Origin of the sequence: Cellulomonas sp. GbtcB1 (genome assembly GCF_019091725.1) — a bacterium.
In the GTDB taxonomy this organism is placed as follows: domain Bacteria; phylum Actinomycetota; class Actinomycetes; order Actinomycetales; family Cellulomonadaceae; genus Cellulomonas.
On the sequence record NZ_JAGXJG010000022.1, the window covers coordinates 1 to 56,678 of the forward strand.

General features: G+C 74.9%; 53 protein-coding genes and 1 tRNA gene (1 of these 54 running past the window's edge). 35 read left to right on the forward strand and 19 right to left on the reverse strand.

Translation table 11 applies throughout. The features are described 5' to 3' along the window. The coding region (locus KVT14_RS09855; RefSeq protein ID WP_217615503.1) for an SDR family oxidoreductase at positions 1 to 724 on the forward strand (724 nt) is incomplete at its 5' end. Between the two features lie 12 nt (positions 725 to 736). On the opposite strand, the gene KVT14_RS09860 is transcribed toward KVT14_RS09855, so the two are convergent. After that, on the reverse strand, positions 737 to 1,633 hold the full coding sequence (locus KVT14_RS09860) for a Sir2 family NAD-dependent protein deacetylase (protein WP_308160998.1): 897 nt from the start codon (positions 1,631 to 1,633) through the stop codon (positions 737 to 739). 64 nt (positions 1,634 to 1,697) lie between these two features. On the opposite strand from KVT14_RS09860, the gene KVT14_RS09865 reads away from it, so the two are divergent. The 7 genes from KVT14_RS09865 (at position 1,698) to KVT14_RS09895 (ending at position 11,822) form a co-directional block, all read left to right on the forward strand. Then, positions 1,698 to 1,784: transfer RNA gene (locus KVT14_RS09865), tRNA-Ser, on the forward strand. 356 nt (positions 1,785 to 2,140) lie between these two features. Beyond that, positions 2,141 to 5,158, forward strand: coding sequence for a carbohydrate-binding protein (locus KVT14_RS09870; RefSeq protein ID WP_217615504.1), 3,018 nt, complete (start codon positions 2,141 to 2,143; stop codon positions 5,156 to 5,158). A 38-nt stretch (positions 5,159 to 5,196) separates the two neighbouring features. Next, positions 5,197 to 6,225 carry a LacI family DNA-binding transcriptional regulator gene (locus KVT14_RS09875; protein WP_217615505.1) on the forward strand — a complete coding sequence of 343 codons (1,029 nt, stop codon included), beginning with the start codon at positions 5,197 to 5,199 and terminating at the stop codon, positions 6,223 to 6,225. A 120-nt stretch (positions 6,226 to 6,345) separates the two neighbouring features. Continuing rightward, complete coding sequence (locus KVT14_RS09880; protein WP_217615506.1) at positions 6,346 to 8,502, forward strand: glycoside hydrolase family 36 protein; 2,157 nt, start codon at positions 6,346 to 6,348, stop codon at positions 8,500 to 8,502. A 63-nt stretch (positions 8,503 to 8,565) separates the two neighbouring features. Continuing rightward, positions 8,566 to 9,891 carry an ABC transporter substrate-binding protein gene (locus KVT14_RS09885; RefSeq protein ID WP_217615507.1) on the forward strand — a complete coding sequence of 442 codons (1,326 nt, stop codon included), beginning with the start codon at positions 8,566 to 8,568 and terminating at the stop codon, positions 9,889 to 9,891. A gap of 102 nt (positions 9,892 to 9,993) precedes the next feature. Then, on the forward strand, positions 9,994 to 10,935 hold the full coding sequence (locus tag KVT14_RS09890) for a carbohydrate ABC transporter permease (RefSeq protein ID WP_217615508.1): 942 nt from the start codon (positions 9,994 to 9,996) through the stop codon (positions 10,933 to 10,935). Beyond that, positions 10,932 to 11,822 carry a carbohydrate ABC transporter permease gene (locus tag KVT14_RS09895; RefSeq protein ID WP_308160999.1) on the forward strand — a complete coding sequence of 297 codons (891 nt, stop codon included), beginning with the start codon at positions 10,932 to 10,934 and terminating at the stop codon, positions 11,820 to 11,822. The genes KVT14_RS09890 and KVT14_RS09895 overlap by 4 nt, the downstream gene beginning before the upstream one ends. Positions 11,823 to 11,949: 127 nt before the next feature. Here the strand turns inward: KVT14_RS09895 and KVT14_RS09900 are convergent, their stop codons facing one another. Next, a complete protein-coding gene (locus tag KVT14_RS09900; RefSeq protein WP_217615509.1) occupies positions 11,950 to 12,846 on the reverse strand; it encodes a sulfurtransferase in 897 nt (298 codons plus the stop codon). Positions 12,847 to 13,052: 206 nt separating this feature from the next. Here KVT14_RS09900 and KVT14_RS09905 point away from each other — a divergent pair, with 206 nt between their 5' ends. Continuing rightward, on the forward strand, positions 13,053 to 14,060 hold the full coding sequence (locus KVT14_RS09905) for a LacI family DNA-binding transcriptional regulator (RefSeq protein ID WP_308161000.1): 1,008 nt from the start codon (positions 13,053 to 13,055) through the stop codon (positions 14,058 to 14,060). A 7-nt stretch (positions 14,061 to 14,067) separates the two neighbouring features. Here the strand turns inward: KVT14_RS09905 and KVT14_RS09910 are convergent, their stop codons facing one another. Beyond that, positions 14,068 to 15,720 (reverse strand): glycoside hydrolase family 43 protein, encoded by a 1,653-nt coding sequence (locus KVT14_RS09910; RefSeq protein ID WP_308161001.1) that lies wholly within the window; start codon positions 15,718 to 15,720, stop codon positions 14,068 to 14,070. A 133-nt stretch (positions 15,721 to 15,853) separates the two neighbouring features. On the opposite strand from KVT14_RS09910, the gene KVT14_RS09915 reads away from it, so the two are divergent. From KVT14_RS09915 to KVT14_RS09955, 9 genes are all read left to right on the forward strand, one after another. After that, positions 15,854 to 17,209, forward strand: coding sequence for an ABC transporter substrate-binding protein (locus KVT14_RS09915; protein WP_217615511.1), 1,356 nt, complete (start codon positions 15,854 to 15,856; stop codon positions 17,207 to 17,209). Between the two features lie 65 nt (positions 17,210 to 17,274). Next, entirely contained in the window at positions 17,275 to 18,249 is a 975-nt protein-coding gene (locus tag KVT14_RS09920) for a carbohydrate ABC transporter permease (protein WP_217615512.1), read from the forward strand. Beyond that, positions 18,246 to 19,148 (forward strand): carbohydrate ABC transporter permease, encoded by a 903-nt coding sequence (locus KVT14_RS09925; protein ID WP_308161002.1) that lies wholly within the window; start codon positions 18,246 to 18,248, stop codon positions 19,146 to 19,148. Before KVT14_RS09920 ends, KVT14_RS09925 begins: the two co-directional genes overlap by 4 nt. Further along, positions 19,145 to 21,190, forward strand: a complete 2,046-nt coding sequence (locus KVT14_RS09930; protein WP_308161003.1) for a beta-galactosidase — start codon at positions 19,145 to 19,147, stop codon at positions 21,188 to 21,190. Before KVT14_RS09925 ends, KVT14_RS09930 begins: the two co-directional genes overlap by 4 nt. A 106-nt stretch (positions 21,191 to 21,296) precedes the next feature. Then, a complete protein-coding gene (locus KVT14_RS09935) occupies positions 21,297 to 22,661 on the forward strand; it encodes a glycoside hydrolase family 30 beta sandwich domain-containing protein (protein WP_254630702.1) in 1,365 nt (454 codons plus the stop codon). A gap of 56 nt (positions 22,662 to 22,717) precedes the next feature. Beyond that, a complete protein-coding gene (locus KVT14_RS09940) occupies positions 22,718 to 23,137 on the forward strand; it encodes a hypothetical protein (RefSeq protein ID WP_217615513.1) in 420 nt (139 codons plus the stop codon). 85 nt (positions 23,138 to 23,222) lie between these two features. Then, the gene (locus tag KVT14_RS09945; protein WP_217615514.1) at positions 23,223 to 23,903 is read left to right on the forward strand and encodes a DUF6766 family protein; all 681 of its coding nucleotides are present in this window, start codon (positions 23,223 to 23,225) and stop codon (positions 23,901 to 23,903) included. A gap of 47 nt (positions 23,904 to 23,950) precedes the next feature. Further along, the gene (gene ppk2, locus KVT14_RS09950; protein ID WP_217615515.1) at positions 23,951 to 24,859 is read left to right on the forward strand and encodes a polyphosphate kinase 2; all 909 of its coding nucleotides are present in this window, start codon (positions 23,951 to 23,953) and stop codon (positions 24,857 to 24,859) included. 43 nt (positions 24,860 to 24,902) lie between these two features. Further along, entirely contained in the window at positions 24,903 to 25,610 is a 708-nt protein-coding gene (locus KVT14_RS09955; protein WP_217615516.1) for a VOC family protein, read from the forward strand. 10 nt (positions 25,611 to 25,620) lie between these two features. Here KVT14_RS09955 and yidD read toward each other — a convergent pair whose 3' ends face one another. Further along, positions 25,621 to 25,899, reverse strand: coding sequence for a membrane protein insertion efficiency factor YidD (gene yidD / locus KVT14_RS09960; RefSeq protein ID WP_147794851.1), 279 nt, complete (start codon positions 25,897 to 25,899; stop codon positions 25,621 to 25,623). 39 nt (positions 25,900 to 25,938) lie between these two features. Continuing rightward, a complete protein-coding gene (locus KVT14_RS09965) occupies positions 25,939 to 26,961 on the reverse strand; it encodes a S66 peptidase family protein (protein WP_217615517.1) in 1,023 nt (340 codons plus the stop codon). A gap of 156 nt (positions 26,962 to 27,117) precedes the next feature. On the opposite strand from KVT14_RS09965, the gene KVT14_RS09970 reads away from it, so the two are divergent. Further along, positions 27,118 to 27,507, forward strand: coding sequence for an aldehyde dehydrogenase (locus KVT14_RS09970; protein ID WP_217615549.1), 390 nt, complete (start codon positions 27,118 to 27,120; stop codon positions 27,505 to 27,507). A gap of 10 nt (positions 27,508 to 27,517) precedes the next feature. On the opposite strand, the gene KVT14_RS09975 is transcribed toward KVT14_RS09970, so the two are convergent. Next, positions 27,518 to 27,769 (reverse strand): nuclease, encoded by a 252-nt coding sequence (locus KVT14_RS09975; protein WP_147794850.1) that lies wholly within the window; start codon positions 27,767 to 27,769, stop codon positions 27,518 to 27,520. 352 nt (positions 27,770 to 28,121) lie between these two features. Further along, positions 28,122 to 28,685: a TetR/AcrR family transcriptional regulator gene (locus KVT14_RS09980; protein WP_217615518.1), complete on the reverse strand. Its 564-nt coding sequence runs from the start codon at positions 28,683 to 28,685 to the stop codon at positions 28,122 to 28,124. Between the two features lie 109 nt (positions 28,686 to 28,794). On the opposite strand from KVT14_RS09980, the gene KVT14_RS09985 reads away from it, so the two are divergent. Continuing rightward, positions 28,795 to 29,703, forward strand: a complete 909-nt coding sequence (locus tag KVT14_RS09985; protein ID WP_217615519.1) for an SDR family oxidoreductase — start codon at positions 28,795 to 28,797, stop codon at positions 29,701 to 29,703. Positions 29,704 to 29,800: 97 nt separating this feature from the next. Continuing rightward, entirely contained in the window at positions 29,801 to 30,421 is a 621-nt protein-coding gene (locus KVT14_RS09990) for a dihydrofolate reductase family protein (protein ID WP_217615520.1), read from the forward strand. 7 nt (positions 30,422 to 30,428) lie between these two features. Here the strand turns inward: KVT14_RS09990 and KVT14_RS09995 are convergent, their stop codons facing one another. Next, positions 30,429 to 31,145, reverse strand: a complete 717-nt coding sequence (locus KVT14_RS09995; protein ID WP_217615521.1) for a hypothetical protein — start codon at positions 31,143 to 31,145, stop codon at positions 30,429 to 30,431. 127 nt (positions 31,146 to 31,272) lie between these two features. After that, a complete protein-coding gene (locus KVT14_RS10000) occupies positions 31,273 to 31,611 on the reverse strand; it encodes a cupin domain-containing protein (RefSeq protein WP_217615522.1) in 339 nt (112 codons plus the stop codon). Positions 31,612 to 31,753: 142 nt separating this feature from the next. Here KVT14_RS10000 and KVT14_RS10005 point away from each other — a divergent pair, with 142 nt between their 5' ends. Both KVT14_RS10005 and KVT14_RS10010 read left to right on the forward strand, forming a co-directional pair. After that, positions 31,754 to 31,954 (forward strand): hypothetical protein, encoded by a 201-nt coding sequence (locus tag KVT14_RS10005; protein ID WP_217615523.1) that lies wholly within the window; start codon positions 31,754 to 31,756, stop codon positions 31,952 to 31,954. 44 nt (positions 31,955 to 31,998) lie between these two features. Beyond that, positions 31,999 to 33,036, forward strand: a complete 1,038-nt coding sequence (locus KVT14_RS10010; RefSeq protein ID WP_217615524.1) for an Fpg/Nei family DNA glycosylase — start codon at positions 31,999 to 32,001, stop codon at positions 33,034 to 33,036. 16 nt (positions 33,037 to 33,052) lie between these two features. On the opposite strand, the gene KVT14_RS10015 is transcribed toward KVT14_RS10010, so the two are convergent. Further along, the gene (locus KVT14_RS10015) at positions 33,053 to 33,496 is read right to left on the reverse strand and encodes a GNAT family N-acetyltransferase (protein WP_308161004.1); all 444 of its coding nucleotides are present in this window, start codon (positions 33,494 to 33,496) and stop codon (positions 33,053 to 33,055) included. A gap of 102 nt (positions 33,497 to 33,598) precedes the next feature. Between KVT14_RS10015 and KVT14_RS10020 the strand changes: the two genes are divergently transcribed. Further along, positions 33,599 to 33,859, forward strand: coding sequence for a LapA family protein (locus KVT14_RS10020; RefSeq protein ID WP_147794839.1), 261 nt, complete (start codon positions 33,599 to 33,601; stop codon positions 33,857 to 33,859). 19 nt (positions 33,860 to 33,878) lie between these two features. Here the strand turns inward: KVT14_RS10020 and KVT14_RS10025 are convergent, their stop codons facing one another. Both KVT14_RS10025 and KVT14_RS10030 read right to left on the reverse strand, forming a co-directional pair. Then, positions 33,879 to 34,538, reverse strand: coding sequence for a DUF1684 domain-containing protein (locus KVT14_RS10025; protein ID WP_217615526.1), 660 nt, complete (start codon positions 34,536 to 34,538; stop codon positions 33,879 to 33,881). Between the two features lie 12 nt (positions 34,539 to 34,550). Then, positions 34,551 to 34,754 (reverse strand): hypothetical protein, encoded by a 204-nt coding sequence (locus tag KVT14_RS10030; protein WP_308161005.1) that lies wholly within the window; start codon positions 34,752 to 34,754, stop codon positions 34,551 to 34,553. 75 nt (positions 34,755 to 34,829) lie between these two features. Between KVT14_RS10030 and KVT14_RS10035 the strand changes: the two genes are divergently transcribed. Further along, complete coding sequence (locus KVT14_RS10035; RefSeq protein ID WP_217615527.1) at positions 34,830 to 35,777, forward strand: LLM class F420-dependent oxidoreductase; 948 nt, start codon at positions 34,830 to 34,832, stop codon at positions 35,775 to 35,777. Here the strand turns inward: KVT14_RS10035 and KVT14_RS10040 are convergent. Further along, positions 35,758 to 37,029, reverse strand: coding sequence for a glycosyltransferase 87 family protein (locus KVT14_RS10040; RefSeq protein ID WP_217615528.1), 1,272 nt, complete (start codon positions 37,027 to 37,029; stop codon positions 35,758 to 35,760). The genes KVT14_RS10035 and KVT14_RS10040 overlap by 20 nt on opposite strands. Positions 37,030 to 37,236: 207 nt before the next feature. Between KVT14_RS10040 and KVT14_RS10045 the strand changes: the two genes are divergently transcribed. Further along, positions 37,237 to 38,574 (forward strand): uracil-xanthine permease family protein, encoded by a 1,338-nt coding sequence (locus KVT14_RS10045; protein WP_217615529.1) that lies wholly within the window; start codon positions 37,237 to 37,239, stop codon positions 38,572 to 38,574. A 22-nt stretch (positions 38,575 to 38,596) separates the two neighbouring features. On the opposite strand, the gene KVT14_RS10050 is transcribed toward KVT14_RS10045, so the two are convergent. Together KVT14_RS10050 and KVT14_RS10055 are read right to left on the reverse strand one after the other, a co-directional pair. Beyond that, positions 38,597 to 39,277 carry a LytR C-terminal domain-containing protein gene (locus KVT14_RS10050; RefSeq protein ID WP_217615530.1) on the reverse strand — a complete coding sequence of 227 codons (681 nt, stop codon included), beginning with the start codon at positions 39,275 to 39,277 and terminating at the stop codon, positions 38,597 to 38,599. Then, complete coding sequence (locus KVT14_RS10055) at positions 39,267 to 39,575, reverse strand: type II toxin-antitoxin system VapB family antitoxin (RefSeq protein WP_147794834.1); 309 nt, start codon at positions 39,573 to 39,575, stop codon at positions 39,267 to 39,269. Before KVT14_RS10055 ends, KVT14_RS10050 begins: the two co-directional genes overlap by 11 nt. A 186-nt stretch (positions 39,576 to 39,761) precedes the next feature. Between KVT14_RS10055 and KVT14_RS10060 the strand changes: the two genes are divergently transcribed. Then, positions 39,762 to 42,602 (forward strand): bifunctional diguanylate cyclase/phosphodiesterase, encoded by a 2,841-nt coding sequence (locus KVT14_RS10060; protein ID WP_217615531.1) that lies wholly within the window; start codon positions 39,762 to 39,764, stop codon positions 42,600 to 42,602. Here KVT14_RS10060 and KVT14_RS10065 read toward each other — a convergent pair. Continuing rightward, positions 42,494 to 44,986: a hypothetical protein gene (locus KVT14_RS10065; protein ID WP_217615532.1), complete on the reverse strand. Its 2,493-nt coding sequence runs from the start codon at positions 44,984 to 44,986 to the stop codon at positions 42,494 to 42,496. The genes KVT14_RS10060 and KVT14_RS10065 overlap by 109 nt on opposite strands. A gap of 144 nt (positions 44,987 to 45,130) precedes the next feature. Between KVT14_RS10065 and pheA the strand changes: the two genes are divergently transcribed. Next, positions 45,131 to 46,093, forward strand: coding sequence for a prephenate dehydratase (pheA, locus tag KVT14_RS10070; RefSeq protein WP_217615533.1), 963 nt, complete (start codon positions 45,131 to 45,133; stop codon positions 46,091 to 46,093). 16 nt (positions 46,094 to 46,109) lie between these two features. On the opposite strand, the gene KVT14_RS10075 is transcribed toward pheA, so the two are convergent. Continuing rightward, entirely contained in the window at positions 46,110 to 47,282 is a 1,173-nt protein-coding gene (locus tag KVT14_RS10075; protein WP_217615534.1) for a diacylglycerol kinase family protein, read from the reverse strand. An 83-nt stretch (positions 47,283 to 47,365) separates the two neighbouring features. On the opposite strand from KVT14_RS10075, the gene serS reads away from it, so the two are divergent. The 7 genes from serS to KVT14_RS10110 all read left to right on the forward strand — a co-directional run bounded on the left by serS (position 47,366) and on the right by KVT14_RS10110 (position 55,264). Continuing rightward, positions 47,366 to 48,661, forward strand: a complete 1,296-nt coding sequence (gene serS / locus KVT14_RS10080; RefSeq protein ID WP_217615535.1) for a serine--tRNA ligase — start codon at positions 47,366 to 47,368, stop codon at positions 48,659 to 48,661. Further along, positions 48,658 to 49,479, forward strand: a complete 822-nt coding sequence (locus KVT14_RS10085; protein ID WP_217615536.1) for an HAD family hydrolase — start codon at positions 48,658 to 48,660, stop codon at positions 49,477 to 49,479. Before serS ends, KVT14_RS10085 begins: the two co-directional genes overlap by 4 nt. An 88-nt stretch (positions 49,480 to 49,567) precedes the next feature. After that, positions 49,568 to 50,614, forward strand: coding sequence for a LacI family DNA-binding transcriptional regulator (locus tag KVT14_RS10090; protein WP_217615537.1), 1,047 nt, complete (start codon positions 49,568 to 49,570; stop codon positions 50,612 to 50,614). A gap of 125 nt (positions 50,615 to 50,739) precedes the next feature. Next, on the forward strand, positions 50,740 to 52,134 hold the full coding sequence (locus tag KVT14_RS10095) for an ABC transporter substrate-binding protein (protein WP_217615538.1): 1,395 nt from the start codon (positions 50,740 to 50,742) through the stop codon (positions 52,132 to 52,134). Between the two features lie 104 nt (positions 52,135 to 52,238). Beyond that, positions 52,239 to 53,228 carry a carbohydrate ABC transporter permease gene (locus tag KVT14_RS10100; RefSeq protein ID WP_217615539.1) on the forward strand — a complete coding sequence of 330 codons (990 nt, stop codon included), beginning with the start codon at positions 52,239 to 52,241 and terminating at the stop codon, positions 53,226 to 53,228. Next, complete coding sequence (locus tag KVT14_RS10105) at positions 53,225 to 54,199, forward strand: carbohydrate ABC transporter permease (protein ID WP_217615540.1); 975 nt, start codon at positions 53,225 to 53,227, stop codon at positions 54,197 to 54,199. The genes KVT14_RS10100 and KVT14_RS10105 overlap by 4 nt, the downstream gene beginning before the upstream one ends. Before the next feature lie 135 nt (positions 54,200 to 54,334). Beyond that, complete coding sequence (locus KVT14_RS10110; RefSeq protein ID WP_217615551.1) at positions 54,335 to 55,264, forward strand: DMT family transporter; 930 nt, start codon at positions 54,335 to 54,337, stop codon at positions 55,262 to 55,264. Here the strand turns inward: KVT14_RS10110 and KVT14_RS10115 are convergent. Both KVT14_RS10115 and KVT14_RS10120 read right to left on the reverse strand, forming a co-directional pair. Then, positions 55,261 to 55,842: a bacterial proteasome activator family protein gene (locus KVT14_RS10115; RefSeq protein ID WP_217615541.1), complete on the reverse strand. Its 582-nt coding sequence runs from the start codon at positions 55,840 to 55,842 to the stop codon at positions 55,261 to 55,263. The genes KVT14_RS10110 and KVT14_RS10115 overlap by 4 nt on opposite strands. A gap of 67 nt (positions 55,843 to 55,909) precedes the next feature. Beyond that, positions 55,910 to 56,678, reverse strand: the 3' portion of a protein-coding gene (locus tag KVT14_RS10120; protein WP_217615542.1) for an NAD(P)H-quinone oxidoreductase. The gene runs 215 nt beyond the window's last position; 769 of the gene's 984 nt are visible here — the last part of the coding sequence; its start codon lies off the right edge, out of view; the stop codon is at positions 55,910 to 55,912.

The window sequence follows — 56,678 nt, forward strand, 5'->3', positions numbered from 1 at the left end:
CACCCTCGTCCTGTCCTCGCTCGACTCGGTCGCCGCCCTGGGCCGCACGCTGCTCGACGAGGACCGGCCGGTGCACGTGCTGGTCGGCAACGCCGGTGTGATGACCCCGCCCGACCGGCAGATCACCGCCGACGGGTTCGAGCTCCAGCTCGGCACCAACCACCTCGGCCACGCCGCGCTCGTGCTGCACCTGCTGCCGCTGCTGCGCGCCGGGCGGGCCCGGGTGGTGTCGCAGATCAGCGTCGCCGCCGCGCGGGGCCGAGTGCACTGGGACGACCTCGGCTGGGAGCGGTCGTACGACGGGACGGCCGCGTACCGGTCGTCGAAGATCGCGTACGGCCTGTTCGGCGTCGAGCTCCAGCGGCGCAGCGCGGCCGCCGGCTGGGGGATCACCAGCGTGCTGTCGCACCCGGGCGTCGCGCCGACGAGCCTGCTGGCCGCGCGGCCCGAGGTCGGTCGGGCCGACGACACCCGCGCCGTCCGGCTGATCCGCCGGCTGTCCGCGTGGGGGATCACGGGCACGCCGGAGTCGGCGGGGCTGCCCGCGCTCTACGCGGCGACGTCGTCGGACGCCGAGGGCGGGCGGCTGTACGGCCCGCGCGGGCCCGGCCACCTCGGCGGCGCGCCCGCGGAGCAACGGCTGTACCGGCCGCTGCGGGACGCCGACGAGGCGCGGCGTGTGTGGGAGGCCTCGGAGCGGCTGGTCGGGATGCGGGCGGCGTGACGGCGCCCGCCCTCAGAGCCGGTCGGCCAGCTCCGTCAGCGTCTCCGACGCCCCCGCGTCCAGGGTCAGCGTCGCCAGCGGGTCCCCGCGGGTGGCGCCGCGGTTGAGGATCACGACCGGCTTGCCCTCCTCGGCCGCGTGCCGCACGAACCGCAGCCCGGACTGGACCGTCAGCGACGACCCCGCGACGAGCAGCGCGTCCGCCTCGTCGACGAGCGCGTACGCCTCCGCCACCCGGGGCCCGGGCACCGTCTCGCCGAAGTACACGATGTCCGGCTTCAGCATCCCGCCGCACGGGCCGTCGCCGCCGTCGGGGTCGGGCTGCCAGCAGTCGACGACCCGGAAGTGCGACGTCTGCTCGATCACGGCGTCGGCGTCGGGCGCGATCTCCACGTCGCCGACTGCGCCCACCGACTCGGCGAAGCCGGGGTTGGCAGCCTCCAGCCGCTCGGCGAGCTCGGTGCGCGTCACGGTCCTGTGGCACCGCAGGCAGATCACCTGGTCATACCGCCCGTGCAGGTCGATCACCCGGCGCGAGCCCGCCTGCTCGTGCAGCAGGTCGACGTTCTGCGTGATCACCCCGAGCACCACGCCGTGCGCCTCCATCGACGCCAGGGCGCGGTGCCCCGCGTTCGGGTGCGTGCGGTGCACGTACCGCCAGCCGACGTGGTTGCGCGCCCAGTAGTGCCGGCGGAAGCCCTCGTCCCCGACGAACTGCTGGTACGTCATCGGGTTCCGCGGCGGGGAGTCCGGCGACCGGTAGTCGGGGATGCCCGAGTCGGTCGACAGGCCCGCCCCGGTGAGCACGGTGAGGCGGCTGCCGCGGAGCAGCCGGACCGCGTCGTCGACGGTCCCCGGGTTCGGCCGGACGGCGTCGTGGAGGGGGATCGGCAGGCGCGGGGGTGTCACGTGCACCACGGTACGACTCCCGATGCGGGAGTTCCGCCTCGCATCCGGTACTGTTCTGGCCCGAGGTAGCGTGTCCGAGCGGCCTAAGGAGCACGCCTCGAAAGCGTGTGTGGGTGAAAGTCCACCGTGGGTTCAAATCCCACCGCTACCGCTCGACGAGAGCCCCGCCGGTGTCCGGCGGGGCTCTCGTGCTTCCCGGGCGCGCGGCGTCGTCGGCGGCCCCTCGGGGCGGCGAGGCCACCGTCGGCGTCCCGGTGGCGGAAGCGGGCGTCGGGGTTGTCGGCGCGGTCGGCCTGGCGACCCATCGATCTGCGTGCGGTCCTCGTCGTCCTTCCGGTCCGATCGCGTGCGCTGATAGCGCTTGCAGGGCGACCCAGGCCATCAAAGCCGAGGCCTTGCCTGTCGCGTGTGATATGCGCTTTCATGGACGGACGTCTACGAGCTCGCAGTCGCGCCCGTGCCGTTCGCGCTCGACGAGCTCGCCTCCTACCGCGAAGGAACGTCTCGATGACGAGAACACCACGCTGGCTGGCCGTGGCCGCGACCCTGGGTCTGGGCACCGGAGTGCTCGGCGCCGTCCCGGCGTCGGCCCAGCCGTACCCAGGGCAGGCCGAGCAGGCGGACGTCGACGTGCTCCAGGTCGACCTCGCGAGCGCGACCGGCGACTTCCGCGGCGGCGCGTCCGGTGCGCTGTACGGCCTGGGTGACGACGGCGCGCCCACGCAGGCGCTGATCAACGGCGCGCACGTCACCAACGTGTCGCAGAAGGCGCCGTTCGGCACCCAGCACCCGTCGGGCGACGCCCTGCAGATCGAGGACGGGTTCTTCGACAAGCACGGCCAGGACCTGTACATCTACGTGCAGGACTACTACCCGGACTGGCCGTACCACGGCGGGCAGCGGCCGGGCGACACCCGTACCTACGACCTCGCGACCGGCGAGTTCACCGACACGCCGAACGGCACCTGGGACTTCCTCGAGGTGACGCGGATCGTGGCCGAGGCGGTCGCCACCGAGTCGGACCGCCCCGGCGACTACGTGTTCATCCCGTTCAACGAGCCGGACGGCGGGAACTGGTACGCGAACTGGTCGACGCTGGGTCAGACGTTCCTCGAGGACTGGGACGCGGTGCACGGCGTGATCCAGGAGGTCTGGGACGCGCACGGGCTCGGGGACGCCCGCATCGGCGGCCCCGGCGACACGCGCTGGCAGCCCGAGCGCTCCGAGGCGTTCCTGCAGCACACGATGGCGTCGGGGACGGTGCCGGACGTGTTCATCTGGCACGAGCTCGGCATCGACAACCTGGCCACGTTCCGCGGCAACTACGACGCGTACCGGGCGCTCGAGCAGCGCCTGGGCCTGGAGTCGCTGCACGTGAACGTGACCGAGTGGGGGATGCTCCGCGACATGAGCACACCGGGTCAGCTGATCCAGTGGTTCTCGATCATGGAGGACCTCAAGATTGACGGCCAGGTCGCGTACTGGAACTACGCGGGCAACCTGTCGGACAACAGCGCCCGGGCCAACGCCGCGAACGGCGGCTGGTGGATGTTCAAGTGGTACGGCGACCTCGAGGGGTCGCAGACGGTCGCGGTGACGCCGCCGGCGCTGAACGCCGTGGACACGCTGCAGGGCATCGGCGCCCTCGACGTCGACAACCGACGGGCCACCGTGCTGTACGGCGGCGGGTCGAAGGACGTGCGGGTCGACCTCGCCGGTCTGGACCCCGCCGTGTTCGGCGGCGCGGTCGACGTCGAGGTGCGCGAGGTGCGCCTCACCGGCGCCGAGGGTGTCGCGGCCACCCCGCGCGTCATCCAGGTGGCGCAGGACGTCGCCGTGGCGGACGGGGAGCTCGCCCTCACGGTGCCGACCTACGACCGGTACGCCGGCTACCAGGTCGTCATCACCCCCGCGCAGGACCGCGAGGTCGCGGTCGACGCGGTCTTCCACGCCTCGGTCGAGGCGGAGGACACGGCGCTCACCGACGCGCAGGTCTACACGCAGGACCCGGAGCAGGGCGGCGGCTGGAAGTTCCTGGCGTCGCACGGCAAGGACGTCGGGTCGTTCAACCGCGCCACGTCGCGCGCGGACTGGACGGTCGAGGTGCCGCGCGACGGCACGTACCGGTTCGAGGTGGTCGGCGCGGCTCCCGGCGTCCCGGGGCGCCACGCGCTGTTCGTCGACGACGCGCACGCCGGCACGGTGCAGTACGCCGCCGACCTCGCGCTGAACGCGACGTCCCGGTGGCAGTACCGCGGGTCCGCCGAGCTGGAGGTCGCGCTGACCGCCGGTGAGCACGTGCTCTCCCTGCGGGCCAGCGAGGACGGCGCCACGCTGCTCCCGAACGCCGACATCACGCTCGACACCTTCGCGCTGACCGACGTCACCGACGGTGAGCCGACCACCTATCCCGCCTCGACGCTCCGCCTGGAGGACGGCGCAGTCCTGACCTGGGCGGACGGGACGCGAGGCTGGGCCGCGCTCCCGGGCGGCGACGCGCGAGCCGACGCCTACGTGCACGCCGCCTCGACCGGGTACCACGACGTGACGGTGACGTACGCGTCGACCGCCGCGTCGACGGTCGACGTGACGGTGAACGGCGCGCCCGTCGCGACCTTGGAGGCGCCCGGTGCCGGCACGTGGTCGTCGACGGCGCGCCTGCACCTCGCGCACGGCATCAACGAGGTCGAGCTGCGGTCGCCGACCGGCGCGGTGGTGCGCGACCTGACGACCCGGGCGACCGGTGACCCCGGTGCGGCGCTCGTCGTCGAGGCCGAGGACGCGCAGCTGCGCGGGAACGCCCGGGTCACCACGTACGCCGCGAGCACCGGGTCCAACGCATCGGGCTCGGCCGGGGTCGGTAGCATCGGTCAGGGTCGCGAGAACGCCGTGGTCGTCGACCGGGCGCCGGGTGTGGACCAGCCGGGCACCTACGCGGTGACCGTCCGGTTCGCCAACGCCGAGGTCAGTGGCAGCCACGACTACAACCCCCAGGTCGTCGACCGCCGCCTGGACGTGTGGGAGCAGGGCGCGCAGGAGTCCTCGGGGTACGCGTACCTGCGCTACACGTACGCGTGGACGTCCTTCCTCGAGCGCACGTTCCTGGTCGAGCTCGGGTCGGGCGACGCGTCGCTGGAATTCGGCCGGGCCGACGGCTGGGCGCCCGACCTGGACCGCATCGAGATCGCCCCCCTGTCGACCGGTGCCCCCACGACGGTCCCGGTCGGCGGTGAGGAGCTCGCGACCTGGGACCCGACGACCGTCTACGTCGAGGGCGACCGGGTCACGCACGGCGGCGCGGAGTGGGTGGCGTCGTGGTGGACCCAGCGCCAGGAGCCGGGCGACCCGGTCGGTCCGTGGCAGCAGATCCGCACGGATGCGGACGGCACGGCCGTCTGGACGGCATCGCGCGTGTTCGCCGCCGGTGACCTCGTGCGGCACGACGGCGTCGTGTACGAGGCGCGCTGGTGGACCCGCAACCAGGTGCCCGGCGACCCGGACGGGCCGTGGATGCGGCACGCCTGAGTGCCGGGTCCCGGCCGTGATCGCCTAGGTTGTCGGCTGTGGCACGACCCGTCTCCGGAAAGCAGCCCACGATCGCCGACGTCGCCCGTGAGGCCGGCGTCAGCGTCCCCACGGTGTCTCGGGTGCTCACCGGTTCCACGCGGGTCAGTCCCGAGCGCGAGGCGCTCGTGCACGCCGCGATCCAGCGGCTCGGGTTCCGGCGCAACGGCGCCGCCCGGGCCCTGGCCGCGGGCAGCCTGCCGATGATCGCGATCATCACCAGCAACACCACCCGGTACGGGTACGCCTCCTCGATCCAGGGGATCGAGGAGGCGGCCCGTGCCGCGGGGCACATGGTGATGATCTGCGTCGTCGAGACGGACGACCGCGAGGTCGTCGACGCGGCGGTCGACACCGCGCTGAGCCAGCCGATCGCCGGTGCGGTCGTGCTGGAGTACGACCCGCCCGGCGCGGCCGCGCTCGCCGCGGTCCCGGACTGGGTGCCGCTGGTCGCCCTGGCGGCGGGGAACCGCTCGGACGACGAGATCCTGCACGCCTCGATGGACGACCGGGTGGGCGCCGCGAGCGCCACCCGCTACCTGCTCGACCTGGGGCACGAGACCGTGCACCACGTCGCCATCCCCTCGGCGGGGCGGGAGAGCTCCCGCCTGGTCGGGTGGCGCGAGACCCTCGAGGCCGCCGGAGCCCCGGTGCCCCCGCCCCTGCGCGCGGACTGGGCGCCGATGTCGGGGTACGACGCGGGGCTGCGTCTCGCCCGTGACCTCGACGTCACGGCGGTCCTCTGCGGCAACGACGAGCTCGCGATGGGCGTGATCCGCGCGCTCAACGACAGCGGGCGGCGCGTGCCGCACGACGTGTCGGTCGTGGGGTTCGACGACCACCCGCTGGGTCCCCTGTGGGATCCCGCGCTGACGACCGTGCGGCAGGACTTCGTGCAGCTCGGGCGCGACTCCGTACGCCTGCTGGCGCGCCTGCAGGCGGGCGAGAGCGGGGTCGCCTCGGCGCGCCTCGTGCCCGATCTGGTCGTCCGTGCGTCCTCGGGCCCGCGACGTCGCTCCGCAGCCTGAAACCGCTCATCATTCGTGATCATGCCGTGACCTAGGCTACTTGCCCTCGTTCTTGATATGCGCTTTCATCGACTCGTCGCCCTGGCGCACCTGGCCGGGTACGAGGAGATGGGGTCGAGGATGACTCGCGAGAGCACGGGACTGCGCACGCAGGCCCTCGGGGACGGCGACGCCGTCCTGCACCTGGTCTGGGCGGACGACCGGCCGGCGGCGCTGGTCGGCGGCACGGCGGCGGACGATGCCGCCGAGCTGGCCGCGCGCGCCGTCCAGCCGCTGGTGGAGGTCCTGGCCGTGGGCCACGGCCGCGCCGCGGGCAACCTCCGGAACACCGCCACCGCCGTCGGCGTCCGGATGCGCGTGCTCCAGGTCAGCGCCACCCCCGCCGCCGACGGCGCCGGCCGCGTGGTCGAGGTGACCCAGGAGGACCCCGGCTCCGGGCTGGTCGCCCTGACGCGGCTCGAGCTGCGGGGCGGGGCGGTCCGGGCGACCACGACGGTCCGCAACGCCGGCGCGACCCCGGTGCACCTCCAGGCCGTGAGCTCGGTGGCGCTGGCCGGTCCGGTCGGGGACCGGCCCCTGGATGCCGTGGTCTCCGTGGAGGGCACGAGCGCGTGGGTCGGGGAGAACCGCTGGGAGCACGTCCCCCTCGCCGGGCAGGGCGGCCTGGTCGACCTCGATCTCCCGCGCCACCAGCACCAGGACGGCCGTGGCGCGCACGTCGTCGCGAGCACGGGGACCTGGTCGAGCGGCACCCGCGTGCCGAGCGGCGTGCTCACCACCCGAGCCGGAGACGCCTCGTTGGGCTGGCAGATCGAGCACAACGGCGCCTGGCGGCTCGAGGTCAGCGAGCGGCTGACGCGCGACGACCGGCGCGTGCTCGCCCTCGTCGCGCTCGGTCCGACGGACATCGACCACCACTGGCTCCGCACGCTCGAGCCCGGTCAGGAGTTCGCCACGGTGCCGGTGACGGTGGTGCCCGTGGCCGGCGACTGGCAGGCCGCCGTGGTGGGCCTCACCGCGGCCCGCCGGGACCGGCACCACGCCGTGGCGCAGGACCGGCACGCGCGCAGCGACGGTCGGGCCCGTGCGCCCTTCCTCGTGTTCAACGACTACATGAACACGCTGATGGGCGACCCCACGACGGACAAGCTGCTGCCCCTCGTCGACGCGGCGGCGGACGTCGGTGCCGAGGTGTTCTGCATCGACGCCGGCTGGTACGACGACGGCGGCGACTGGTGGGACTCCGTCGGCGAGTGGGAGCCGTCGACGCTCCGGTTCCCCGGCGGGCTGCACGAGGTGACCGACCGGATCCGCGACCGCGGGATGGTCCCGGGGCTCTGGCTCGAGCCGGAGGTGGTGGGCGTGCGGAGCCCGCTCGCGGAGCAGCTGCCCGGCGAGGCGTTCCTCCAGCGTCGCGGCCAGCGGGTCGTCGAGCACGACCGGTACCTCCTGGACCTGCGGCACCCCGATGCGGTGAAGCACCTCGACACCGTGGTGGACCGCCTGGTCGACGAGTTCGGCGTCGGCTACTTCAAGCTCGACTACAACGTCACCCCGGGCGCCGGCACGGACCACGCGACCGACAGCGTCGGCCAGGGGCTGCTCGAGCAGAACCGGGCGCAGGTCGCCTGGCTCGACGGGATCCTGCGCCGGCACCCGGACCTGATGCTCGAGAACTGCGCGTCAGGGGCGATGCGCGCGGACGACGCGCTGCTGTCGCGATCCACCCTGCAGTCGACGTCGGATCAGCAGAACCTGGTCCTGTACCCGCCGGTCGCAGTCGGTGCGCTCGTGTCGATCCTGCCGGAGCAGGCCGCGAACTGGGCGTACCCGCAGCCCGGGATGACGCTCGAGGAGTGCGTCTTCACGCTCAGCACCGGCCTCGCGGGTCGGCTCTACCTCTCCGGTCACCTCGACCGGATGGACTCCGCCCGCCTCGGGCTGGTCGTCGAGGCGGTCGAGCTGGCCCGGGCGAACGAGGACTGGCTGCACGAGGCGCACGCCGCCTGGCCGCTCGGCCTGCCCGCGTGGTCCGACCCCTGGGTCGCCTCCGCCCTCACCGGTCCGACGCAGACCCTCGCCACCGTCTGGCGGCGCGGTGGCCCGGACGAGATCGTCCTGGACCTGCCGGACGGCGACGTCGAGGTCGCGTTCCCCCGTGCGCAGCCCGGCACGCCGTGGCAGATCGACCGCCTGCCCGACGGACGGGTCCGCGTCCGGGTCCCGCACGCCGACGGCGGCCCGCAGGCGCGCGTCCTGCGCGTCCGCCACCCCTGACAGCACCACAGCACGTCCCTCACCCCGCCGGCGACGACGCCGGCACCTGCCTAGGGAGAACCGATGAAGAAGACCCCTGCTCTCGCCGCGATCCTGCTGACCGCCGGCCTGGCGCTCACGGCCTGCTCCGACCCCGGGGCGGGCGGCTCCGCCTCGGGCGGTGCGCCGGCGGAGTGGCCCGCGCAGGACGCCGACCTGTCGGGCGTCGAGCTGACCATCTGGGCCGCGCAGAACTCCAACACCGTGCCCGACGCCGTCGTCGAGGCGTTCGAGGAGACCACCGGCGCCAGCGTCGACGTCGTGACGATCACCGACCCGTACGAGCAGAGCATCCAGACCAAGATCGCCACCGGCGACAAGCCCGATCTCGCGTTCTGGCAGCCGACCGCGTCGATGCTCGCCGGCATCAACGCGAAGCAGAACCTGCAGCCGCTCGACGACGCGCCGTGGCTGGACGACATGGACCCCGCGCTCGTCGACCTCACGGGTTCGTACGACGGCACCCGCTACGCCGCGCTCATCAGCACCCCGGCCGTGATCGGCGCGTACTACAACAAGCAGGTGTTCGCCGACGCCGGGCTCACCGACACCCCGACCAGCTGGACGGAGCTCGTCGAGGACGCCCGGACGGTCCAGGCCGCCGGTGTGACGCCCTTCTTCGAGATGGGCGGCAACGCGGGCTCGCCCTGGGGGACGCAGTGGTGGGTCCAGGCGCCGCTCGCCGAGGCATCCAAGGACGGACTGTGGGAGGAGGTCAACAGCGCGTCGACCACGTTCGGCGACAGCCCGATCATCGACGCCATCACGGGCTACCAGGACCTGATCGCCGAGGGCCTGTTCAACGACGACATCAAGACGGCCACGTTCGAGGACCAGGGCGCGGCTCTGCTCGCGGGCGACGCGGCGATGGTCATGCAGGTGAACTCGTTCTTCGGCCAGCTGCAGTCCCTCGCCGACACCGACGAGCTGAACGAGAAGATCGGGTTCTTCCCGATCTCGACCGACGGCAACGTCGGCACCTTCGTCCCGGACCAGGCCAACGCGCTGGTCGCGTTCCGCACCGGCGACGAGACCCGCGAGGCCGCCGCCCGCCAGCTCCTGAGCTTCTGGCTCGGCGACGGGTACGCCGACTTCGTCGAGGACCAGGACACCGTCTCGCTGCAGCCGGGCGTCGAGACGCCCGCGACCGTCCCCGACGCGCTGGTGTCGGTCGCCGACGCGCTCGACGGCGCCGCCGGCTCCATGCAGGTCGAGGCGGTCGCCAACCCGGACCTCTACCTGCGGCTCGGTGACATGATCCAGGGCGCGCTGACGCCGGAGCAGGTCGCGCAGCAGACGCAGGACCAGTTCGCGCAGCTCGCGTCCGCGCAGGGCGTCGAGGGTTTCTGACCGTAGCCCGGCCGGGCCCGCCGGTCAGCAACCGCACGTGACCGTCACGGAGGACCGCCCGACGCAGGGGCGGGCGGTCCTCCGTCGAGGACGAGGACACCCATGACCACCACCACCGCTCCCGCCCCGACCCGGGAGGGACCCACCGAGGCGAGGACGGCGCGCGCCAACCGCACGCGACGGGCGCGCAACCACCCGTGGGCGTTCGCCGCCCCCGCGTTCGTGCTGCTCGGCGTCTTCTTCTTCCTGCCGACGCTGTTCAACTTCGTCTACTCGTTCACCGACTGGTCGAGCTTCAAGGCGGAGATCGGGTTCGTCGGCTGGGACAACTTCACGCGGCTGTTCGAGAACGGCGACCTCGGTCGCGCGCTCCGGGTCACCCTCGGCTACGCCGTCCTCGTCGCGATCCTGCAGAACCTCTTCGGTCTGCTCCTCGCCCTCCTGCTCGAGCGGGACACGCGGGTCAACCGCATCGCCCGCGTCCTGTTCTTCATCCCCGTGATCATGTCGGCGCTGGCCGTCGGCTACGTGTTCCAGGCGATCCTGAAGCCGGACGGCGCGCTCAACGCGATCCTCAGCTGGGTCACCGGCACGGAGGTCACGACCGCCTGGCTGGGCAGCACCTCATGGACCCTGCTCGTCGTCGCGGTCATCCACGCCTGGAAGTGGATGGGCCTGCCGATGCTGATCTACATGGCCGGCCTCAAGACCATCAGCGAGGACGTGCTGGAGGCCGCGCGCCTCGACGGCGCGGGCGCCTGGACCCAGTTCTGGCGGATCCGGTTCCCGCTGATCGCCCCCGCGGTCACGTTCAACGTCGCGACCGCGCTGCTCGGCTCGATGAACGGGTTCGACATCGTGCAGGCGACCACTGCCGGCGGCCCGGCCCGGTCGACCGAGCTGCTGAACATCTTCATCTTCCGCACCTTCGGGCAGGGCCTGTTCGCGCAGGCCACGACGATGAGCCTCGTGCTGTTCCTCGTCGTCGTCGCCCTGGCGTTCCCGGTCATCGGGATGCTGCGCCGTCGAGAGGACGTCCTGTGAGCATCGTCGCGCCCCACGGCACCAGCACCGCCCGCGGCGGTCGGCCCCGAGCGACCCTCGGCGGCCGGACCGGCCCGTGGCGCCGGATCCAGCCGTTCGTCGTCGTCCTGTCGGTCGTCCTGCTGATCGCCCTGCCGCTGTGGATCATCGTGGTCACCGCCGGCAAGTCCCAGGCCGAGGCGCTGCAGCCCGACCTGTCGCTGCCCTCGCGGTGGCAGCTCGGCGCGAACCTCGCCGAGATCTGGCGCGACGGCGACGTGCCTGCGGCGTTCGGCGGCTCCCTGCTGATCATGGTGCCGTCGGTGTTCCTCGTCCTGGTCCTGGGGTCCCTCGCCTCGTGGATCCTCGCCCGGCGCCGCTCCCGGATCTCCGCGGCCCTCTACGCGCTCGCGATCTCCGGCATCGTGCTGCCGCCCGCCGTGGTCACCATCGTGCTGCTGCTGCGCCAGCTCGGCCTCGCCGGGACGGTCGTCGGCATGATCGGCGTGTACGTCGGGATGTACATGTCCACGGTGATCTTCTTCGTCACCGGGTTCATCCGGACCATCCCGCACGAGCTGGAGGAGGCCGCGCGCGTCGACGGGGCCACGCCGATGCGGGTGTTCCGCACCGTGATCCTGCCGCTGCTCGTCCCGGTGCTGAGCACCGCGACCATCCTGATCTGCCTGTACATCTGGAACGACGTCTTCTACGCGTTCTTCGTCATCGGCGGACGCGTGGACACCTTGCCGCTCAACCTCTACAACGTCGCCTCGGCGGGGCTGTACCTCAACAACTGGCACCTGATCTTCGCCTACGTCGTCGTGATGAGCCTGCCGCTGCTGGTCACGTTCATCGTGGCGCAGCGCAAGATCATCTCGGGCATCACGTCCGGCGCCGTGAAGTAGGGCGGACGGCCGGAGCTCCGGTGCGCACTCGTCCTGGCAGCCGACCTGCTGCTCGCGGACGAACCGGGCTCGACGAGAGCCCCGCCGGTGTCCGGCGGGGCTCTCGTGCTTCCCCGGGCACGCCGCGTCACCCCACCGCGACCGGCAGCCCCTCCGCCGCCGTCCACTCCGACAGCGACCCGTCGTACACGGCGACCTCGGCCCCCGACACGACGTACGCCGCGAACGCCGGCAGCGTCGCCGCGATGCCGCCCCCGCAGTAGGTGACGGCCCCCTCGGCGTCGAGCAGCCCGCCCGCCTCCAGGCGCTCGCGCAGGTCGTCGAGCGGCAGGAACCGGCCGGTCGCCGGGTCGAGGAGCGTGAACAGCGGGAGGTTGACGCTCCCGGGGATCCGGCCGCGCCGGGCGTAGGTGCTGACCTCCTGGTCGCCGCGGAACGTCGCCGGGTCGAGCGCGTTCACGAGCAGCCCGGGCGCCGCGCCCGAGGAGATCCGCTCCACCTGCGGCAGCGTGGCGAGCAGCTCGGGGCGCTCCCGCGGCGCGAGCGTCGTGGTGACGGCTCGGGCGGCCTCGTCGTCGGCCCCGCCGGAGGCCGTGCCGAAGCCGGCGGCCTGCCACCCGGCCAACCCGCCGTCCAGCACCGAGACCCGGTCGTGGCCCAGGTAGCGCAGGAGCCACCAGACGCGTGTCGCCCAGGCGGAGCCGACGGTGTCGTAGACGACGACGTGGGTGTCGTCGCCGACGCCCAGCGCGCCGAACGCCGCGGCCAGCGCCCCGGGCGACGGGAGCGTGAACGGGTAGGGGCCCGCGGGGTCGGACAGCTCGCCGGTGACGTCCACGAACGCGGCGCCCGGGACGTGCGCCGCGAGGTACTGCTCGCGCAGCGGGCCGGCGGTGTACGGCTCGCCCTCGCCGTGCGTCACCAGGGAGGTGGAGGCGTCGAGCACCACCGGCCGGCCGGCCGGCGCGTCCAGGGCGGCGCGCAGCGCCTCGGGGCTGACGAGGGCGGGGAGTGCGGGGGCCATGGGTCCTCCTCGGGGGTGCGGGCCGCGAGCGCGGTGCTCGCGACGCTACGTCGGCCCGCGCGGCGCCCGACAGGAGCGGCCCAGGCACCGGACGTGTGTGACGCGGCCGCGTCCGGGCGGCGCGGACCGTCGCGGTAGCGTGTGCCGGACCACCCCGCCCGGACCTGCGCCGACGCCGATCCGGGCCACGACGATCGGAGCAGCACGTGGCCAGCCGAGCGCCAGGCATGGTGGACGTCGCCCGGGTCGCGGGCGTCTCGCACATCACCGTGTCGCGCGTTCTCAACGGGCACCCGTCCGTGCGCCCGGAGACGCGGGCGCGGGTCGAGGCCGCCATCGCGGAGCTCGGGTACCGGCGGAACACCGTGGCCCGGGCGTTCAAGAGCGGCCGGACGTCGACGATCGGCGTCGTGCTGGCCGGCTCCGAGCTGCACGAGCTGCCGCGGGTGCTCGGCGGCCTGGAGACCGCGGCCCGCGCGGCGGGGTACTGGCTGAACCTCGCGAGCTTCCAGGGACGCGACCCGGCCGAGTTCACCGAGACGGTGCAGCGGGTCGCGGACCAGGCGGACGCGGTCGCGATGATCGCCGACCGGCCGGTGGTGCTGGACGCGCTGCCGGCGCTGGTGACGCGGGTGCCGATGGCGGTGGTCATGTCCGGCGACGTGCCGAACGACCGGATCGCGTCGGTCGAGATGGACCAGGACCTCGGCGCCCGGCTCGCCGTGCGGCACCTCGTGGGGCTGGGGCACCGGGAGGTCGCGCACCTGAGCGGCAACTTGCGCACCTGGGACGCGCGGGCCCGCGTCGAGGGCTGGGAGCGCGAGCTCGCCGCGACCCCGGGCGTCGCCGGCGAGCTGCTCGAGGGCGACTTCACCGCCGCGAGCGGCTACCACCTGGCGCTGGCGCTCGCGGACCGCCCCGGGGGGCCGCCGACGGCGGTGTTCGCGGGCAACGACCAGATGGCGATGGGCGTGCTGGCGGCGTTCGCCGAGCGCGGGCTGCGGGTGCCGGACGACGTGTCGCTGGTCGGGTTCGACGACCAGGTCGGCTCGGACTACCTGGTCCCGGCGCTGACGACGCTGCGCCAGGACTTCCACGCGCTCGGGACGAACGCGGTCGAGGGGCTGCTCGCGCTGCTGCGCGGGGAGCCGCCGCACCACCGGCTGCTCGCGCCGGAGCTCGTGGTGCGGCGGTCGACCGCCCAACCGCGCTGAGCGACGGTCAGCCGGGGAGCCCGGCGAGGGCCGGGTCGCCGGCCGGCGCCCCCGCCTCGGCCGTCGCGCCGCCCGGCGGCGCGACGGTCGGCTCGTAGGCGACGTGCTCGACGACCGCCCGCGCGCCGGTCGGCTCGCCGTCGGCCTGGGCGTACACCCCCAGGTGCACGCCGAGGAACCCACCCGCCGTCTCGGTCGCGAACGCGGTCCGGGGCACGTCGCCGAGTGCGCGCACCTCGCCGCCGGGGAGGGTGGCGGCGAACCGGTAGGCCTGCTCGTCCCCGGTGACGGCGAGCTCGACGGACCCGGCGGGGACGGCGACCGCGCCGAGCTCCGTCACCGCGTCGCCGGTCCGCATCCGCAGCCGTGCCTCGGGCGACCCGTCGGCGCCCGCCGACAGCGCGAGGGTCGCCACGCGCTGCTGGTGCAGCAGCACGGCGAGCCCGGCCTCCTCGCCCGACGAGGTGGTGGCGAACCGCAGACGGCAGGTCGCCCGGAACCGCACGTGCTGCTGGCGGCGCGCCACGAACGCGGGGGTGCCGGTGCCGTGCAGCGGCTCGGGGGACGGCGTCAGCTCGAGGGCGGCGCCGCCGTCGACCGCGGTGACCGGGCGCACGAGGTGGTCGACCGGCCCGCGGAGGCTGGACCAGCCCTGCGCCGCCAGGGGGTCGCCGAGCGCGAGCGCCTCGGCGCCGGCGGCCCTCGGCGCCGAGGTGCCCGCCCCGCCGGCCGCCGCCCCGCGCTCCGTCGTCCCCGCCAGCGGCACCGTGCCCGTCCCCGGCGCGAACACCGGCCCGCGCTCCGTCCACTCCACGGGCACGAGGAAGGCCTCCCGCCCGAGCGTGTGCGCCCCGTCGACCGGCCGCACGCCCAGCGTCAGCGCCCAGGTCGCGCCGTCGGGCGTGTCGACGAGGTCGGCGTGCCCGACGTTCTGCACCGGGTGCCCCGGGCCGAGGTGCCGGTGGGTGAGCAGCGGGCTGCGCGGGTCGGTGACGTACGGGCCCGTGACCGCCGGGGCGGACGCGGCGGTGACCGCGTGGTTCCGCTCGGTGCCGCCCTCCGCCGCGATCAGCCAGTAGCGGCCGTCCCGGAGGTAGAGGTGCGGGCCCTCGACCCACGCCCCGCGCAGCGCGCCGTGCCACAGCACGTGCTCCGGCCCGGTCAGGCGCAGCGTGTCCAGGTCGAGCTCGCGCAGCCACAGCTCGGCGGGCCCGGTGACGGCGGGCTCGGGCGCGTCGCGGGTCGCGGTGAACCAGCAGCGCCCGTCGGCGTCGACGAACAGCGAGGGGTCGATGCCCTCGGCCTCCAGCGGCACCGGGTCGGACCACGGACCGGCCGGGTCGGTGGCGGTCGCGACGAAGGTCGACGCGCCCCGGCGTCCGCTGGCCACGGTCGCGACCACGTAGAACACCCCGGCGTGGTGCCGGATCGTCGCGGCCCAGACCCCGTCGTTCACGTCGAGCCCGGCCAGCGGCGCCTGCTCGGGCCGGGTGAGGACGTGGCCCACGAGCTCCCAGGTCACCAGGTCGGTGCTCCGGTGCACCGGGATCCCCGGGAAGTACCCGAACGACGAGGTGACCAGGAAGTACTCCGACCCGACGCGCACGACGGAGGGGTCGGGGTGGCACCCGGGCAGGACGGGGTTCTGGAACGCGGGCACGAGGGCTCCCCAGGAGGTCGGAGGGGCTGAGGTTGACAGGATGACAACGTTAACATCACGATAGGCGCAGCCCGGGGGCGGCTGCTCGAAGCGGAGCGGCGGCCCGGGTCCCCTCGTCGAAGGAGATGTGGACATGCACGCTGCAGGAACACCGGCGACCGGCGCGCGACGGTCGCGGCGGAGGCGCGCCGCCCTGGTCGGGGCGCTCGCGCTGGTCCCGGCGCTGGCCCTCGCCGCGTGCTCGTCGTCCGGCGGGGACGACGCCGCCGGGTCCGACGGGCCCGTCACCCTCGAGTTCTGGACCTACTCGCTCAAGGGCACCGACCCGGAGGCCCAGGCGATCGTGGACCGCTACCACGAGCTCAACCCGGACGTGACGGTCAAGCTGTCCGAGGTCGGCGGCACGGCCGAGACGTCGTCCAAGCTGCTCGCCGCGGACCGTGCGGACACGGCCCCGGACGTGGTGCAGGTCGAGTACCGCGCGCTGCCGTCGCTCGTCGTGTCCGGCGTGGTCAAGGACATCACCGACGATGTCGCCGACGTGCGGGACGGCGTCGAGGACAACATCTGGGACCTGACCACGTTCGACGGCCAGGTGTACGGCGTCCCGCAGGACATCGGGCCGATGATGCTCACCTACCGCGCCGACCTGTTCGCGCAGTACGGGGTCGAGGTGCCGACCACCTGGGAGGAGTACGCCGCGGCCGCCGAGGCGATCCACACCCAGGACCCGTCGGTGTACATCGCCTCGTTCTCGCCGACGCAGTTCGAGTTCTTCGCGTCGGTCGCGGCCCAGGCCGGTGGCGAGTGGTGGAGCAACGACGGCGACGCCTGGTCCGTCGGCATCGGCGACGAGCCGTCGCTCGAGACGGCCGACTACTGGCAGGACCTCGTCGAGCGCGACCTCGTCACCGTCGAGCCGCTGCTGACCCCGGAGTGGAACGCCAAGGTGAACGACGGGAAGATCCTCAGCTGGGCCGCCGCGGCCTGGGCGCCGAGCGTCCTGTACTCGGTCGCCCCGGACACCGCCGGGCTCTGGGAGGCGGCGCCGCTGCCGCAGTGGACTCCCGGCGACGCGTCCGTCCCGTTCCTGGGCGGGTCGACGTACCTGGTCCCGGAGAAGTCCGAGCACGCCGCGGAGGCCGCGGCGTTCGCCGCCTGGCTGTCCGCCACGGACGAGGGCTCGGAGCTGCTGCTCGGCCTCGACCTGCTGCCCGGCGGCACCGCCGGCCGCGAGGCGACGCTGACCGCGGAGCCGCCGATGCTCATGCCGCAGCAGACCGACTTCTGGCAGGTCGTCGACCAGGTCGTCGCCGACACCACGATCCCCGTCACCTGGGGGCCGAACGTCAACGTCGCGCAGAGCGCGTTCGGGGACGCGCTCAACGAGGCCGCGCTGAACGGCGGCTCGTTCCGCGACGTGTTCACGGCCACCCAGGAGACCATCGCGGCCGACCTGGAGAAGTCCGGCTTCACCGTCGCCGACTGACCCCGCGGCGGGCGGCGCCCACCCGCGTCGCCCGCCGCCCCACCGACCGATCCGGAGGAAGGGCCATGTCGACCGACGTCGTCCCGGCATCCCAAGCCGCCCGCGCCGCCCGCACCGCAGGCGCACCCCGCTCGCGCTCCACCCGGCGCCGGGCCCGCGCCGCGACCCCGTGGCTGTTCGCGTCGCCCGCGATCGCGTTCTTCGCCGCGTTCCTGATCATCCCGATCGGGTACGCGCTGTACCTGAGCTTCCGCGGCTACCGGGTCTCCGGCGGCGCGTTCGGGCGCCGCGAGGAGACGTTCGTCGGGCTGGAGAACTACGCGACCGCGCTGTCCGACCCCGAGTTCGTCGCGGGCCTCGGGCGCTCGCTGATCTACGGGGCCATCGCGGTGCCGAGCGTGCTCGGCCTCGCCCTGCTGTTCGCGCTGCTGCTCGACCACCCGGGCGTGCCGGGGCGCAGCTTCGCGCGGACGGCGATCTTCCTGCCGTACGCGGTGCCCGGGGTGATCGCCAGCCTGCTGTGGGGGTTCCTGTACCTGCCCAGCACGAGCCCGGTCAGCTACGTGGCGCGCGAGCTCGGCGGCAGCTCGGTCGACTTCTTCGGCTACCCGGCGCTGTACTTCGCGCTGGCCAACATCGCCCTGTGGTCGGGGGTCGGCTTCAACATGATCATCATCTACACGTCGCTGCGCTCGGTGCCGACGGAGATCTACGAGGCGGCCCGGATCGACGGCGCCTCCGAGCGGCAGATCGCGCTGCGGATCAAGATCCCGCTCGTGACGCCCGCGCTGGTGCTCACCGGCCTGTTCTCCGTGATCGGGACGCTCCAGCTGTACAGCGAGCCCGCCACCCTGCGCCCGATGTCGAACACCATCTCCTCGACGTGGGTGCCGCTCATGAAGATCTACCAAGAGGCGTTCATGAACGACAACCTCGGGGGCGCGGCCGCGGCGTCGGTCGTGCTGGCCCTGGGCATCCTGGCCCTGTCCCTGCTGCTGCTCCGGTTCTTCCAGCGCCGGACGTTCGGGGGTGCCGCGTGACCGCCGTCGACACCCGGCCCCCGGCCGTCGTCCGCACCGGCGACCGCAGCCCGCGCCGGGCCCCGCGGCGGCACCGCCGTCCCCGTCTCGCGGCCACCGTGCTCATGCTCGGCGCGGTCTACACCCTGCTGCCCGTGGCGTGGGTGCTGATCGCGACGTCCAAGAGCCCCCGCGAGCTGTTCACCACCTTCTCCTTCGCGCCCGGCACCGGGCTGATCGACAACCTCGCGAACCTCAGCGCCTACGGCGGCGGGCAGTTCTGGCTCTGGGGCCTGAACTCCGCCCTGTACGCCGGCGTGGGGGCGATCGCGTCGACGCTCGTGTCCGCGATGGCCGGCTACGCCCTCGCCAAGTTCCGGTTCCGGGGCCGCGAGCTGCTGTTCTCCGGCATCCTCGCCGGCGTCCTCGTGCCCGGCATCGTGCTGGCCGTCCCGCAGTACCTGCTGATGGCCCAGCTCGGCCTGGCCGGCACCCGGTGGTCGGTGCTGCTGCCGGTGATCATCAACCCGTTCGGGATCTTCCTGTGCCGGGTGTTCGCCGCCGCGGCCGTCCCGGACGACACCATCGAGGCCGCCCGGCTCGACGGCGCGGGGGAGCTGCGCGTGTTCGGCGCGATCGCGCTGCCGATGATGACCCAGGGGCTGGTGACGGTGTTCCTGCTCCAGTTCGTCGGGATCTGGAACAACTTCCTGCTGCCGTTCATCATGCTGTCCGACCAGGACAAGTACCCGATCACCCTCGGTCTCTACACGTTCTTGTCCAAGGGCGCGGGCGACACCGACCTGTACCCGCTGATCATCGCGGGCTCCGCCGTGTCGGTGATCCCGCTGATCGCGCTCGTGCTCCTGCTGCAGCGGTTCTGGCGGGCGGACCTGCTGGCGGGCGGGCTCAAGGGGTGAGGCCGGGGCTCGGCGCGCTGACCGATCGGCACGGCCTGCTCTACGGCGGCGACTACAACCCTGAGCAGTGGCCCGAGGACGTGTGGGCGGAGGACGTCGCCCTGATGCGCGAGGCCGGGGTGACCCTGGTGACGGTCGGCGTCTTCGCGTGGGGCACGCTCGAGCCGGAGCCGGGCCGGTTCGAGCTCGCCTGGCTCGACCGGGTGCTCGACCTGCTGGCCGGGGCCGGGATCGCCGTCGACCTGGCGACCCCCACCGCCTCGGCCCCGCCGTGGCTGGCGCACGACCACCCGGAGACGTCCTCGGTCGACGCCTCCGGCGTGCGGATGAGCCCGGGCTCCCGGAACCACTTCTGCCCGACCTCCCCGGTGTTCCGGGAGCACGCGCTCCGCGTCGTCCGGGTGCTGGCAGACCGGTACGCCGGCCACCCGGCGCTCGCGATGTGGCACGTCGGCAACGAGCTCGGGCAGCGGTGCTGCTGCGACCTGTGCGCGGCGGCGTTCCGGGACTGGCTGCGTGCGCGGTACGGCACGCTCGACGAGCTCAACCGGGCCTGGGGGACCACGTTCTGGAGCCAGCACTACGCGCGCTGGGCCGAGATCGTGCCGCCGCGCGCCGCGCCGTACCTGCACAACCCTGCGCAGGACCTCGACTTCCGCCGGTTCACCTCGGACCAGCTGCGGGACCTGTACCGCGTCCAGGCGGAGGTCCTCCGGGCGGCCACGCCCGACGTCCCGGTGACGACGAACTTCATGGGCTTCTTCCGCGGCGTCGACTACCGGTCCTGGCGCGACGACGTCGACGTGGTCGCCGACGACTGGTACGGCGACCCGGCCGACCCGCGCAGCCCGGCGCGCGCCGCGCTCACCCACGACCTCATGCGGTCGCTCGGCGGCGGGCGGCCGTGGGTGCTCATGGAGCAGGCGACGAGCGCGGTGAACTGGCGGCCGCACAACCTGCCGAAGCCGGCAGGCGCGATGCTGGTCGACTCGCTGCGGGCCGTCGCGCACGGCGCCGACGCGGTCTGCTACTTCCAGTGGCGCGCGTCCGCCGCGGGTGCGGAGCGGTTCCACTCCGCGATGCTGCCGCACGCCGGCCCGGACACCGACCTGCACCGGGCCGTCCGCGCGCAGGGCTCCGTGCTGCGCCGGCTGCGCCGGGTCGTGGGCACCCGGGTCGACGCCCGGGCCGCGCTGGTCTTCGACTGGTCGTCCTGGTGGGCGGGCGAGGGACCGGGCCTGCCCAGCCACCGCCTGCGCCCGGTCGACCAGCTGCTCGCCTGGTACGAGCCGCTGTGGCGCTCGGGGATCCCCGTGGACGTCGTGCACCCCGGCGACGACCTCGACGGCTACGACCTGGTCGCGGTGCCGGGCCTGTACCTGGTCTCGGACGCCGACGCGGCGAACGTGGCCCGGGTGCCGGAACGGGGCGGCGCGCTCGTCGTCGGCCCGTTCAGCGCGGTCGCCGACGAGGAGGGCCGGGTCCGCGGCGGCCGGTTCCCGGTGCCGTGGGCGGCGCCGCTCGGCGCGTCGGGGGAGGAGCACCGGCCGCTGCCCGACGCGGGCGTCCGGGTCGACTCCGGCCTGATGGGCGCGTTCACCGCGGCCGACTGGTCGGAGACGCTGCGCGTGGAGGGCGACGACGTCGAGGTGCTGGCGACCTACCGGGGCGCCGGGCTGGAGGGCCGCCCGGCCGTGACCCGCCGCGTGCACCCGGGCGGCGGCAGCGCGCTGTACGTTTCGACGGTGCCGCCCGCCGACGCGCTGGCGCGGCTGCTGCTCGACGCGGCGGCGCGCGCCGGGCTCGACCCCGTCCCGTCCCCCGAGGGGGTCGAGGTCGCCCGGCGCGGCGACGTGCTGTTCGTGCTGAACCACGGGCCCGACGCGCGCACGGTGCCGCTGGCAGCCCCGGCGGTCGACCTGGTGACGGGCCGGGACGTGGGCGGCGCACTCGTGCTCGGGGCGTGGTCGGCGGCGGCGCTGGTCGCGCCGGAGCGCGCGGAGCGAGTCAATACCTCCCACGCGGTCGGGAAGACGGGGTAGCCTCGCACTACCTAGTGAGCGGTAGGTAGTGCCTCGCACCGGCGCGCGCTCCTGCCGCGACCCCGGGGCCGCCGTGGTCCCCGCGGACGACGAAGTGGAGTGTGCGATGCGCATCGCGAGCTGGACCAGCACGACCGAGCACGAGCGCTGGACCGACCTCGGGGGCGTCGAGCCCGCCGCGGTCGACCGGATCCCCGACGTGTTCGTGCAGCTGGACGACGAGCGGCAGGAGATCGAGGGCTTCGGCGCCACGTTCAACGAGCTCGGCTGGACCTCGCTGGCCCACTTGACCGACGACCAGCGGGCCGAGATCTTCCGCGAGATGTACGCACCCGGCGTGGGCGGCAACTTCACGATCGGGCGCATGCCGATCGGGGCGAACGACTTCGCCCGCGACTACTACTCCTACGACGACGTGCCGGGCGACTTCGACCTCGAGCACTTCAGCATCGCGAACGACCACGAGACGCTCGTCCCCTACATCCGCGCCGCGCAGGAGCACCAGGGGGCGCTGAAGCTGTGGGCGTCGCCGTGGGTCCCGCCGCAGTGGCTGAAGACCAACGGGCACTACGCGTCGGTGCAGCCGTGGATCAACGGCGTCGAGAACGGCCTGCGCCCCGACCAGGTCCAGGCCGAGGGCACCGACTCGTTCACCCAGGACGAGCGGCACCTCGCGACCTACGCGGCCTACTTCGGCAAGTTCGTCGACGCGTACCGCGAGCTCGGCATCGAGATCGGCATGGTCATGCCGCAGAACGAGTTCAACTCGGCCCAGCCCTACCCGAGCTGCACCTGGACCCCGGCCGGCCTCGCGGCGTTCCTCCGGCACCTCGGCCCCGAGATGCGCGAGCGCGGCGTCGAGGTGTTCCTCGGCACGCTCGAGCGGCCGAACGAGGCCCTGGTGGACGAGGTGCTGGCGGACCCGGACGCCGCCGCGGCGGTCACCGGCATCGGCGTGCAGTGGCACGGCAAGTCGATCGTGCCGTTCCTCAAGAGGGACCACCCGGAGCTGCGGCTCTACCAGACCGAGCAGGAGTGCGGCGACGGCAAGAACGACTGGCGGTACGCCCGCTACTCGTGGCGCCTGATGCGGGACTTCCTCAACAACGGCGCGAACGCCTACCAGTACTGGAACCTCTCGCTGGAGCGCGGCGGCGTCAGCCGCTGGGGCTGGTCGCAGAACTCCCTCGTCGTCGTCGACCCCGAGGCCCGCTCGTTCGAGTACAGCCACGAGTACTACGTGCTCAAGCACGTCAGCCACTTCGTGCAGCCGGGCGCCCGCCTGGTGCCGACGCTGAGCTACGCCGGCTACGAGAACCAGGTCGCGTTCCGCAACCCCGACGGCTCGCTCGTCGTCGTCATGCAGAACGACACCTCCGAGGAGATGCCGGTCTCGGTGCTCGTCGGCGACCAGGTCGTGTCGCCGGTGCTGCCGGCCGACTCGCTCAACACGTTCGTGCTGGAGGTCTGAGGGCGCCGTAGCCGGTTCGCCGCGCCCCCGGGGACGACCCCTGCCACGATGCCCGGGTGAGGCGGTGGCGCATCCCGGTGGGCGCGGCCCTGGTGGTCGCGCTGCTGGCGGGGTGCGGCCCCGGCAGCGCGGCCCGCGCGGCCCGGGACGTCGCGGTCGCGTTCTCCGCGGCGGTGGCCGCCGGCGACGGGGACGCCGCCTGCGCGCTGCTCGCCGAGTCGGTGGCGCAGAGCGTCGCCGAGGACGAGGAGGCCCCGTGCGCCCGGGTCCTGTCCGAGGGGCCGGTCGCCGACGACCTCGCGGAGCGCGCCGCGGACGCCCGGCCCGGGGAGGTGCGGGTGGCCGGCCGCCAGGCGCAGGTGCGGCTCGGCAGCGACACCGTGTTCCTCGCGCGGTCGGGCGCCGGGTGGGTGGTGACCGCCGCGGGCTGCGACCCGCGCCCGGACCGCCCCTACGACTGCGAGGTGGCGGCATGAGGTCCCAGCGGGTGCTGTTCGCGGTGGTGCTCGGCGGCACGTACCTCGTGCTGCTGCTGTGCGTCGTGCTCGCGGTGGTACGGCGGTGAGGGCGCCCCGGTGGGTCCGGGAGAACGGGCTGAGCCTGTTCTTCCTCGGGATCTTCCTCGCGGCGGTGGCCGGGCAGGCGGTCAGCGGCGTGGCCCTGTTCAACCGCGAGCAGGTGGCCGCCGGGCTCGAGCCCGTGACGCTCGCCGAGTACGTCACGTCGTCGGCGTTCGCCGTCGACCTCAGCGAGAACTGGCAGTCCGAGTTCCTGCAGTTCCTGCTCTACATCGCCGCGACCGTCTGGTTCGTGCAGCGCGGGTCGCCCGAGTCCAAGCCGCTCGACAAGGCGGGGCGGGAGACCGACGAGGAGCAGGCGGTCGGGGAGCACGCCGGCCCGCAGTCCCCGCCGTGGGCACGCGTCCGGGGCCGGCGGCTGTCCGTCTACTCGCACTCGCTGACCCTGGTGATGGGCTCGATCTTCCTGCTGTCCTGGTTCGTGCAGTCGCTGACCGGCGCGGTGGCGTACTCCGAGGAGCAGATGCGCGACCTCCAGGACCCGGTCACGTGGCCGGAGTACCTGCGCGAGCCGGACTTCTGGAGCCGGACCCTGCAGAACTGGCAGTCCGAGTTCCTCGCCGTGCTGTCGATGGTCGTGCTGGCGATCTACCTGCGCGAGCGCGGCTCCCCGGAGTCCAAGCCCGTGGGCGCGCCGCACGGCGCCACCGGGATCGAGTCCTGACCCGCCGAGCACTGGCGCGGCGGCCCGGGTCCCCCGAGAGTGGTCGCATGACCGTCGTGAACCCGCCTCGCGACCTGCGCGAGTACATCGAGTTCCTCCGGGACAGCGGCTACACGGTCCGGGACGGCCACACGCCGGACCCGGACCTCATCGACCCCGAGGGCAACCCGGTCTGGACCTGGCAGGAGGGGTACCCGTACCCCGACCTGATGGACCGGGACGCCTACGAGCTGGAGAAGTACCGCCTCCAGGTCGAGCTGCTGAAGTTCCAGTACTGGCTCGAGGACAACGACAAGCGGGCGATCGTCTTGTTCGAGGGGCGCGACGCCGCCGGCAAGGGCGGCACGATCAAGCGGTTCACCGAGCACCTGAACCCCCGGACCTCCCGGGTGGTGGCGCTGTCGAAGCCGAGCGACCGTGAGCGCGGCCAGTGGTACTTCCAGCGCTACGTGCAGCATCTGCCGACGGCCGGCGAGATCGTCATGTTCGACCGGTCCTGGTACAACCGCGCCGGCGTCGAGCGGGTCATGGGGTTCTGCACCGAGGACGAGTACCAGGCGTTCATGGGGCAGGCGCCGGTCTTCGAGAAGATGCTCGTCGACTCGGGCATCCACGTGACGAAGCTCTGGTTCTCGGTGTCGCGCAAGGAGCAGCGCACCCGGTTCGCCATCCGCCAGCTCGACCCGGTCCGCCGGTGGAAGCTGTCGCCGATGGACCTCGCCTCGCTGGACCGGTGGGAGGAGTACACCGAGGCCAAGGAGGAGATGTTCCGCCGCACGGACAAGCGGCACGCGCGGTGGACGATCATCCGGTCCAACGACAAGAAGCGGGCGCGCATCAACGCGATGCGGTTCTTCCTCGGCCAGTTCGACTACGAGGGCAAGGACCCGGAGGTCGTCGGCCGGCCGGACCCGCTGCTCGTCATCCGCAGCAAGAACGAGCCGGCGGACGAGTAGCCGCCCCTTGCCTGGGCGCGGCGACGCCCGCGATCCTGGCGCGATGGCCGGCGAACGGACGTACGCGATCCTGCCCTGCCCCGACGTCGACGCCGCGGTCGCGTTCTACGAGGCGCTCGGCTTCCGCCCCACGTACCGGCAGCGGCGGCCGAACCCGCACGCGGTCGTGCGGTGCGAGGACATCCAGATCCACCTCGCGGGCATCGACGGCTTCGACCCCGAGGGCTCCTACGCCAGCGTGATCGTCGTCGTGCCCGACGCGGAGGCGCTCTACCAGCAGTTCGCCGCGGGGCTGCGGGCGCACCTCGGGCGGCTGCCCGTCGCCGGCGTCCCGCGCCTGCTGCGGCCGCGGCGCAAGCAGGGCACCACCACCGGGTTCACGGTGGTGGACGTCGGCGGCAACTGGCTCCGGTTCTACCGCGAGGCCGACGTCGGGCAGCCCGAGCCCGCGGCCTCCGGGCTGGCGCGGGCCGTCGAGGTCGCGGCCCGGCAGGGCGACGCGCGCGGCGACGACGCGCAGGCGCTGGTCGCGCTCGACGCCGGGTTGACCCGGCACCCGGACGCGCCGGCCGACGACCGGGCCCGGGCGCTCGCCTACCGCGCGGAGCTGCTCGTGCGACTGGGCCGGGTCGAGGACGCCGCCGCCACGCTCGCCGAGGCGGAGGGGCTGCCGCTCGACGCGGCCCGGGCGGAGGCGGTCGAGCCGGACCTCGCCCACGCGCGGGAGGTCGTGGCCGGCGCGCAGGGCTGACGCGAAGCCGTCAGAACCGGAACGGGATCGGGATGCCGCCGCAGCAGCACACCCCGCGCACGTCCGACTGCGCCAGCATCCCCGCGGCCTGGTAGCACGCGACGAACCGGGCCACGGTCGGCCGGACGCCCCGCAGCACGCCGCGGGCCACCACGGTGCGGCGGACGGCCTCGGAGCAGGACGTCCCGCCGTGCGCGACGCGGTGCGCGCAGGCGTAGCCCTTCCGGGGGGAGATGCGGCGCTGGTAGACCCGGATCAGGCGGTCGGCGGCGACGGCGGCGAGGCTCATCGCGTCACGGTAGGCGCGGGTGCCGGGGGCGGCGACCGGTCAGCGCAGCACCTGCGTCAGCACCGACCGTGCGCTGTCGTGCTCGATCGTCGCCAGTGCGCCGTTGACCAGCGCGAGGTGCGGAGGGACGTGCCCGCAGTCGACGTCCGCGAGCACGGGCACCCCGAGGCCGGCCAGGGCGTGCCGCGCGGCGTCGTGCTGCGTCAGGCCGGGGGCGTCCGCGCCGCGGGTGCGCCCCAGCAGCACGGCGTTCGCGCCCGCGAAGAAGCCCGCGTAGCGCAGGCCCAGCAGTCGGCGGACCACGTCGGTCGCGTCCGCGGCGGCCGCTTCGAGGTACACGATCGTGCCCTCCGGGGCGTGCGCGGCGACGAACGCCCCGACGTCGCCGTACGGGGTGCCGGCCAGGTGCGACACCGTCTCGAGGCAGCCGCCGATCAACCGCCCGGTGACGCGCAGGTCGTCGTCGCCGTCGAGCCGGGTCCAGCCGCCGGGCGCGTCCAGCGGCTCCTCGGTCGCCTCGGGCTCGACCGCGAAGTCGGTGAACCCGGCCGACCGGTACCGCGGCGCGGCGCCCTGCACGAGCGTGGCCCCGGGCTCGGCGCGGACGACGTCCAGCCAGGTCAGCATCGGCGCGGGCGCCCGGAACGGCGTCTCCATCAGGTTCTGGCCGTGCAGTGTCGCGACGCCCGTCCGGAGCGTGAGCGGGAGCAGCAGCGTCGAGATGTCGGAGTAGCCGACGAACCACGTCGGGTCCGTGGCGAGCGCGTCCCAGTCGAGGCGGTCGAGCAGGTCCAGCGCGATCTCGCCGCCCCAGGGCGGGACGACGGCCCGGACCCCGGGATCGGTCATCAGGTCGGTGAGCTCGGCCGCACGCGCGTCCCGGGACCCGCTGGCGACGCCGTCGCCGCGCACGAGCGGCCCGAGACGGACGTCGAACCCGCGCTGGGTGAGGTGCCGCACCGCGACGTCCAGTCGCCGCGCGTGCCGGTCCGCGACACCGGCCGACGGGGACGCGACCCCGATGACGTCGCCGGGGACCAGCGGGCGCGGGTAGCGGATCATGCGCCGCAGTCTGGCAGCGCCGAGGCGGGCGCGGGACGGGTTCGCGGGTCGGCGGTCCCGGGTCCGCCGCCCCCTGGTGGCCCCGCACACCCGCGGCGTAGCGTCGACGGTGCCGGAGCACCAGCCGATCGCACGAGGGGTGGAACTGCCGTGAGCATGATGATGGACATGATGAAGTCGATGCCGGCGGGCACGACGGGGATGGACATGACCGCGATGCAGCCGTGCATCGAGGCCTGCTCGGCCGCCGCCATGGCCGCGACCATGTGTGCCGACGCGGACGCCGGGGAGAACATGGCGCGATGTGCGTCCCTGTGCGCGAGCACGGCGGACGTCGCGACCACGACGATGCGGATGATGATGCGGCCCGCGGGCTACGACATGTCCGCGATGTCGGCGATGATGCAGGCCTGCGTCGCCATGGGCGAGGCGTGCGCGGCGGAGTGCGAGATGCACGCGTCGATGTCCGAGCACTGCCGGATCTGCGCGCAGGCCTGCCGCGCGATGGTCGACGCCTGCCGCTCGATGACGGCGTCGATGGCCTGACCCGGGCCGGTCAGACCGACGGGCGCGCCGCGTACCAGGCGCCGCCCACCGCCAGTAGCCCGGCGACCGGGTGCACCGCCGCCGGCTCGCCGGGCTGCGGCGTCGCGCGGGTCGTGAGCACGACCAGGTCGCCGTCGAGCAGGGCGACGGTCACCTGGGCGTCGCCCTGCGCGACGACGAGGCCGTCGCGCCAGGCGCTGGGGGAGGCGGAGGCGACGACCTCCTGGATGGGGAGGACGTCGACGCGGGTGTGCTGCGGCACTTCAGGCTCCTGGGGTCCGGCGTGGCGGTGCGGGTGCGCTCGCGCGCCGGGACGGACCGGGGCTGCGCGGAGGGCGGCTGCTGCGGGGTGACGCGGGGTCCGGCCGGGCGCGCGCTCAGGCGCGGGCGGGAGACCGCTGGGACGTCAGCGACACATTCGACAGCTGCACCGCACCGTCGGCACGGCGACGGACCCCGCGGGGAGCGGGGTCGCGTGGGCGTGCAGGACGGCGGACATGCGAACGAGTGTGGGGAGCCCCGCGTGACGTGTCAAGGGCGCCCGGTGCCGTCGGCGCGGCCCCGCTGGTGAGGCCGACGCGGGCCCTCGCGCGAGCGTCCGGACCGTGGACGCGTCAGCCGGAGGCGAGCGCCCGCAGGTCCGCCAGCGCGGCCCGCACGTGGTCGTCCAGACCTCGTCCGCCGTCGCTCGCGATCCACGCCTCGAAGCCCACGCGGAACGTGGCCACCGCCGCCTCGGCGGCGAGCGCGGCGGCCGGTGCGGCGACGCCGCGGTCGCGGAGCGCGCCGGCGAGCGCGGCGCCGAGCGCCGCCATCTTGAGCAGCTCGCGCTCCTGCAGGCCCGGGTTCGCGGCGACGACCCCGGCGCGGGTGCGGGCGTGCGTGAACCGGTCGGCGAGCGCGTCGCAGCCGCGCACGACGCCCGCACCCGCGGCCTCCAGCGGTCCCGCGTCCGGCGGCGCGTCCGCGACCCCGGCGACGGCCAGTCGCTCCAGGGTGTGCGCGCCGTCGAACAGCACCTCGCGCTTGTCGGCGAAGTACCGGAAGTACGTGCGCTCCGTGACGCCCGCGCGCTCGGCGATGTCCTGGACGGTCGTCTGCTCGTAGCCGCGCTCGGCGTAGAGCTCCAGCGCGGCGCGCGCCAGCCGGCCCTGCGCGTCCGGCTCCCAGCGTCCCATCCGGCCAGTCTAGTGATGACAGCGGCTGACATCAGGCGTACGGTGATGACAGCGACTGACATCACGGTCGCCCCGGGTACGCCCGGGTGCTCGTCCCTGGAGGACTCCCATGCGCGTGTTCGTCACCGGTGCGTCCGGCTGGATCGGCTCGGCCGCCGTGCCCGAGCTGCTCGCCGCGGGGCACGACGTCGTCGGCCTCGCCCGGTCCGAGGCGTCCGCCGCCTCGCTCTCCGCCGCCGGCGTCGAGGTCCGCCGCGGCGACCTCGACGACCTCGGTGCGCTGCGGGCCGGCGCCGAGGACGCCGACGCCGTGCTGCACCTCGCGTTCAAGCACGACTTCAGCGACTACGCCGCGTCCGGCCGCACCGAGCGTGCCGCCGTCGAGGCGTTCGGCGACGTGCTCGCCGGCACCGACCGGCCGCTGCTGCTCGCGTCCGGCATCGCCGGGGTGTCGCCCGGCCGGCTGCTCACCGAGGACACGGCGTCGCCGTACTCGGCGCCCGACGCGCCCCGCGGCGCGAGCGAGACCTACGCGCTCGCGCTCGCCGACCGCGGCGTCCGGCCGGTGGCGCTGCGGTTCGCGCCGACCGTGCACGGCGACGGGGACCACGGGTTCGTCGCCGAGCTGGTCCGGGTGGCGCGCGAGCGCGGCGTCGCGGGCTACGTCGGGGACGGGGCGAACCGGTGGCCCGCGGTGCACCGCTCGGACGCCGGGCGGCTCGTCGCGCTCGCGCTCGGCCGGGCCGCGGCGTCGGGCGACGTGCCGGTCGTGCACGCCGTCGGCGAGGAGGGGGTGCCGGCCCGCGACATCGCCGAGGCGGTCGGCCGGGCCGTCGGCGTGCCGGCGGCGTCGGTCGCCCCCGAGGACGCCGCCGCGCACTTCGGCTGGATCGGCGGGTTCTTCGCGCTCGACCTCCCGGCCTCCAGCGCCCTGACCCGCGAGCGCCTGGGGTGGGGGCCGACCGGGCCGACCCTGCTCGAGGACCTGGCCGCGGGGGCGTACGGCGGCACCCGCTGACCCTGGCGGGGGTCTAGGCACGCGCCGCGCGGGTGGGGTCTCATGGGGGTCCAGCACCCGCGCGGCGCGCGTCGCCCGCCCGACGGAAGGACCCGCGATGGCGACCCTCGTGTCGACCCTGTTCATCTCGCTCGACGGCGTGGCCGAGATCGACCCGGCGTGGCACTTCCCGTACTTCGACGACCACATGGGCGCCGCGGTCACCGAGGACTACGCCGGCGCGGACGTGCTGCTCCTGGGCCGGGTGACCTACGACAGCTTCGCGGGTGCGTGGCCGGAGCGGGAGGCCGCGGGCGACGTCGACGCGGCGTACGCGAAGCAGCTCGGCGACACCCGCAAGCTCGTCGCGACGCGCGGCACCGCCGACCTCGGCTGGCGGAACGCGGAGCGCGTCGAGGGCGACCTGGTCGAGGCCGTCACCGCGCTCAAGGCCGCGCCGGGCGTCGGCAAGGTCGTGGTGCCCGGGTCGCTGTCCGTCGTGCGGCAGCTGCTCGCCGCGGGCCTGCTCGACGAGCTGCGGCTGCTCGTGCACCCGGTCGCCGCGCGGAGCGGGGAGCGGCTGTTCGACGAGGGGTCGCCCCTCTACCCGCTGCGGCTGCTCCGGTCGGACATCTTCCCGACCGGCGTCGTCCGGCTGGTCTACGCCCCGGCCGAGCTGCCGAACGCGCACGGGTACGACGACGTCAAGGGCGACGTCCCGCTCGCCGACGAGGCCTGAGGCGGAGTCAGCCCGCCAGGCCCGCCGTCGCGGCCTCGACGGCCGCCCGGGCCTCCTGCGCGGCGGTCGAGCCCGCGATGACCGAGTCGATGTCGTCGGGGACGACCTCGGTCGCGCGCGCCGTCGCGGCGGCGTCGAGGGCGCCCTGGAGAGCCGCGCGGGCGTCGGCGTCCCCGCCGCCTGCGGCGAGGGCCTGCCGGCCCGCGGCGACGGCACCGTCCAGCGCGGCCACCGCGGCCTGCCGGGCCTGCTCCTCCTGCTGCACGTCGTACGCGTACGAGTCCTCGAACACGGCGCCGGTGGCGTCCTGGATCGCCGCCAGGTGGCCGAGCGCCGCGTCCCGCGTCTCCTCGACGGCGGCGGTCTGCTCGGCGAGGGAGCCCTCCGTCGGAGCCGTGGTGTCCAGGGCCTCGGCCTCGGCGAGCACATCCGCGAGCGCGGTCCCCAGCGAGGGGTCGAGCAGCCGGCCCTCGGTGGACGCGAGCCCCTCGTGCGAGGTGTCGATCGCCTGCTGCAGCTCGGTGGCGACGGGGGCGAGGTCGGCCAGAGCGTCGTCGAGCGCGGACCGGTCCTGCGCCTGGGAGCGCTGCGCGGAGGCGAACCAGACGCCCCCAGCGACCAGCAGCAGGACCACGACGACGGCCACGACGGCCAGCCGGGTGCGGCGCGCGCGGTCGCCCGGCGCGGTGGTCGTGGCGGTGTCCGGCGGCGTGCTCGCGGCCATGGTCGTGCCCCCTGATCGGTCCGAGCGGTCGGTCCCCGCAGCCTACCGGCGCGGTCGGACGCGCCCGGCCGGTGCCCGGCTGCCGGGACGCCGCGTCCACGCGGACGCCGCGGAGCGCTGCGGGCCGTCACACGGGGCCGAGGGCGGTGCCCGGGGAGGGCGCGGGCGGGTCGTCCTTGAGCTCCACCAGGAGCACGCGAGTCGGCGTCGTGCCGGTGTTCTCGCCCGTGTGCTCCTGGGCGGGCAGCCACACCACGGCCCCCTCGGGCAGGACGACGTCGCGGTCGCCCTGGGAGCCCGTCAGGCGCCGGCTGAACGCGGACCGCGTGATCATGACGCTGTCCGGGTGGACGTGCGGCGTGGTCCGGTCGCCCGGGACGTCCTCGTACGCCAGGACGCGCACGCGCGCGTTCTCGAGCACGACGCGGTAGTGGTCGGCGTTCGTCACGACGGGGTCGAGCTCCACCCGCGCCATCGTCCTCGCGGACCTCGCACGGCCGAGGCCCGTCGTGGCCCGGTTCTGGCTGTGCGCCCGCTGTGCCTGGCAGGATGGGCGCCGTGACCTGCCGAGACGCCGCCCGCCGGGCCCCCGCGCGCCGGGTGCTCCCGTGCTGAGCGGCGCCGTGGACGTGACGCTGGAGCTCGTGCTGCGGGCGACGGCCGCGCTGCTCGGGCACGTCCTGCACGGCCGGGACGCGGTGCAGGAGCTCGCGGCGGCGTGGACGTGGTCCGCCGCGGTGTGGCCCGCGGTCGGGCTGGCCGCGGTCGCGCTGCTCGTCGGGCTGTGGACCGTCTTCTGGGACGACTGAGCCCCCGGGCCGCGGGCGTCGGAGGTCGCCCCTAGCCTGGGCGCATGCCCGAGGGTCACACCGTCCACCGCATCGCCCGCCAGTTCGCCCGGGACTTCGTCGGCCACCGCGTGGCGGTGTCCTCGCCGCAGGGTCGGTTCGCGCAGGGCGCCGCGCTGCTCGACGGGCGCGAGCTGCTGACGTCCGCGGCCGTCGGCAAGCAGCTGTTCCTCGGGTTCGAGGGCGGCCACGTGCTGCGGGTGCACCTCGGCCTGTACGGCGCGTGGGACTTCCTCGGGGTCGTGTCCCCGCTGACCGAGGGCAGCGGGGCGGTCGCGAGCCTCGGCGCCCCGCGCGTGCGGCGGTCGGTGCGGATGGGCGAGGGGGAGCGCGAGGGCGACGAGGGCGCGGAGACCGAGGACTTCCCGCCGGAGCCCGTCGGCCAGGTGCGGGTGCGGCTCGCCACCGAGCAGACGGTGGCGGACCTGCGCGGCCCGACGGCCTGCGAGGTGCTCGACCCCGCCGCGACGGCCGCCGCGCTCGCGAAGCTCGGGCCGGACCCGGCGGTCGAGGACGACGTCCGCGCCCGGATGGCGGACCCGCACGCCGTGGCCGCGGCCACCGGCGCGGCCGCCCACCGCGAGCCGGGGGAGTCCGACCCGGCGGTCGCCGACGCGGTGGCGCCCGGCCCCGGCACGGCCGCCGACGTCATGGTGCAGCGGCTCACCGCCCGGGGGACCCCCGTGGGTCAGCTGCTCATGGACCAGGCCGTCGTCGCCGGCATCGGCAACATCTACCGGGCGGAGCTGCTCTACCGCGCCCGGCTCGACCCGCACACCCCCGGCAAGCGGGTCCCCGCGGAGACGGCGCGCGCCCTCTGGGACGACTGGTCGGCGCTGCTGGCCGACGGGATCGCCACGGGCGTCATGCTCACCCGGGAGGACCTGGACGAGGCCGGCCGCGCCGAGGCGCTGCGGGACCAGGCGCAGCGGCACTGGGTGTACGGCCGCGGCGGCGAGCCCTGCCGGACCTGCGGCACGCCCGTGGTCGTCGAGGAGATGGCCGGGCGCAAGCTGTACTGGTGCCCGACCTGCCAGCGCTGACCCGCGGCGCCGCCGATCAGCGCGGAGCGCGGACCATCGGGACGTGCGGGATGCCGTCCTCGTCGTCGTCCTCGCCGGCGCGCTCGAACCCGTACCGGCCGTACCAGGCCTCCAGGTGCGCCTGCGCGTGCAGGTGGATGGTCGCCCCGGGCCCGCACAGCGCGATGCCGTGCTCGAGCAGCGCGCCCGCCACACCCCGCCCGCGCGCGGCCCCGGCGGTCGCGACCCGGCCGATCGCCGGGTGGTCGCTGCCCGCGCGCAGGACCCGGATGGTGCCGAGCAGCTCGCCGTCCTCGTGCGCCCAGACCTGCAGCGAGTCGTCCAGCAGGTCCTGGCCGTCGAGCTCGGGGTACGGGCAGGTCTGCTCGACCACGAACACGTCGACGCGCAGCCGCAGCAGGGCGTAGAGCTCGGCGGCGGTGATCTCGGCGGGGGTGCGGGTCTCGATCGTCAGCGGCACGCCGGTCAGCGTAGGTGGTCGCCAGGGGTGCGGCTGCGCCATGCTCGGACCACGGCGGCCGCGGCCGCCCGCGCACGCACCCGCGCCGAGGAGGAGCCCGCGATGAGCAGCACCGAGACGCCCACGAGCCGCCCGAACCCCGTCGTCACGTTCCTGCAGCGCCGCTGGCTGAGCATCCTGCTGGTCGTGCTCGCGGTGGTGTTCGTGGCGCAGAACCGGCAGCCGGTGCGGGTGCACCTGCTCGCGACGACCGTGACGACGCCGCTGTGGGTGGCGCTCGCGGCGATGCTGCTCGTCGGCCTCGCGGCGGGGACGTTCCGGATCCGGCGCGCGGGCCGCGCGGAGGGCCGCCGCGGCCGCTGAGGTCGGCACGCCCGGGGCGTCACTCCAGCTCGAAGTCCGCCACCAGCTTCGGGTCCGGCTGCTGCTCGCCGACCGGCACCGGCGCGGGCAGCACGTTCCCGCGCGTCGCCAGCGGGCAGGCCCACGCGGGGTCGTACGCGCACGAGGGGTTGTACGCGAAGTTCAGGTCGAGGATCAGCCCGCCGTCGGTGGCCCGGCCGAGGTCGGCGTGCTTGATGGTGTCGAGGAGGTACCGCCCGCCGCCGTAGGTCCCCTTGCCGGCGGTCGCGTCCTTGACCGGGATGAAGATGCCGCCGCCGTAGGTGCGCAGCGCCCACACGGACAGCGAGCCCAGGCCCTCGAGCTCGACCCGCCCGACGCGGTCGAACGGCACGACGCCGTCGGTCCCGGTGGTGACCTCGAGCCGCTGCGCCGACGTCGCGCGCACCCGCACCTCGAACCGGTAGGCGGGGTCGTAGGGCGCGACGGACAGCCCCTCGAACACGGCCTTCGCGGCGTGGTGCAGCGGGGAGGCGGCGTGGGTCGCGAACAGCTCGTCGCGGCGCGCGACCCACTCGGCGTGCGCGGCGGCGGGGTCGTCCTCGGCCATCCGCCGGACGTCCGCGTACATCTGCGCGGTGCGCCGCCGCCAGTCCGCCACCGCGAGTGCGTCGAGGGCCAGGCCGAGCTGCGTCACCATGCCCTCACCGTCTCACGCGCGGGGCCCCCGGGCCGGGCGAGCGCGCCGGTCGTGCCGCTGCAGCGCGCGCACCTCGCGGACCGCCGTCGCCGCGCACACGAGGCCGACGAGCCAGGCCCACGGGCGGCCGCGCAGCGCCAGCACCAGGCACACGAGGGTCAGCGCCCCCGCGCCCAGCACGACGGCGAGGCTCGACCACCGGATGCCGCGCAGCACGCCCCGACCGTACCGCCGCGGGGCCCGGTGCGGCCCCGGTGCGACCCACCCCGCGCGCCGTGAAAGGCTGCCCGCATGGACCTGAGGATCTTCACCGAACCGCAGCAGGGCGCGACCTACGACGACCTCCTCGCCGTCGCGCGCGCCACCGAGGACCTGGGCTTCGACGCCTTCTTCCGCTCCGACCACTACCTGTCGATGGGCTCCGGCGACGGGCTCCCGGGCCCGACCGACGCCTGGACGACGCTCGCCGGCCTGGCCCGCGAGACCAGCCGCATCCGGCTCGGCACCCTGGTGTCGTCGGCCACGTTCCGGCACCCCGGCGTGCTCGCCATCCAGGTCGCGCAGGTCGACCAGATGTCGGGCGGCCGCGTGGAGCTGGGTCTGGGCACCGGCTGGTACGCCGAGGAGCACGAGGCCTACGGCATCCCGTTCCCCGACAAGCGGTTCGGCCTGTTCACCGAGCAGCTCGAGGTCGTCACCGGCCTGTGGGGCACGCCCGCGGGCGACCGGTTCGACTACGCCGGCGAGCACTACACCCTGAAGCGCAGCCCGGCGCTGCCGAAGCCCGTGCAGACGTCGCCGCTCGACGGGACGACGCCCGGCGTGCCGCTGATCGTCGGCGGCCTCGGCCCGAAGAAGACCCCGGCGCTGGCCGCGCGCTTCGCCTCCGAGTTCAACCTGACCTTCCCGCCGCTGAACGTCGTGGGCGAGAAGCTGGAGACGGTCCGGGAGGCCTGCCGCGCGATCGGCCGCGACCCGCAGACGCTGACGATGTCGGCCGCGCTCGTCCTCGCGGGCGGCAAGGACGACGCCGAGGTGGACCGCCGGGCCGCCGCCATCGGGCGGGACCCGAAGGAGGTCCGCGCGGTGGGCATCGCCGGCACGCCGACCGCGATGGTCGACCGCCTCGGCACGCTCGCCGAGCAGGGCATCACCCGGGTCTACCTGCAGGTGCTCGACCTGCACGACCTCGACCACCTGGAGCTCGTCGCCTCCGAGGTCATGCCGCAGGTGCGCTGACGCGCGCGTCCTCGCCCGGGCCGGTGGCCCGCGACCCCGCGCGACCCGCGCGGGCCAGGTCGCGGGCCACCACCACGACGAGGACGACCAGCAGCAGGTTCCGCAGCACCAGGACCAGCGACGGGCCGGTCTGCTGCAGGGTGATCCCGTCGTAGGCGATCGGGAACACCACCTGGGTCAGCCCCGCGATCACGAGCACCAGCACCGCCGGGACCCGCCAGGACCGCAGGCCGCCGGTGCCGGGCCGGGCCAGCCCGACGACGACCGGCCCCGCCAGCCAGCCGACGAACTGCGGCGAGCCGACCTTGTTCGCGAGGATCAGCGTCACGGCGACGAGCAGCGCCCCGCGCGCCAGGAACGCCGCCGTGTCCAGGCGGTCGCCGGCGCGCAGCCGCACCCACGCGAGCAGCCCGGTCACCGCGGCCAGGGCGACGGGGAGGGCGACGCCCAGCGCGCCCGCCACGGCCGCGGTCCCCGGGCCCGCGATCTCCCAGGTGGTGATCTCCTGGTTGAGCACGACCCGCGCCCCGCCGCCGGCGATCCCCGCGAGAACGAACGGCGTCGCCGCGACCGACTCGAGCTGGAGGCCGCGCTCGCCCTGCTCGGTGAGGAAGCTGGTGAGGTGCCCGAGTCCGCCGCCCGCGGCGACGGCACCCGCGACCGCCACGCAGACCGCCGCGGCCGGCAGCACCAGGTCCCGCCACGGGCGGCGCAGCACGAGCACCAGCGGCAGCAGCAGCGCGCCCGGCGCGACCTTGACCCACGCGCCGAACGTGAGCAGCGCGGACGCCACGGCGGGGTGCCGCAGCGCCACCGCCAGCGCGATCACGACCACGGGCGCCACCACGGCGTCCAGCCGGCCGACCGCGACCGGGCCCAGCAGCAGCACGAACGCCAGCCACCACCAGGCGCCCACCGCGGGGTCGCGCGCGGGCGGCACCACGTCGCCCCGCACCGCGCCCTCCCGCGCCGGACGCCCCGCGCAGCGCAGCAGCACGACCACGGCGGCCGCGTCGAGCAGCGTGATGAGCGCGGACCAGGCCACCGCGTACGGCTGGGTGCCCACGGCGTCGACCAGCGCCGGCAGCAGCATGGGGAGCACGGCGCCGGCGGGGTAGACCCAGTCGCCGTCGAGGACCGGCCAGACGCCCTGGTGCAGGCCCTGCCACATCCACCAGCGGTACAGGTCGAGGTCCCAGAACGCCCGCGCGGGGATCAGCACGGTCCCGACGTAGGCGATCCAGCCGTGCACCGCGACGAACGCGGTCCACAGCGCGGCGCGCGAGCGCAGCAGCCGGTCGATGGCGCACCTCCACGGCGGACGGTCACGGGCCGGGCCACACCCTACGCGGGCGCGCCGTGCGGTCCGTGGGCGCGGCCGGACGGGTGACGCGTCACCCGCTAGCCTGCCCTGCGGCGCGCGGACCGACCGGGGCGCCGGCGTAGGAGGAGGACCGCGGTGAGCGCGATCGGCTGGCGGGTGCACGGCGACGGCAGGAGGGTCGAGCCGGGAGCGGTCGTCGCCCCCGACGAACGGCTGTCCTGGCCCCGGACCATCGGCATCGGCATGCAGCACGTCGTGGCGATGTTCGGCGCGACCTTCCTGGTGCCGCTGCTCACGGGCTTCTCCCCGGCGACGACGCTGCTGTTCTCCGCGATCGGCACCGTGGTGTTCCTGCTGGTGACCGGCAACCGGCTGCCGTCCTACCTGGGCTCGAGCTTCGCGTTCATCGGCCCGATCGTCGCGGCCACCGCCTCCGGCGGGCAGTCCGCGGCCGTCGGCGGCATCCTCGCCACCGGCCTGCTGCTCGCGGCGATCGGCCTGGTCGTGCACCTCGCGGGCTCGCGGTGGATCGACGTCGTCATGCCGCCGGTGGTGACGGGCACCGTGGTCGCGCTGATCGGCTTCAACCTCGCGCCGACGGCGTGGGGCACCTGCGACGAGACCGGGGCGTGCAGCGGCTTCCGCGCCGCCCCCGTGACCGCGATCGTGACCCTCGGGGCGATCGTGCTGTCCGCGGTGCTGTTCCGCGGCATCCTCGGGCGGCTGTCGATCCTGGTCGGCGTCGTGGTCGGGTACGTCGTCGCCACCCTGCGCGGCGAGGTCGACTTCACCGCGGTCGGCGAGGCCGCCTGGTTCGGCCTGCCGCACTTCGTGGCCCCGACGTTCGAGCCGCGGCTGCTCGGCCTGTTCCTGCCGGTCGTCTTCGTGCTGATCGCGGAGAACGTCGGGCACGTGAAGTCCGTCGCCGCCATGACCGGCAAGGACCTGGACCCGCTGACCGGCCGCGCGCTGCTCGCGGACGGCCTCGCCACCACCTTCGCGGGCCTCGGCGGCGGCTCCGGCACGACCACCTACGCGGAGAACATCGGCGTCATGGCGGCGACCAAGGTCTACTCGACCGCCGCCTACTGGGTGGCCGCGGCGACCGCGCTGGTGCTGAGCATGTCGCCCAAGTTCGGCGAGCTCATCAACACGATCCCGGCCGGCGTCCTCGGCGGCGCGACGACGGTGCTCTACGGGATGATCGGCGTGCTCGGCGCCCGGATCTGGGTGCAGAACAAGGTCGACTTCTCCGACCCGGTGAACCTGACGACCGCCGCGGTCGCGCTGGTGGTCGGCATCGCCAACTACACCTGGACCGCGGGCGACCTGACGTTCGAGGGCATCGCGCTGGGCACCGCCGCCGCGATCGGGGTCTACCACGTCATGCGGGGCGTGGCCCGGTGGCGCGGCACCAGCCAGGAGCCGGCGTCCCCGGCGTCGGTCCCGGGCGGGGTCGAGCTGGAGCGCTGAGCGGGCGGCGGCCGGGGGCGGCTCAGCCCTCGGCCGCGGGCTGCTCCTCGGCCGCCGGCTCCTCGGCGGGGGGCGGGGTGGCCTGCGCGACCGGGGTGACCTGGTCGAGGGCGATGCAGCCCTCCGGCACGGCGAACGGCTGGTCCGCGACCAGCACGACGTCGGCGGCCGCCACCAGCGCGTTGTACGTCGACCCGACGACGACGTCGACCGACGCGTCCTCGCGCGTGTCCAGCACCAGCTGCGGGGTGTCGAACTGCGCGGCGACGGTGTACGCGGCGGCGACGCCCTGGGTGCCGAACTGGATCAGCGCGTTGCCGCTGTACGTCGAGTAGCCCATCTGGCTCGCGTTGAGCTGCTGCCCGATGACGAACCCGCGCGACGACAGGGCCGACGCGGTGTCGCCCGCGAGCCCGACCCGGGTGGTGCCGTTGAGCACGTTGACGGTGACTTGGCCGTACGGCACGGGCGTCGCACCCTCCGGCGGGCACGGCGAGTTCACGGCCGCGAGGCCGGTCGGCTCGGGCGACGAGAAGTCCCGGGACAGGAACGGCAGCGAGACGTTGCCGGTGTACACGGCGGCGGCGCCGAACGCGGCGACGGCCAGGCCGCCGAGCAGCACGCCGAACACGACGGCCTGGCGCTCCCGGGTGTGCCGGCGGCGGCGCTGGCGCGCGGCATCCGGCGTGCGGTCAGCGCTCATCGGACTCGATCACGAGGACGCGCGCGTGCAGCACGGGCCGCTGCTGCAGGGCGGCGCGCACCGCGCGGTGCAGGCCGTCCTCCAGGTACAGGACGCCGCGCCACTGCACGACGTGCGCGAACAGGTCGCCGTAGAACGTCGAGTCCTCGGACAGCAGGTTGTCCAGGTTCAGGGTCCGCTTGGTGGTGACCAGCTCGTCCAGGCGCACCTGGCGCGGCGGCACGTCGGCCCACTGCTTGGGCGTGACCAGGCCGTGGTCGGGGTAGGGCCTGCCCTCGCCCACGGACTTGAAGATCACGGACGCGAGTGTAGGTGAGACGGGCCCGCTCCGGGGGCACCGGCTCGCGGGTGGGTGGTCGAGGGGCGGCACCCGGGTGAACTTCGGCCCCGAGGTCGCCTGCCCGCGCCCGGCGGCCGATGGGACGGGTACGGCGGGCCCGGTCGGCAGGGGCCGCCGCCGCGCGGGCTCGGGGAGGGGGTGCGCATGCAGGTCGACGCGCGCGGTCGCGCCCGCAGGCGGGTGCGGCTGGTCGTGGCCGTGCTCGTGCCCGTCGGGCTGGCCCTGTCGCTGCTCGCCTCCGCGTTCGACGCGCACCAGCAGCAGGACCGCGCGGAGCAGGCGACGCGCGCCGACCTCGCCGTGTCCGCGGAGGCCCTGGTGGCGCGGCTCGGCGGCCAGGTCCGGGTGGCGTCCACGTCGGCGTCCCTCCTGACCCCCGCCGCGGGCGCGTCGTGGGACGACGCCTCCGCGGCCTGGGAGGGCCACCTGCGGGTGCTGGCGGGCGCGCCGGCCCTCGAGGCGGACCCCGCCGCGGCACCGGGGCCCGGGCCGGTCCTCACCTCGGGCGTCGCGTGGCTCCCGGCGCCCGCGAGCCCGGCGGACCGCGCCGGGCCCGTCGACCTGCGACCCACGGGGGCGGCGTCGGTGCCGGGGGAGGTGCACGCCACCCGCGTCGTCCGGCTCGGGTCCTCCTCGCTGCTCGACGCGCTCGCGTCCGGCACCGGCGACGCCGACGGGGCGGCGGCGGTCGCCGGCGCGCTCGCGGCCGCGCGCGACTCCGGCCAGCCGGTGCTGAGTGCGCCGTACCGGGCCACGTCGCCCGCGCTCGACTCCTCCGACGCGGGCAAGCTGGCGCGGGCGGGCGCCGCCCAGCAGGCCGAGGCCGCGATCGCGGTGCCCGTCTTCGACTCCCCGGAGGCGCCGGGGAGCGAGGGCGAGCGCCGGCGCCGGCTGCTCGGCTGGACCGTCACGACGTTCGCCGTCGCGCCGCTGCTCGACGCGGTGACCGCCCGGCCCCGCGACGCCGCCGTCGTCAGCGACGGCGCCACGGTCCTCGGCGTGCTCGCCGAGGACGGCGACGCGCGCCCCGCCGTGGGCGGCCGGCTCGCCGTGACGGTGCCGGTCGCGGGCCGGACCTGGACGCTCGCCGCGGAGCCGCGGGACGCGGTCGGACCGCTCGCACCGCTCCCGCTGCTCGGAGGCGCGGTGCTGACCGCGCTCGTGGTCGGCCTCATCGCGTCGCGCGCCGCCGCGGAGCTCCGGGCGGTCGAGGTCGCCGCCGACCGCACCCGCGCGCTCGCCGCCCGGACCCGTGACCTCGAGTCGATCACCCGGAACACCCCGGACGCGCTCGCGCGGGTGGACGGCGACGCGCGCCTCCGGTTCGTCAACGCCGCCATGCGGCGCGCCGCCCGCGTCACGGACGCCGACCTCGGCTCGCGGGTCGGCGACCTCGCCGGCCGGTCCCCGGTGATGGACTCCGTGCGGGCGCTCGCGCACCACATGATCGCCATCTCCGAGGACCGCGGCGTCGACGGCGACGCGGACCCGCGCCGGCTGATCAGCATGTCCGCGCAGGTCGAGGGGCACTGGTACGAGGTCCGGGCGGTGCCCGAGCGGGGGACGGACGGCACGGTGGACTCGGTGCTGGTCGTGGCCCGGGACGTCACCCGGTTCCGCGAGGCGCAGGACCGGCTCACGCACGCGGCGACGCACGACCCGCTGACCGGGCTGGCGAACCGGGACTTCGCCCGGGAGCGGGCGGTCGCGGCGCTCGCGACCTCGCGGGCGGGGACGGCGCTGCTGCTCCTCGACCTGGACCGGTTCAAGCTCGTGAACGACTCCTACGGCCACGTGGTCGGGGACCAGCTGCTGCAACGGGCCGCGGAGCGCGTCGGCGCCGACCTGCCGGACCGGGCGGTCGCGGCCCGGCTCGGGGGCGACGAGTTCGTCGTGCTGCTCCCCGACGCGACCACCGCTGTCGCCGACGACGTCGCCCTCCGGCTCGTCGCCGCCTTCGACGAGCCGTTCGCCGTCCGCGGCGAGGAGTTCGCGGTCGGCTGCTCGGTCGGAGTCGTGCACGCCGAGCCCGGCCAGATGGCCTGGGACGAGCTGCTCCGGTGCGCCGACGTGGCGATGTACCGGGCGAAGGCGGCGGGCGGCGGCTGCCACCAGTGGTACGAGGACCACGGTGCCGACCGCGCGCGCCAGCGGCTGACCATGGCCGCCGACCTGCGCCGCGCTGTCGAGGAGGGCGAGCTGTCCCTCGTCTACCAGGCGGAGGTGGACCTGGTCACCGGCCGGGTCGAGGGGGTGGAGGCGCTGATGCGCTGGACCAGCCGCACCCGCGGACCCGTCTCGCCGGGCGAGTTCATCCCGGTGGCCGAGGAGACCGGCCTGATCGGCGAGCTCGGCGCCTGGGCGCTGGACCGCGCGCTCGCCGAGGTCACCGCCCACAACCGCAGCACCGGCGCCGGGCTGCGGGTCTGGGTGAACGTGTCGCCCCGGCAGTTCGCCGCGGGGCAGGACCGGGCCGACCTCATCACCCTGGTCGTGGACCTGCTCGCGGCGTACGACGCACCCGCGAGCTGGCTCGGCATCGAGGTCACCGAGAGCGCGCTCGCCGACGACGCCCGCGCGGTGCCTATGCTGCGGGCGCTGCGGGAGCTCGGCGTCGGCGTCGCCATCGACGACTTCGGCACCGGGTACTCCTCGCTGTCCCGCCTGCACGACTACCCCGTCACGCTGCTGAAGATCGACCAGTCGTTCGTGCAGGAGCTCGGCGGATCCGGCGCGGCCGGGCCGCGGGCGGCGGGCGTGGTCGAGGCGGTCGTCGCGCTGGGCCGGTCGCTGGGCGCCGACGTCATCGCCGAGGGCGTGGAGGACGAGGCCCGGTACGCCGCGCTGCGCTCGCTGGGCTGCGACCTCGCGCAGGGCTACCTGTTCGGCAGGCCCTGCGCCTTCGCCGACGCCGTCCGCCCGGTCGAGGTGCCGGGGCCGGTGCTCCCGGGCATGGTCGGGGCGAGGCTGCCCGGGCCGCGCTGAGCCGCCGGCTGCTGGAGCAGCATCCAGGTCGAGCACGCCGCGGCGAGCAGCGGCACGGCCAGGCCGATGCCGGTCGCCGGGACGACCACGCCCGAGTCGTTGAGCGCGAAGCCGACGCCGAGCGTGACGGCGAGCGCGACCAGGCCCTTCATCAGCATCGGGGCGTCGGTGCCGATCTGGCGGAGCGGCGCGCCCGCGGACAGCCACGCGTACGGGCCGCCGTCGGGGGCGCTCACGGCCGAGCGGGCGGGGCGGCCGACCAGCAGCACCACGAGCAGGAGGCCGCCGATCGCGAGCAGGGTCTGCTCGCTGCCGAACAGGATGCGCAGGTTGGTCTCGCCCTTGCGGACCAGCACCGTCCACAGGCCGCCGTCGAGCACGGTCTCGATGAACGCACCCAGGTGGGTGCGCTGGTCCGCGGGCCGCAGCCAGTCCGCCAGCGCGATGCCGACGACGGTGACGACGCCGGCGGCCAGGACCGCGACCACGCGGCGCCAGGTCAGCCGGACGCCGGCGGCGAGCAGGGCGAGGATCGCGAACCCGGGGACCAGCGCGGGCGGTCCGCCGAAGTCCGCGCCGATCGACGGGGCGCCGTCGATCACCACCGCGACCAGGCCGACGGCGGCGACCACCGCGACGGCGAGGCCGCGGCGCCCGGCGCGCAGCAGCGGGTCGGCGAACGCCACCGCCGTGAGCACCATGGCCGTCGCGAACAGCGCGAACGCCGGGTTCCCGAAGCCGTAGAACCGCCCGGCGACCAGCGAGCCCGGGCCCATCATCGAGTCGAGCGCGAGGCGGGCGCCGGTGGCGACGTCGACCGCGAGCACGAGCGCCGTGAGGCCGCCGACGGCGCCCATCGGGCCGAGCAGCCGCCCGCGCCACCAGGGCGGCCCGAGCGTGACCGCGACGATCGCCGCGACGAACAGCGCGACCACGCCGGCGAGCGCCCACGCGGGGTCGCCCGACCGCCACCAGGGCAGCAGGTTGGCGAGGAAGGTCGAGACCGGCACCGCCGCCACCGCGACGGCCCCGATCCGCAGGCCGTGCAGCACGCGGCGCGGGTGCCCGGCCCCGGGCGGCCGGCGGCGCAGCCGGGCGAGCAGGCCGGACCACCATAGCCGCACCCGGTTGTTGAGCCCGACCACGACCAGCAGGTACAGCGCCAGGTTCAGGCCGACCCAGAGCACGTAGAACCCGCCGACCAGCGGCGCGGCCGCCTGGGCGTGCCGGTTCTGGTCGATCAGGTACGCCACCCGGGCGCCGGCCGTCGCGTCGTCCGGGCTGTACCGGATCAGCGAGCCGACGAGCGCGCCGGTCGGCGCCTGGTCGCGGATCCCCAGCGCCTCGAGCACGGTCGGCGCGATGTCGGTGGTCTGCAGGAAGCCGTCCTGCCGGGTCGACGAGGAGCCGATGAGCCCCCCCTCGTAGCGCCCGCCGTCCGGCGTCGGGCCCGCCGCGGCCGCGACCTGCAGGTTCGCGCGGCGGTTCGAGTCCGCGACCGAGAACAGCAGGACGGTGGCGTCGTCGTCCGCGTCGGCGACGGCGTCCAGCACCGCCCCGATGCGCGCGTCGATGTCCTGCACCTGCTCGGCCCGGGTGGGCTCGATCACCACGTCCGTCCCGGACAGCGGCGGCTCGTCCTGGTTGTCCGCCGGGGCGTCGGCGTCCCCGTCGGACCGGCCGCGGGTCTGGTAGCCCGGGTCCCGCACGGTGCCGGCGTCGACGACCACGAGCTGCGAGCCCTCGAGCCCGGTCGCGACGGCGCCCTCCAGCGCGGAGGTGCCGGCCGGCGCGCGCACGTGCGTGCCGACGGGCGTGCCGTCCGCGTCGGAGAGCGCGATCGCGGCGCCCGGCCCGATGCCCGTGGCGGTCACGCCCGCCACGGCGACGGTGTCGCCCAGCAGGCCCAGCCGGGAGTCGTACGACGAGGCCGACATCGCCTCCTGGTAGTCGGCCCAGCCGGGGACCGCGCCGTTCGCCAGCGGGTCGCGCAGCGTGCGGCAGGTGCCGTCGGCCACCGCCAGGTCCGTGGCGCGGCCGCCGGCCGAGACCGCCAGCCAGCCCATCGACGGGCAGGTGAACGAGATCGCGCTGCGCACGACCGTGGTGCCCAGCGACGCGCTCCGGGACAGCTCCCACAGCGCGGGCGTGGTCAGCGAGCCGAGGTCGTCCCAGCGGAGGCCGGCGACCCCGACGAGCACGACGGGGGCGCGGTCCGCCGCCTCGTCCGCACCGTCCGCCGCCGCGGCCCGGGGAGCGGCGGCGACCCAGCCCACGGCGACCGTCAGCAGCGCCGCCAGCGCCGCGGCGACCACCCGGGCGGTGGCGGGTCGGGCGGGCGCGGGGCGGGCAGCCGCGCGCGGCTGAGGCGTGGACAGGGGCACCGGCCCAGGGTACGGGCGCACTACTGTCGGTGGCGTCGTGGCGAGCGACTCCCCGCGGCACGTCCACCCGCGCCGCACTTCCCGCGCACGCCCCGGCCACACCCGTCGCGCGCCCGCGCGGCGGCCGTCCCCAGGAGGTCCACGATGCCGCGTCCGCGCTACGCCTACCTCGGCCCCGCGGGCACGTTCACCGAGGTGGCCCTGCGCCAGGTCGCCGGCCCCGAGGACGCGGAGTACCTGCCGCAGACCGACGTGGTCAGCGCGATCGAGGCGGTCCGGTCCGGCGCGGCCGACCACGCGGTGGTCGCGATCGAGAGCACCATCGAGGGCGGCGTCACCGCCACGCTCGACGCGCTCGCGGTGGGGGACCCGCTGGTGCTGCAGCGCGAGGTGCTCGTGCCGGTCGGCTTCACGCTGGTCGGGCGGCCCGGGGTGGCGCTCGCGGACGTCCGCCGGGTCGCCGCCCACCCGCACGCCTGGGTGCAGTGCCGCCGCTGGCTCGGGGAGCACGCGCCGCGCGCCGTGCACCTGCCCGCGACGTCCAACACCGCGCCCGCCGCGCTGCTGGCCGAGGCCGGCGCCGGCGCGGACGGCGGGGCGCTGGGCTTCGACGCCGCGCTCGTGCCGCCCGCCGCGCCCGCGCACTACGGCCTCGAGGGCCAGGTGCTCGCCGAGGGCGTCGCGGACAACCCGAACGCCGTCACCCGGTTCGTCGTCGTCGGCCGCCCGGGGGAGGTCCCGCCGCCGACGGGCGCCGACAAGACCACCCTGGTCGTGCACCTGCCCAGCAACGAGGCCGGCGCGCTGCTCACGATGCTCGAGCAGTTCGCGGCCCGCGGCGTGAACCTGTCCCGGATCGAGTCCCGGCCGATCGGCGACTCACTCGGGCGGTACTCGTTCTCGATGGACGCCGAGGGGCACATCTCCGAGGAGCGGATGGGCGAGGCCTTCATGGGCCTGCACCGGGTGTGCCCGCACGTGCGCTACCTGGGCTCCTACCCGCGGGCCGACCGGCGGGCCGCGGACGTGCACATCGGCACGGCGGACGCCGACTTCCGCACGGCCCGCGACTGGCTGCGCTCGGTGCGCGGGGGTGCGTCGGTCTGAGCCGCGCGGGGCGCCGTCAGGCCTTCGCGACCCGGACGACCAGCGCGCTGGGCTCGACCCGCGCCGACAGCTCGGTGACCTGGCCGATCACGTCGCCGTCCACCTGCACGTACTCGCCGCCGGACACCTCGACGTGCACCTCGCGGGCGCGGGCGTGGTCGATCCGGCCGATCTTCGCGGGCAGCTGGCTGCGGACGCCGACGCCCTGCAGCACCACCTCGCCGAACAGCTGCGCCCAGCCCGCGACGCCGCCGCGGGTGTCGATCGCCGCGACGTCGAGCCAGCCGTCGTCCAGCACCGCGTCCGGCAGCAGCGTGATCCCGCCGGGCAGCCGGCCGCAGTTGCCGATGAGCAGGCTGCGCACCCGCGCGGGCTCGCCCGGCGCGTCGTCCAGCCGGACCGTGGTCCGCAGCCGGCGGCCGTGCAGGTGCTTGATGCCGGCGACGAAGTAGGCGACCCAGCCGACCCTCGCCTTGAGCTCGTCGTCCGCGTCGGCGACCATCGCCGCGTCGAAGCCGACCCCGGCGATCACCAGGAAGATGTGGTCCCGCGGGACGTCGGTGTCCGCGGGCAGGTCGTCGGCCGCCTCCGCGACGTCGTCGTCGACGCCGGACTCGTACCTCAGCACCTTCAGCCAGCCGACGTCGATCGTGCGGTCGGTGCCGTCGAGCGCGATCTGCAGCGCGGCCAGCGGGTCGCCGATCGGGATGTCGAGGTTCCGCGCGAGGAGGTTCCCGGTGCCGACCGGCACGAGGCCCATCGGCACGCCGGTGCCGACCAGCGCCTCGGCCACGGCGCGCACCGTGCCGTCGCCGCCCAGCGCCACGACGATGTCCGCGCCGCGCGCGACCGCGTCCTTGGTCTGCCCGATGCCCGGGTCCTCCAGGGTGGTCTCGAGCCACAGCGGCTCGGGGAGGTACTGCTCGGCGCACGCGCGGCGGACGGTCGCCCGCAGGTCGGGCACGTCGGGCTTCGACGGGTTGGCCACGAAGGCGACGAGCGGCCGGTGCGGCTCCGGCTGCGCGGGGGTGGTGACGGAGGCGTGGTGGCTCGCCGCGGTGCCGAGGATCCCGGCGGCGCGGCGGGCGCGGCGCTCGGCGGCGGTCGCGCGCCACGCGACCACGGCGACGACGAGAGCGGCGACGGACAGCGCGGCGGCGGCGACGGCCAGCCATCCCTCCCAGGTCATGCCCAGAATCTACGCGCCGCGGGTGGGCCGCCGCCTCCGGTTCGCGGCGCGGCCCCGCGGCGGCGGTCGGTAGGCTCGGGAGCGTGATCGATCTCAAGCTGCTGCGCCAGGACCCGGACGTCGTGCGCGCGAGCCAGGTGGCCCGCGGCGACGACCCGGCCCTGGTGGACCAGGTGCTCGACGCGGACGCCCGGCGGCGCGCCGCGCTCACCGACTTCGAGAGCCTGCGCGCGGAGCAGAAGGCGCTCGGCAAGAAGGTCGCCTCCGCGCAGGGCGAGGAGAAGCAGTCCCTGCTCGCGCACGCGAAGCAGCTCGCGGAGCAGGTCAAGGCGCTGCAGGCCGACGCCGACGCCGCGGACGAGCTCGCGACCGAGCTGGCCCGCCGGATCGGCAACGTCGTCGAGGACGGCGTCCCCGCCGGCGGCGAGGACGACTACGTGGTCCTGCGGCACGAGGGCACGCCCCGCGACTTCGCCGCGGAGTACGGCGCCGAGTTCGCCGTCCGCGACCACCTGGAGCTCGGCGAGGGCCTGCGCGCGATCGACACCGAGCGCGGCGCGAAGGTGTCCGGCGCGCGGTTCTACTACCTGACCGGCATCGGCGCCCGCCTGGAGCTCGCCCTGCTGAACGCGGCGGTCGACCTCGCGCTGAAGTCGGGCTTCACGCCGGTCATCACGCCGACGCTGGTCAAGCCCGAGGTCATGGCCGGCACCGGGTTCCTCGGCGCGCACGCGGACGAGATCTACCGCCTGGAGGCCGACGACCTGTACCTCGTCGGCACCTCCGAGGTCGCGCTCGCCGGCTACCACTCGGGCGAGATCCTCGACCTGTCGGGCGGCCCGCTGCGGTACGCCGGCTGGTCGGCCTGCTACCGCCGCGAGGCGGGGTCCTACGGCAAGGACACCCGCGGCATCATCCGGGTGCACCAGTTCCACAAGGTCGAGGCCTTCTCCTACACGACCGTCGAGGACGCCGCGGACGAGCACCGCCGGATCCTCGGCTGGGAGGAGGAGATGCTCCGCCTCGTCGAGCTGCCGTACCGGGTCATCGACACCGCGGCGGGCGACCTCGGGTCGAGCGCGGCCCGCAAGTTCGACTGCGAGGCCTGGCTGCCCAGCCAGGAACGGTTCCTGGAGCTCACCTCGACCTCCAACTGCACGACGTTCCAGGCCCGCCGGCTCGGGGTGCGCGAGCGCACCGCCGACGGCGAGGTCCGGCCGGTCGCGACCCTGAACGGCACGCTCGCGACCACCCGGTGGATCGTCGCGATCCTCGAGAACCACCAGCAGGCCGACGGCTCGGTGCGGGTCCCGGAGGGCCTGCGGCCGTACCTCGGCGGCCTCGAGGTGCTGGAGCCCGTGGGGGGCGGATCCCGATGACGCACCCGCGCACGGCGGCCGGCACCCTCGTCGCCCTCGACGTCGACGGCACGCTGCTGTCCTACGACGGCGCGGTGTCGCCCGCCGTGCGCGAGGCCGTGGCCGCGGTCCGCGACGCGGGCGCCCACGTCGTGCTCGCGACCGGACGCGGCGTGCGCAGCGCGGTGCCGGTGGCCACCGACCTCGGGATCACGACCGGCTGGGTCGTGTGCTCGAACGGCGCCGTGACCGCGCGCCTCGACCCGGACGCCCCGCAGGGCTACGAGGTCACGAGCACGACCACCTTCGACCCCGAGCCCGCGCTCCGCGTGCTGCAGGCCGAGCTGCCCGACGCGCTGTTCGCCGTCGAGGACCTGGGCCACGGCTTCCGGGTGTCCCGGCCGTTTCCGGACCACGAGCTCACCGGCGACCAGACGGTGCTGCCGTTCGACGAGCTCGTCGCGCAGCCCGCCACCCGCGTCGTCGTGCGGGACCCGGGCAGCACCCCCGAGGAGTTCCGCGAGCTCGTCGAGCGCGTCGGCCTGCACCAGGTGTCCTACGCGGTCGGCTGGAGCGCGTGGCTCGACCTGACCCCCGGCGGCGTCTCCAAGGCGAGCGCCCTGGAGGAGCTGCGTCGAGACCTGGGCGTCGAGCCGTTCGCGACCGTCGCGGTCGGCGACGGCGGCAACGACGTCGAGATGCTCCGCTGGGCCGCGCGCGGCGTCGCGATGGGGCACGCGCCCGAGTTCGTGCGGCTCGCGGCCGACGAGGTCACGGGCACGGTCGAGGACGACGGCGTGGTCGCCGTGCTGCGGACCGTCGGGCACACGCCCGTCTGACGCGGGCGGGAAAGCGGTAGCGCTCCCACGGCAACCGGTCGCCCGACAGGGTGGACCGCCGCCTCCCTGGCGGAGCACAATCCCCGCCATGGCGCACGGCATCGTCGACGTGGCCCGGGCTGCCGGGGTGTCCACCGCGACCGTGTCGCGCGCGCTGCGCGGCCTGCCGAACGTCACCGCGGCCACGCGCGAGCGGGTGCGCCGGGCCGCCGACGAGCTGGGGTACGTGCCGTCGCCGTCCGCCTCGTCGCTCGCCTCCGGGCGGACGCGGACGATCGGCCTCATCACGCCGTGGGTCGCGCACTGGTTCTTCGCCAACGTCATCGAGGGCGCGGAGCGGGCTCTGCGGGTCGAGGACTTCGACGCGCTGCTCTACACGTTCGAGGTGTCCCGCGAGGTCCGGCGGCTGCGGCTGGACCCGGACGTCCTGCGCCGCCGCGTCGACGGCGTGCTGGTCGTGGGGCTGCCGCTCGAGGCGGAGGAGGTCGCGCTGCTCGACGAGCTCGGCTACCCGCTGGTGTTCGTCGGCGCGGGAGCGCCGGGCCACGTGACCGTCGGGCTGGACGACGTCGGCACCGCGCGCCGCGCGGTCGGGCACCTGGCGGACCTCGGCCACACGGTGGTCGCGCACCTGTCGGGGGAGCCGGACGACACCCTGCCGTGGTCGCCGGCCGTGCGCCGGGCCGAGGGCTGGCGCGCGGAGCTCGCCGCGCGGGGGCTGGCGACCGAGGGCCTCGAGGTGCACGGGCACTTCGACGTCCGGGGCGGCCGCGCGTCGATGCACGCCCTGCTGGACCGGCGCCCCGACGTGACCGCGGTGTTCGCGGCGTCGGACGAGATGGCGATGGGCGCGCTGCTGGCGCTGCGGGACCGGGGGCTCCGGGTGCCCGAGGACGTGTCGGTCGTCGGCGTCGACGGGCACGACATGGGCGAGCACCTGGGGCTGACCACGATGGTGCAGAACGCGCAGGAGCAGGGGGTCACCGCGGCGTCGATGCTGCTGGAGATGATCACCGGCGCACCGGTGCCGGAGGAGGTCGTGTTCCCGACGGTGCTGGTCGAGCGCGGGTCGACGGCGGGGCCATGGGGACGATCCGGGACGAGCCGGAATCGGGCCGACCGCGCGTCCATGTGACCAAATCGTGACAAGTCGGAACCCGTCAGGTGGTTGTGCGCCAGCCATGTAAACGCTTGCATATGACCCACGCACCGAGGCGTACCCGCCTCGGCCCGCAACCACGACGAGGTGGAGGCAGACGCATGATGAGGATCCGTCGTCGCGGCGCGAGCGCCGCGGTGGCCGGCGGGCTCGGGCTGGCGCTCGCGCTCACGGCTTGTTCCGGCGACTCCGGCGACTCCGGTGACGGGGGCACCAGCGGCGGCGGCGACACCGGCGCCGCGAACGAGATCGACTGCTCCGTGTTCGACGACTTCGGCGACCTGGACGGCACGACCGTCTCGGTCTACACGTCGATCGTCGAGCCCGAGCAGCAGACGCAGGAGGACTCCTACGACCCGTTCGAGGAGTGCACCGGCGTCACCGTGGAGTACGAGGGCTCGCGCGAGTTCGAGGCGCAGCTGCTCGTCCGCATCCAGGCCGGCAACGCGCCCGACATCGCGTACCTGCCGCAGCCCGGCCTGCTCAACACGATCGTCACCGACTTCCCCGACGCGATCGTCCCGGCGCCGGACGCCACGGTCGCGAACGTGGACGAGTTCTTCAGCGAGTCCTGGAAGGAGTACGGCACGGTCGACGGCACGTTCTACGCGGCCCCGCTGGGCTCCAACGTGAAGTCGTACGTCTGGTACTCGCCCTCGATGTTCGAGGACGCCGGCTACGAGGTCCCGGAGACCTGGGACGACCTGATCGCCCTCTCCGACCAGATCGTCGACGACGGCGGCATGCCGTGGTGCGCCGGCGTGGAGTCCGGCGACGCCACCGGCTGGCCGGGCACCGACTGGATCGAGGACGTGGTGCTCCGCACCGCGGGCCCGGACGTGTACGACCAGTGGTACACGCACGAGATCCCGTTCAACGACCCCCAGATCATCGACGCCTGGGACACGGTCGGCGACATCCTCAAGAACGACCAGTACGTGAACGCCGGCCTGGGCGGCGTCGACTCGATCGCCACCACGCCGTGGACGGACGCGGGCTTCCCGATCCTCGACGGCACGTGCTGGCTGCACCGGGCGGCGAACTTCTACCAGACGCAGTGGCCCGAGGGCACCGAGGTCGCGCCGGACGGCGACGTCTACGCGTTCTACCTGCCCACCAACCAGACCGACATCAAGCCGGTCCTGGGCGGCGGCGAGTTCGTGGCGGCGTTCGACGACCGTCCCGAGGTGCAGGCCTTCCAGACCTACCTGTCGAGCGCGGACTGGGCCAACACCAAGGCCAAGACGACCCCGATGGGCGGCTGGGTCAGCGCCAACAACGGCCTGGACCCGGACAACCTGGCCACCGAGTTCGACAAGCTGTCGGCCGAGATCCTCGCCGACCCGAACTCCGTGATCCGGTTCGACGCGTCCGACCTGATGCCGGGCGAGGTCGGCGCCGGCACCTTCTGGACCGCGATCGTCAACTGGCTGACCGGCACCTCCACGGAGGACGCCGCGAAGTCCGTCGAGGACTCCTGGCCCGCCGGATCCTGACGGGTCGGGCATCGATCGACTGATCGGCTGACGGCCCGCCCGGCGGGGCGCGGGGGCACCACCCCCCGTCCCGCCGGGCGGGCCCGTCCGGTTCGGAGGCGTACATGAGCTGGTTGACGAGCGCGAGCTCGGTGGGCGAGAAGTTCGCCCTGATGTTCCTGGCGGTCGCGTTGTTCGTGGTCGTCATGGGCGCGATCCTGTTCCTGGTGGACCGGCCCAAGCGGGTCCCCCGGTGGGTCGTCGCCGCGGCGTTCGCGGGACCCGCGCTGCTGCTGCTGGCGTGGGGCCTCGTGCGGCCCGCGGTCCTGACCCTGTGGAACTCGTTCTTCGACAAGCGGGGCAACGAGTTCATCGGCGTGGACAACTACACCCGGGTGCTCACGGGCGGGCAGTTCCAGAGCGTGCTGACCAACACCGCGATCTGGGTGATCCTGGTGCCGATCGCGTCGACGCTGATCGGCCTGGTCTACGCCGTGCTGGTCGACCGCACGCGGTTCGAGAAGCTCGCCAAGGCCCTGGTGTTCATCCCGATGGCGATCTCGATGGTCGGCGCGTCGATCATCTGGAAGTTCGTCTACGAGTTCAAGCCGGACCAGCCCGGCGTGAAGCAGACCGGCCTGCTCAACCAGGTGCTGGTCTGGGTCGGCCTGGAGCCGCAGCAGTTCCTCATCAACTCCCCGTGGAACACCGTGTTCCTCATCGTGGTGATGGTGTGGATCCAGACCGGTTTCGCGATGACCGTGCTGTCGGCGGCCATCAAGGCCATCCCGGACGACATCGTCGAGGCCGCGCGCCTCGACGGGCTCGGCGGGATGCGGATGTTCCGCTACATCACCGTGCCGTCCATCCGGCCGGCGCTGGTGGTCGTGCTCACCACGATCGCGATCGGCACGCTCAAGGTGTTCGACATCGTCCGCACCATGACCGGCGGGCAGTTCAACACGCAGGTCATCGCGAACGAGTTCTACACGCAGGCGTTCCGGCAGAACAACCAGGGGCTCAGCGCCGCGCTCGCGGTGATCCTGTTCATCCTGGTCGTGCCGATCGTCGTCTACAACGTGCGGCAGCTGCGCAAGTCGGAGGAGATCCGATGACCACCACCCCGCTCCCCCCGACCGGGCCGTTCGCCGAGGCGTTCGAGGAGACCGCCGACGCCGGCGGCGAGCCGGGACGCCAGCGCCGGCTGAGCCGCCTCGAGCGGCGGGCGATCGCCACCAAGGGCCGGCTGTCCTCCCCGTGGGCGTCCTTCGCGGCGATCCTCATCGCGATCCTGTGGACGATCCCGTCGGTCGGCCTGCTGGTCACGTCGTTCCGGCCCGAGCTCGACATCCGCCGCTCCGGCTGGTGGACCGTGTTCGGCGGGCTGTTCAACGGCGAGGCCGAGTTCACGCTCGACAACTACGACCAGGCGCTGTTCGGCTCCGGCGCCAACCTGGCGACGTACTTCGTCAACTCGTTCGTCATCACGATCCCCGCGGTGATCATCCCGATCACGATCGCCCTGCTCGCGGCGTACGCGTTCGCGTGGATCGACTTCAAGGGCCGCAACATCCTGTTCGTCGCGGTGTTCGCGCTGCAGATCGTCCCGCTGCAGGTGGCGCTCGTGCCGCTGCTGCGCGACTACGTGAGCGCGGGCGTCGCCGGGTCGTTCTGGACGGTCTGGCTGTCGCACTCGATCTTCGGCCTGCCGCTGGCGATCTTCCTGCTGCACAACTTCATGAAGGACATCCCCTCGTCCCTCGTGGAGGCGGCCCGCGTCGACGGCGCGGGGCACGTGAAGATCTTCTTCCGGGTGCTGCTGCCGCTGCTGGTCCCGGCCATCGCGGCGTTCGGCATCTTCCAGTTCCTCTGGGTCTGGAACGACCTGCTGGTCGGCCTGACGTTCGCGTCGCCGAACTCCCGGCCGCTGACCGTGGCGGTCGCCGAGATGGCGGGCAGCCGCGGCGGCGACTGGCACGTGCTGACCGCCGGGGCGTTCATCTCCATGGTGGTGCCGCTCATCGTGTTCATCTCGCTGCAGCGGTACTTCGTGCGCGGCCTCCTGGCGGGCTCCGTCAAGGGCTGACCCCCGGGCACGCACCCCGCGAGTGGAGCGTTCTGCCCGACACGCACCGGCGTGTCCGGCAGAACGCTCCACTGCCGTGCGGGCCCGTAGAGTGCGTGGGCGATGAGCGGACGAGCAGGCGGCGTGGTGGGGCGGGTGCCGGCGCCGGCGCTGTTCGCCGTCTCCGGCCTCGCGCAGTACGGCGGCGCCGCGCTCGCGGTCGCGCTGTTCGCCGTGATCCCGTCGCCGACCGTCGCCTGGCTCCGGATCGCCGTCGCCGCGCTGGTGCTGCTGGCCTGGCGCCGCCCCTGGCGCGCGCGGTGGACCCCGGCCGACCTCGGCGCGGCCGCGGCGTTCGGCGTGGTGCTCGCCGCGATGAACGTCTCCTTCTACGTCGCCATCGACGTGCTGCCGCTCGGCACCGCCGTGGCGATCGAGTTCCTCGGGCCCGTCGCCGTCGCCGCGGTCACCGGCCGGACCTGGCGGGAGCGGCTCGGCATCGTGGTCGCCGCGCTCGGGGTCGTGCTGCTCGCCGGGGTCGAGCTCAGCTGCGGCGGCGAGGACTCGGTGCGCGGGCTGGTCGCCATCGGCATCGCCGCGGCGTGCTGGGCGGGGTACATCCTGCTCGGGCGCCGGGTGGCCCACGGGACGCGGCGGCCTGCGGGCGACGCCGGCGCGGCCGACCCGGACGGCGCGCGTCCCGCACCCGACGGCATCGCCTCGCTCGCGGTCGGCATGACCGCCGGGGCCCTCGTCGGTGCGCCCTTCCTCGCCGCGCCGGCCGCGCCCGTGCTGACCGACGTCGGCCTGGCGCTCGCCGTCGTCGGCATCGCGGTGCTGTCCTCGGTCGTCCCGTACGCGATCGAGCAGGTCGTGCTCCGCCGGGTCACCGCGGCGACGTTCGCCGTGCTGCTGGCGATGCTGCCCGCGACCGCCGCGGTGGTCGGCGCCGTCGCGCTGCGGCAATGGCCGCACGGCTGGGAGGTGGTCGGGCTGCTGTGCGTGTCGGTGGCGATCGTGCTGACCGCGACGCGCCGTGCACCGGGGGAGACCGCGGAGCCGGCCCCGGCCGAGCGGCAGGCCTAGAGGTACTGCCCGGGCCCCTGGTCCGCCGTCGGCGCCCCCGGGACGCCGCCCGGGCTGACCGGACCTGCCGGCCCGTGCCCGCCCGGCAGCGCCCGCCGCATCTGCGTCAGCTGCGCCTGGGCCGCCATCTGCTGCGCCACCAGCGCGGTCTGGATGCCGTGGAACAGGCCCTCGAGCCAGCCGACCAGCTGGGCCTGCGCGATCCGCAGCTCGGCGTCGCTCGGCGTCTGCTCGTCGGCGAACGGCAGCGTGATCCGGTGCAGCTCGTCGATCAGCTCGGGGGAGAGCCCGTCCTCGAGCTCGCGGAGCGATCGCTCGTGCACCTCGGCGAGCCGGGCGCGGGCCGCCTCGTCGAGCGGGGCGCTGCGCACCTCGTCGAGCAGCTGCTTGATCATCGTGCCGATCCGCATGACCTTCGCGGGCTGGCCGACGGAGGCGGCGGGCTCCTCGGCCGCGTCCGCCTGGCCCTCGGCACCCGTGGCCGCGCGGTCCTCGGCGTCCTGGTCGCCGGGGTCGTCGGAGCCGCCGCCGAGCACGACGACGCGGGGGCGCTGCGGGCCGGTGCTGGAGTCGCTCATGCGCGCCATCCTCTCGCGCGCGGGCGCGGACGGCACCCCTGCGGGGCGGTCGGGAGCCGCGCGCCCGTCACGGGACCAGCAGCACCTTGCCGAACACCTCGCCCGAGTCCAGGAGCCGGTGCGCGTCGGCGGCGCGGTCGAGGGGGAGCCGCGCGTGCACCACCGGGCGCAGCCGGCCGTCGGACAGCATCGGCCACGCCCGCGCCCGCACGTCCGCGACGATCCGTTCCTTCTCCGCGAGCGGGCGGGCGCGCAGGGTGGTGCCGATGACGCTGCCGCGCCGGGCCATGAGGAGGCCCAGGTCCAGCTCGCCCCGCGACCCGCGCTGGGTGCCGATGACGACGAGCCGGCCGCCGGTGGCCAGCGCCGCCAGGTTCGTCGCGAGCCCGCCCGCGCCCAGGACGTCGAGGACCACGTCCGCGCCGTGCCCGTCCGTCGCCGCGCGCACCGCCTCGGCGACGTCCTGCGTGCGGTGGTCGACGACGGTGCGGGCGCCCAGCTCCCTGCACCGCTCCGCCCGCTCCGCCCCGCCGGCGGTCGCGACGACGTGGGCGCCGAGCGCGGCGCCCAGCTGCACGGCGACCGATCCGACGCCCCCGGAGCCGCCCTGGACCAGCAGCACGTCGCCGGCCGCGAGCCGCCCCGCGTCGACGACGTTCGTCCACGAGGTGAGCAGCGCCTCCGGCAGCCCGGCGGCGTCCACGAGGTCGACGCCGTCCGGCACGGGCAGCAGCAGGCCCGCCGGCACGGTCACGGCCGTCGCGTAGCCGCCGCCGGGCAGCAGCGCCGCGACCCGGGCGCCGAGCGGCCACACGGCGGCGTCGACTCCGGGGCCG

Coding starts and splice junctions, on each gene's coding strand:
- KVT14_RS09885 (WP_217615507.1), top strand. CDS start 8,566: ATGAAGAAGACCCCTGCTCTCGCCGCGATCCTGCTGACCGCCGGCCTG.
- KVT14_RS09880 (WP_217615506.1), top strand. CDS start 6,346: ATGACTCGCGAGAGCACGGGACTGCGCACGCAGGCCCTCGGGGACGGC.
- KVT14_RS10090 (WP_217615537.1), top strand. CDS start 49,568: ATGGCGCACGGCATCGTCGACGTGGCCCGGGCTGCCGGGGTGTCCACC.
- KVT14_RS09985 (WP_217615519.1), top strand. CDS start 28,795: ATGCGCGTGTTCGTCACCGGTGCGTCCGGCTGGATCGGCTCGGCCGCC.
- KVT14_RS09935 (WP_254630702.1), top strand. CDS start 21,297: ATGCGCATCGCGAGCTGGACCAGCACGACCGAGCACGAGCGCTGGACC.
- KVT14_RS10085 (WP_217615536.1), top strand. CDS start 48,658: ATGACGCACCCGCGCACGGCGGCCGGCACCCTCGTCGCCCTCGACGTC.
- KVT14_RS09900 (WP_217615509.1), bottom strand. CDS start 12,846: ATGGCCCCCGCACTCCCCGCCCTCGTCAGCCCCGAGGCGCTGCGCGCC.
- KVT14_RS10105 (WP_217615540.1), top strand. CDS start 53,225: ATGACCACCACCCCGCTCCCCCCGACCGGGCCGTTCGCCGAGGCGTTC.
- KVT14_RS09990 (WP_217615520.1), top strand. CDS start 29,801: ATGGCGACCCTCGTGTCGACCCTGTTCATCTCGCTCGACGGCGTGGCC.
- KVT14_RS10100 (WP_217615539.1), top strand. CDS start 52,239: ATGAGCTGGTTGACGAGCGCGAGCTCGGTGGGCGAGAAGTTCGCCCTG.
- KVT14_RS09870 (WP_217615504.1), top strand. CDS start 2,141: ATGACGAGAACACCACGCTGGCTGGCCGTGGCCGCGACCCTGGGTCTG.
- KVT14_RS10115 (WP_217615541.1), bottom strand. CDS start 55,842: ATGAGCGACTCCAGCACCGGCCCGCAGCGCCCCCGCGTCGTCGTGCTC.
- KVT14_RS09915 (WP_217615511.1), top strand. CDS start 15,854: ATGCACGCTGCAGGAACACCGGCGACCGGCGCGCGACGGTCGCGGCGG.
- KVT14_RS09980 (WP_217615518.1), bottom strand. CDS start 28,685: ATGGGACGCTGGGAGCCGGACGCGCAGGGCCGGCTGGCGCGCGCCGCG.
- KVT14_RS10095 (WP_217615538.1), top strand. CDS start 50,740: ATGATGAGGATCCGTCGTCGCGGCGCGAGCGCCGCGGTGGCCGGCGGG.
- ppk2 (WP_217615515.1), top strand. CDS start 23,951: ATGACCGTCGTGAACCCGCCTCGCGACCTGCGCGAGTACATCGAGTTC.
- KVT14_RS10010 (WP_217615524.1), top strand. CDS start 31,999: ATGCCCGAGGGTCACACCGTCCACCGCATCGCCCGCCAGTTCGCCCGG.
- pheA (WP_217615533.1), top strand. CDS start 45,131: ATGCCGCGTCCGCGCTACGCCTACCTCGGCCCCGCGGGCACGTTCACC.
- KVT14_RS10025 (WP_217615526.1), bottom strand. CDS start 34,538: ATGGTGACGCAGCTCGGCCTGGCCCTCGACGCACTCGCGGTGGCGGAC.
- KVT14_RS10020 (WP_147794839.1), top strand. CDS start 33,599: ATGAGCAGCACCGAGACGCCCACGAGCCGCCCGAACCCCGTCGTCACG.
- KVT14_RS10035 (WP_217615527.1), top strand. CDS start 34,830: ATGGACCTGAGGATCTTCACCGAACCGCAGCAGGGCGCGACCTACGAC.
- KVT14_RS10050 (WP_217615530.1), bottom strand. CDS start 39,277: ATGAGCGCTGACCGCACGCCGGATGCCGCGCGCCAGCGCCGCCGCCGG.
- KVT14_RS09890 (WP_217615508.1), top strand. CDS start 9,994: ATGACCACCACCACCGCTCCCGCCCCGACCCGGGAGGGACCCACCGAG.
- KVT14_RS10060 (WP_217615531.1), top strand. CDS start 39,762: ATGCAGGTCGACGCGCGCGGTCGCGCCCGCAGGCGGGTGCGGCTGGTC.
- KVT14_RS09920 (WP_217615512.1), top strand. CDS start 17,275: ATGTCGACCGACGTCGTCCCGGCATCCCAAGCCGCCCGCGCCGCCCGC.
- KVT14_RS09965 (WP_217615517.1), bottom strand. CDS start 26,961: ATGATCCGCTACCCGCGCCCGCTGGTCCCCGGCGACGTCATCGGGGTC.
- KVT14_RS09970 (WP_217615549.1), top strand. CDS start 27,118: ATGATGATGGACATGATGAAGTCGATGCCGGCGGGCACGACGGGGATG.
- KVT14_RS10075 (WP_217615534.1), bottom strand. CDS start 47,282: ATGACCTGGGAGGGATGGCTGGCCGTCGCCGCCGCCGCGCTGTCCGTC.
- KVT14_RS09995 (WP_217615521.1), bottom strand. CDS start 31,145: ATGGCCGCGAGCACGCCGCCGGACACCGCCACGACCACCGCGCCGGGC.
- yidD (WP_147794851.1), bottom strand. CDS start 25,899: ATGAGCCTCGCCGCCGTCGCCGCCGACCGCCTGATCCGGGTCTACCAG.
- KVT14_RS09955 (WP_217615516.1), top strand. CDS start 24,903: ATGGCCGGCGAACGGACGTACGCGATCCTGCCCTGCCCCGACGTCGAC.